Consider the following 56,053-nt stretch of genomic DNA (forward strand, 5'->3'; position numbering starts at 1 on the left):
AGGGCGAGCAGCAGGCCGATCAGGACGTGATCGAGACCTGATCAGTCGGCGAAGGCTTCCCGCAGCAGCTGCGGCAACAGCTCGCCGGCAGCGCCCGGCAGGCTGTATTCACGCGGCACGCCAGGAGCTACCGGCTGCGGATTGATGTGCACCACGCAGGCGCCATGGCGCGCGGCGATCTGCGGTACCTGGGCCGCCGGATAGACCAGCCCCGAGGTGCCGATCGACAGCAGCAGGTCGCACTCGGCGGCCGCCGCGAAAGCCTGCTGCAGCGCCGCCTCCGGCATCGACTCGCCGAACCACACCACGCCCGGGCGCACCGGCCCGCCACAGCGCCCGCAGCTTGGCGGCGGCAGGCGCCTGCCCTCCTCCGGCTCGGCCAGCTCCTGGGCAAGTTCGCCATAGGGCGCGGCGCAGGCGAAGCAGCGTGGCGCCTGCAGGCTGCCGTGCAAATGGATCACATCCCGGCTGCCGGCACGCTCGTGCAGATCGTCGACATTCTGCGTCACTAGGGTCAGGCGCGGCACCCGGCTTGCCAGCTCGGCGATGGCCTGGTGCGCAGGGTTGGGCATGGCGCGCAGCACTCGCTGGCGACGCCACTCGTACCAGCCCCAGACCAGCTCCTGGTCGGCCGCGAACGCCTCGGGCGTGGCCAGTTGCGCCGGATCGAAGCGCGCCCACAGGCCGGTCAGCGCATCGCGAAAGGTAGGAATGCCGCTCTCCGCCGACACCCCGGCGCCGGTGAACACCAGCAGGTGGCGACTGCCGCGCAGGGCCTGCAGTATCTCAGGGCGCATGACTGGCGCAGCAAGCATGCCGGGCACTCCCAGAAAAAAGAGCCTCCATTCTGGCCAAGCCGGGACGCCTGCGCCACTCATCACGGCGATGGAACGGGCCGCACCGGGGTCGGTCGCACGCTAACCCATCAGGAGAAACGCCATGCACAACGTCCAGGGTTACGAACGCGCACTGTCCATCGGTTTCGGTCTGGCCGGCCTGGCCTGCGGCATGCATCGCGGCGGCATCGACGGCATTGGCCTGGCCGCCGCCGGCGGTCTCGGTCTGCTACGCGGCCTGACCGGTCACTGCGTGATGAAGGGCTATCTGCAGGATCCGCATCACGAGATCCACTACCTCAAGGGTGAACTGCTGCGCCTGCGCGAGGCCATGGCCCGGTTGGGCCCGCAGGATCCGGCGATCGAACCGCCGCTGGGTGCGGACACCATGGTCTCCGGCTTCGATCGCTCGCTGCTCAACAGCCGCAGAGGCTAGGCCGAGCAGATCATGCGGATGGCCCGCGAGGCAGAGCTGGAGGAAGCCCGGCGCAGCTTGAGGTAAGCCTCACGGGCATTGGCGGCGCAGCGACTCAGGTACTCGCATTCGGCCTGCTGCTCTGCGGTATAGGGCAGCGCCGTTTCGTTCATGAAATGGATCAACGCCTGATGCGCCTCGGCGGATAGCCGGGCCAGCCGGCTTTCTTCCTGGGTGATGCGGGCCTGGTCCATAGAGTCTCTTCTCCTCGCGGAATATTGGGTCTCGGCTTTTTGACGCCAGAAAGCTCCAATGTTCCGCAAGGATCGACGACTGGTCGCGAGTCAGCCTCCACGCTGGCTGGGCTGGGCGCTGCGCTCCGCATGTTCCGCCGTACCGACCGCGCGCTCTGCGCCTCGCTGCTCGCGCTCGGGTGGGCGTTGCGGGTCGTTACCCGGGCCGGGCTGATGTTCCGGGTTCAGGTCCACCTGCCCCGGGCTGAGCGGGTCTGGCTTGCCCGGCAGGGGCGAATGGGGATTTTGATCCTGGGTGGGGTGGTACGGATCGATGGACATGCTCGTCTCCTCGGCCAGGCAGGGGCTGGCCCTCGCCGATTGGAGGCGGGCAGGCCCCGAGGGTTCGAGCTATTTGCGTGCCGACTGCTAGCCGGCCAGCGCAACCGAGCCGACCTGCGGGCGGGCCGGCAGCAGGCGGTACAGGCCCTGCTCGTCACGCTCCACCAGGCCGCAGGCGCAGAGGCGGCTGAGCACCTGGCGCACGCTGAGTACGGAAATCTGCTCGTCGGCCAGCAACAGGAAGCCGTGCAGTTCCCGCGAGCGCAGGCCCTTGCCGTTGCGTTGCAACACTTCGAGGATCTTCAGCCGAACCAGGCTGACCTTCAGTCCGGCTCCCTGCAGCATCGCCTTCAATTGCTGACGTTCGTCGTTGGCGGTCATGGCACTCTCCCTGTGCGTGTGTGATCCACGTCTTGTTAGTTTGGGGGAAAAACTGTCGAGATGAACAGCTCCTATCTATAAGACGAACGAGCGAGGAAAAACCTGCAGCGAAACTGCAACTTTTTTGTCTCGCCTGCGACCCGGTCTTTGTGCTATTTCTCGACCCGCTCCGGCTTCGCTGCCAGACAGGGCGCAAGCAGCAATTCGACACCAAAGCTGCGTCGCCGCCGGGGCCATTGCAAGGGTGGCGGCTGTGCCGCCAGATACAGACAAGCCCGCTGGGGAAAGAAATGAGAAGGCTTGTACTGCTGCTTGTCACGCTGGCGCTGGTCGCCGGCTGCTCCGCAACCGCCAAGACGTATGAAAAGAAGGGCCGCAAAGGCCTCAACATCAATTGCTCCGGGCTCACTTCCAGCTGGGAGCAATGCGAACAGAAGGCGACCCGCGCCTGCGGCCCAAAGGGTTACAAGGTGGTGGCCAAGGCCGGCGCCGACCAGGGCAGCGAAGACGATCCGGCCGATTTCGTGTTCGGCATCAATCCCGCCGGCTTCTCCAGCCGCAGCATGATCGTGGTCTGCAAGTAGACGGGAGGTCCGTTTGCCGCCCCGAAAGGCCCGCCAACGCGGGCCTTTTTCATGGCCTGAACGACTGGCATCTCTCGCCCGCAACAGCATCACACGGCCGGGTATAGTGGCGCCGGCCGCCATCACGAGACGCTACGCATGTACCACGGGGAAAAATTCAACGCCTGGACCCACCTGGTCGGCGCGGTGCTGGCCTGCATCGGCGCGATCTGGCTGCTGGTCCTGGCCAGCCTGACGGGCGAGCCGCGGAAGATCGTCAGCGTGGCCGTCTATGGCGTCGCCCTGGTCGTGCTGTACAGCATCTCCACGCTCTACCACAGCCTGCGCGGGCGGGCGAAGCTGATCATGCGCAAGCTCGATCACTTGTCGATCTACCTGCTGATCGCCGGCAGCTATACGCCCTTCTGCCTGGTCACGCTGGAGGGCGCCTGGGGCTGGACGCTGTTCGGCATCGTCTGGACCCTGGGCATCATCGGCATGCTGCAGGAGATCAAGCCGCGCTCGGAGGCCCGCGTGCTGTCGCTGGTCATCTACGCGGTGATGGGCTGGATCGTGCTGATCGCCATCGAACCGCTGCTCGCCGCCCTCGGTCGCGCGGGCTTCACCTGGCTAGCAGCCGGCGGCGTGCTGTACACGGTGGGCATCCTGTTCTTCGCCTACGACAGCCGCTTTCGCCACTGGCATGGCATCTGGCATCTGTTCGTCATGGCCGGCAGCCTGCTGCACTTCATCGCCATCCTGCGTTACGTGATCTGAACGCCACTCATCGTCGCAACTGAACACCGGCGCGTGCCCCCAGTCGGTTACTGAACACTCTCCCTGGAGAAACGACATGGTTGCATTCGATCCCCAGTCGCGCCACGCGGCTCACCACGCCTATCAGCGGCAGAACATTTCCAACCGGCAGCGGGCACTGTCCACCGCCGCCGGCATCGTCCTCACCGGCGCCGGCCTGCACCGCGGCGGCATCTTGGGCCTGGCCGGGCTCACCCTCGGCGGCCTGCTGCTGGCCCGCGGCGGCAGCGGTCACTGCAACCTCAAGGGTCTGCTGGATGACCCGCAGGCCGAGATTCGCCACCTGCGCGCACGCATACGCCAGCTCAGCGCGACTCTCGCCCACGCCTCCGCCGAGCGCAACGGCACTGGCGCGCGCAGCGCCGAGGCGTTCGATGCCGAGCAAATTCCCGGCGGCAGCTATGCCGTCGATCGCCCATCGGCCAGGCGCATGAGCGGCCACTGCTGAGCCCTGCCGAGCCCTCCCTGGCCATGCCGGCCATGGGGGGCCCGACGCTGCGGCGCGTTCCCCGCGCCGCGCATTCCGCCCCAACCTTTTGTCCTGCCCATCGGTCTTAACCGACAACGCGACTCGCGCCCGCAGCAGGACTATCGACACTCATGGACCTGGTCATCGCCCGCCCCGAGGGGCTCTACTGCCCGCCCGGCGACTTCTATATCGACCCCTGGCGCCCGGTCGAACGCGCCGTGATCACCCACGGCCATGGCGACCATGCCCGCGGCGGCAGTCGCCACTATCTGGCCGCCGCGCCCGGTGCCGGCATCCTGCGCACGCGCCTGGGCGGCGACATCAACCTGGAGACCCTGGACTACGGCGAGCGCCTCGATCACCACGGCGTGACCCTGAGCCTGCACCCGGCCGGGCACGTGCTCGGCTCGGCCCAGGTGCGCCTGGAATACCGCGGCGAGGTGTGGGTCGCGTCCGGCGACTACAAGGTCGAACCGGACGGCACCTGCACGCCATTCGAGCCGGTGCGCTGCCACACCTTCATCACCGAATCGACCTTCGGCCTGCCGATCTACCGCTGGCAGCCGCAGGCGCAGATCTTCGCCGGCATCGACGCCTGGTGGCGGCAGAACCAGGCCGCCGGCCGCGCCAGCGTGCTGTTCTGCTACGCCTTCGGCAAGGCGCAGCGCATCCTCCACGGCATCGACGCGAGCATCGGGCCGATCCTGGGCCACGGCTCGATGGAGCCGCTCAACCAGGTCTACCGCGACGCCGGCGTGCACCTGCCACCCACCCTGTACGCCGGCGACTTCAAGAAGAGCGACCCGCTGCTGCGCCAGGCGCTGATCCTCGCCCCGCCCTCGGCCGGTGGCAGCACCTGGATGCGCCGCTTCGGCGACTACAGCGACGCCTTCGCCAGCGGCTGGATGATGCTGCGCGGCACGCGCCGGCGGCGTGGCGTGGATCGCGGCTTCGTACTCTCCGACCACGCCGACTGGCCGGGCCTGCTGTGGGCCATCGAGCAGACCGGCGCCGAGCGGGTGTTCGTCACCCACGGCTCGGTCAGCGTGCTGGTGCGTTACCTGCGCGAACAGGGCCTGGACGCCCAGGGCTTCGACACCGAGTACGGCGACGAAGACGAAACCGCGCCCGCCGCAGAAGCGGAGCCGAGCCCATGAAGGCCTTCGCCGATCTCTACGGGCGCCTCGACGCCACCACCTCGAGCAATGCCAAGCTCGCCGCCCTGCAGGACTATTTCCGCACGGCCAGCGCCGCGGACGCCGCCTGGGCGGTGTACTTCCTCGCCGGCGGCCGCCCGCGCCAGCTGGTGCCGTCCAGGCAGCTGCGCGAGCTGGCGATGCAGGCCGCCAACCTGCCGGAATGGCTGTTCGAGGAAAGCTACTCGGCGGTCGGCGACCTGGCCGAGACCATCGCCCTGCTGCTGCCCGAATCCAGCCATGAGTCGGATGAAGGCTTGGCCGTATGGGTCGAGGAAAAACTCCTGCCCCTGCGCGGCCTGCCGCCGGAGGAACTGGCGGCGCGCCTGCCGGCGTTCTGGGCGCAACTCAACCGCCAGGCGCTGATGGTGTGCATCAAGCTGATCACCGGCGCCTTCCGCGTCGGCGTGTCCAAGCTGCTAGTGACCCGCGCCCTGGCCAGCCTCGCCGACCTCGACGCCAAGCGCGTGGCCCAGCGCCTGGTCGGCTATACCGACCTGTCGCACCGGCCGAGCGCCGAAGGCTACCGCCGCCTGATCGCCGCCGAATCGGACGACGAACACGTCCAGCGCGGCGGCCAGCCCTACCCGTTCTTCCTCGCCCACGCCCTGCAACTGCCGGTGGAACAATTCGAGGAAAGCCTCGGCCCGGTCGAGGCCTGGCAGGTGGAGTGGAAGTGGGACGGCATCCGCGCCCAGCTGGTCAAGCGTGACGGCCGCCTGTGGCTGTGGTCGCGCGGCGAGGAGCTGATCAGCGAACGCTTCCCCGAGCTGGACGAACTGGCCGCGCGCCTGCCCGACGGCACGGTGATCGACGGCGAGCTGGTGGTCTGGCGCCATCCACCGACCGGCGCCGAACAGCCGCGCCTGATGGACCTCGACAGCGCCGTGCCGGAGGCGGACGTGGAAGACGCGGTCGAACGCTACGGCATCCAGCCCTTCGCCCTGCTGCAGCAGCGCATCGGGCGCAAGACCCTGGGCAAGAAGATCCTGGAGGAGGTGCCGGTGGCCGTGCTCGGCTACGACCTGCTGGAATGGCAGGGCCACGACTGGCGCAGCCGCCCGCAGCACGAGCGGCGCGCGCAGCTGGAGCAGGTGATCGCCGCCTGCGCCAGCCCCAGGCTGATGCCCTCGCCGCTGCTGCACGGCGACAGCTGGCAGGCGCTGGCCGGGCAGCGCGAGGCATCGCGCCGCCTCGGCGTCGAGGGCATGATGCTCAAGGCCCGCGACTCGTTGTATGGCGTGGGCCGGACCAAGGACATGGGCGTGTGGTGGAAGTGGAAGGTCGACCCGTTCAGCGTCGACGCCGTGCTGATCTACGCCCAGCGCGGTCACGGCCGCCGCGCCAGCCTCTACAGCGACTACACCTTCGCCGTGTGGGACGGCCCGCCGGGCGCCAGCCAGCGCAGCCTGGTGCCGTTCGCCAAGGCCTATTCCGGGCTGACCGACGAGGAAATGCGCAAGGTCGACGCCATCGTGCGCAAGACCACCGTGGAGAAATTCGGCCCGGTGCGCAGCGTCACCCCGACCCTGGTCTTCGAGCTGGGCTTCGAGGGCATCGCCCTGTCCAAGCGCCACAAGAGCGGCATCGCCGTACGCTTCCCGCGCATGCTGCGCTGGCGCCAGGACAAGAGCGTGGAGGAGGCCGATACCCTGGCCATCCTCCAGGATCTGCTGCAATGAGCCTGGCCGGCATCTGGTTCGCCCAGCGCGGCTGGAAAGCCTTCGCCTTCCAGAAGGAAGTCTGGCAGGCCGTGACCAAGGGCGAGTCCGGTGTGCTGCATGCCACCACAGGTTCGGGCAAGACCTACGCGGTGTGGTTGGCCGCGCTCAACCGTTTCGCCAGGGCCACGCCGGCCACCACCGCCAGCGGCCAGCCGCGCAAGCGCCAGCCCACCGCCGCACCGCTCAGTGTGTTGTGGATCACCCCGATGCGTGCCCTGGCGGCCGACACCCAGCGCGCCCTGCAGGCGCCGCTGGACGATTTGAACATCGCCTGGAGCGTCGGCCTGCGCACCGGCGACACCGGCAGCAGCGAGCGCGCGCGCCAGGGTCGCAAGCTCCCCAGCGCGCTGATCACCACCCCGGAGAGCCTGACCCTGCTGCTCACCCGCAGCGATGCCGAAACCCAGTTCGCCGGCCTGCGCATGCTGGTGGTGGACGAGTGGCACGAGCTGCTCGGCAACAAGCGCGGCGTGCAGCTGCAACTGGCGCTGGCGCGGCTGCGCCGGTGGAACCCGGGGCTGATCGTCTGGGGCCTGTCGGCGACGCTGGGTAATCAGCAGCACGCGTTGCAGGTGCTGCTCGGCAATACGCCGGGGCGCCTGGTGCAGGGCAGGCAGGACAAGAGCCTGCGTATCGACACCCTGCTGCCGCCGGGCATCGAGCGCTTTCCCTGGGCCGGGCACCTGGGCCTGCGCATGCTGCCGCAGGTGGTCGAGGAGGTCGAAGCCAGCGGCACCAGCCTGCTGTTCACCAACACCCGCTCGCAGGCGGAGATCTGGTACCAGGCGCTGCTCGATGCCCGGCCGGACTGGGCCGGGCTGATTGCCCTGCACCACGGCTCCCTGTCGCGCGAGGTGCGCGACTGGGTCGAACTGGGCCTCAAGGCAGGCCGGCTGAAAGCCGTGGTGTGCACCTCCAGCCTGGACCTGGGCGTGGATTTTCTGCCGGTGGAACGGGTGCTGCAGATCGGTTCGGCCAAGGGTGTGGCGCGCCTGCTGCAACGGGCCGGGCGCTCCGGCCACGCACCGGGGCGCGCCTCGCGGATCAGCCTGGTGCCGACCCACGCGCTGGAGCTGATTGAAGCTGCCGCCCTGCAGGACGCCGTCGTCGCCGGGCGCATCGAGGCGCGCCTGTCACCAGAAAAACCGCTCGATGTGCTGGTCCAGCACCTGGTCAGCATGGCCCTCGGCGGCGGCTTTCGTCCCGACGAGCTGCGCGAGGAAGTGCGCAGTGCCTGGGCCTATCGCGACCTGAGCGACGAAGAGTGGCAATGGGCACTGGCCTTCGTCCGCCACGGCGGCCACTCGCTCACCGCCTACCCCGATTACCGGCGCGTCGAGCCCGACGAACAGGGCATCTGGCGCGTGCCCAATGCGGCGCTGGCCAGGCGCCACCGCATGAGCGTGGGCACCATCGTCAGCGATGCCAGCATCGCCGTGAAATTCTGGGCCAAGGGCGGCAGCGGCCGCTCGCTGGGCAGCGTCGAGGAAGGCTTCATCGCCCGCCTGCGTCCCGGCGACTGCTTCCTCTTCGCCGGGCGCCTGCTGGAACTGGTGCGGGTGGAAAACATGACCGCCTACGTCAACCGCGCCACGTCGCGCAAGGCCGCGGTGCCGCGCTGGAATGGCGGGCGCATGCCGCTCTCCAGCGAGCTGGCCGACGCCGTGGTGGCGCGCTTCGGCGAAGCGGCGCAGGGTAAGTTTCGTGGCCCGGAGCTGCAGCTGTTGCGGCCGCTGCTGGACGTGCAGCAGGCCTGGTCGGCGCTGCCCACGCCCGACTCGCTGCTGGCGGAAACCCTGCATTCGCGCGAAGGCTGGCACCTGTTCCTCTACCCTTTCGCCGGGCGCAGCGTGCACCTGGGGCTGGCCAGTTTGCTGGCCTGGCGTCTCGGCCAGTTGCAGCCGGCGACCTTCTCCATCGCCGTCAACGACTACGGCCTGGAACTGCTCTGCGCCAGCCCGGTGGATTGGCCGCGCTGGCTCAACGCCGACCTGCTGCGCAGCGACGATCTGCTGCACGATGTGCTCGCCAGCCTCAACGCCGGCGAACTGGCGCGGCGGCGCTTTCGCGAGATCGCCCGTATCGCCGGGCTGGTGTTCGGTGGCTACCCCGGCGCGGCGAAAAGCGCGCGCCAGCTGCAGGCGTCCAGCGGGCTGTTCTTCGATGTGTTCCAGCAGTACGACCCCGGCAACCTGCTGCTGACCCAGGCCCAGGAGGAAGTGCTGCGCCAGGAGCTGGACGTGCAGCACCTGCAGCACACCCTGCAGCGCCTGCGCGAGCTGCGCCTGGACCTGCGCGAGGTGAAGCGCCCGCCGCCGCTGGCCTTTCCCCTGCTGGTGGAACGCTTTCGCGAGAGCCTCAGCTCGGAGAAACTCGCCGACCGCATCGCCCGCCTGCTCGCCGATCTGGAGAAAGCCGCCGGACCTGGCGCCTACCAGGCCAACAGCGAGCCCGAGGTGGAGCGCGAGCAACCACGACAACGCACGCCACGGCAGAGCAAGAATGGTCTGCCGCGGGTGAAGAAACGCACCGGCTGAGCGAACAGGAGGAGCACCGTCATCAACCCGATCCACGCGCCTACGCCCGCCCTCGCCATACAGCTCGCCGGCGAGGAAGTCTGGCTGCTGGCCGACAAGGCGCTGTACTGGCCCGCTGGCGACGCATTGCTGATCGCCGACATCCACTTCGGCAAGGCGGCGGCCTATCGCGCCCTCGGCCAGCCGGTGCCGCAGGGCACCACGAGCAACAACCTGCAGCGCCTGGACGCGCTGCTGGCGCATTACCCGTGCCGGCAGCTGATCTTCCTCGGCGACTTCCTGCACGCTCGCACATCCCGCGCGCCGGCCACCCTGGCGGCGCTGCAGGCGTGGCGCGAGCGCAACGCCGAGCTGGCGATCCTGCTGATTCGCGGCAACCACGATCGCAGCGCCGGCGACCCGCCGGCTACGCTGGATATCCGGGTGGTGGCCGAGCCCTATCTGCTCGGCCCGTTCGCCCTGCAGCACGAGCCCGATCCGCACCCCAGCCACCAGGTGCTGGCCGGCCACGTGCACCCGGTGTGCGTGTTGCGTGGCCGCGGCCGGCAGCGCTTGCGCCTGCCCTGCTTCAGCCTGGATGACGGCGTATGCCTGTTGCCGGCCTTCGGCGCGTTCACCGGTGGCATGCAGGTCGACCCGCAACCGGGACGGCGGCTGTATGCGGTCGGTGATGGTGGGGTGTGGCCGGTGGCTAGCGGCGACGGTCCAGCAGGTTGACCGCCAGGCGATCCAGCCAGCCCCACAAACGCTGCTGGATGCGCTTGAACAGCGGGCGGCGATGCCAGTCTTCCAGGGTGATTTCGCGGCTGTGCTCGAAGTCGGTGAGGAAGCTGTCGGCGGCCGCTGCGGTCAGCTGCGGGTCGAGGGCCTCGAGGTTGGCTTCCAGGTTGAAGCGCAGGTTCCAGTGGTCGAAGTTGCACGAGCCGACGCTGACCCAGTCGTCCACCAGCACCAGCTTCAGGTGCAGGAAGCGCGGCTGGTATTCGAAGATGCGCACCCCGGCTTTCAGCAGCCGCGGGTAGTAGCGCTGGCCGGCGAAGCGCACCGGCGGATGATCGGTGTTGCGGCTGGTCAGCAGCAGGCGCACGTCCACCCCGCGGTCGGCGGCGCGCATCAGGAAGCGGCGCACCTTGCGGCTCGGCAGGAAGTACGGCGTGGCCAGCCACACCCGGCGCTTGGCGTGACCGATGCTGCGCAACAGCGACTGGACGATGTCCAGGTGCTGGCTGGAGTCGGCGTAGGCCACCCGGCCCATGCCACGTCCGGCCGGCGGACAGGGCGGCAGGTGGGCCAGCCCCGGCGCCTGGCCCGGACGCCAGGGACTGCGCCCCTCGCAGGCCAGCCACTGGTATTCGAACAGTGAGCGCCAGTGCGCCAGCAACGGCCCCTCGATACGCACCATGACCTCGTGCCAGTAGTCGTCCTGGGCCTGGGTACTCCAGAACTCGTCGGTGGCGCCGGTGCCGCCGACGTAGACGCAGCGCTCGTCCACCACCAGCATCTTGCGGTGGTCGCGGTACAGGTTGCGCAGGCCGCGGCGCCAGCGCAGCGGGTTGTACTGGCGCAGCTGGATGCCGGCGTCGGTGAGGCGCTGACGCGAGGCCTGGCCGAAGCGCAGGCAGCCGAAGCCATCGAACAGGCAGTACACCCGTACACCGCGCCCGGCGGCGGCACACAGCGCCTCCACCAGCGCCGCGCTGCAGTGACCATCTTCCACCAGATAGAGCTCCAGCAGCACCAACTGCTGGGCCGAGGCGATGTCGGCGAGCATGGCCGGCATAAAGGCCGGGCCGTCGATCATCAGCTCGAAGCGGTTGCCGGATTTCCAGGGGAAGATGGCGCCTGTCATCGCGAGGTGAAAATCATCACCGCGCCGACCGGTACCGACAGGCTGATGTTGGACAACCGGGCCGCCTTGGCCAGGGCCTCGACGCCCTCCTCCAAGCCGAAGTGCTCGGCGTGCAGCACCAGCGGCGCCAGGGTCACCACCTGGAAGCGCTGGTCGTCCAGGCGGGTGGCCAGCAGCTCGGCCATGTACGCGTGCTTGCGCCCGCGGATCTCCACCTGTACCGGCAGGCTCAGCTCCAGCTGGGCACCGGGGGCCAGGTCGGTGATCGGCGCCAGGTTGAGCTGGGCCATGATGTGCGCGTCGGGGAACTCCTCGGTGGCGAACAGCAGGTTGCGCAGGCGCTCGTCGCGGACCGGGATGCCGGTGCTCACCGAATCCATTTCGACGCGCAGGCGCGCCGCGCCCTGGTCGTCGATCTTGCCGTGCAGGGTGAGGAAGCGATGCACCTCGGAGAGATTGCCGGCCTTGGTGGAGATGAACGACAGGCGCGAGGACTCGTTGTCCAGGTACCAGGCGGCCTGCGCCGGCAGGGCCAGGCACGTGGCGAGAATAGCGCCGGTCAGAATGCGAAGGGGCTTGGCCATGGGCTCACTTGTGTTGCGGTTTGAGCGCAACGATAGCGGCCCTGCTCGCCCTTGCCAAACGCCGGGCCGTTGCAAGCTGTGGCAGAGCACTAAGCAGCCGGCAACGGCCGGTGTGCTCAGAGCGGATCGGCCTCGACCTGAAGCTGGCAGCCCTGGCGCTGGCCCAGCCAGGCGGCGGTCTGCGTGCTGCCCAGGCCGCGCGCGGTCACCCGCCTGCGCTCGGCATCGTCGCGCAGCTCGCTCAGGGGCATGTACAGCTTCACATAGCTCACGCAGTAGTCGGCCGGATTGCCGCTGACGTAGCGGCAGGAGCAGTACTCCTTGGCCGAGTAGGCGCCGACGATGCCGGGGAAGGACGCCAGGTGCACGCGGTTGACCCAGGCCAGCAGGGCCAGGCCGATCAGCAGCAGGAGGAATGCGGAGAGGAAGGGGCGGCGGCGGATCATGGCTGTTCTCCGAAGGCGGCCTGCACCCGCTTGAGCAATTCGTTATGGCTGTAACTGCCGTCGCGGTCGTCGGCGTAGCGCACCACCACCAGCTTCTGCGCCGGCAGCACGTAGAGCCCCTGGCCCCAGTGGCCGAGGGCGGCGAAGGTGGTCTCCGGCACGTCCGGCCAGGGCTTGGCCTTGCCCTCCAGCGCCACGTTCAGCCACCACTGGCCACCTGGCACCGCGTCGTACGGCTTCTCCGGGTTGGGCTGGTAGTTGGCGAACGGCGTGCGGTTGAACGCCACCCAGCTCTGCGGCAGCAGCTGGCGCTCGCCCCAGCGGCCGTCGCGCTGCATCAGCAGGCCGACGCGGGCCAGGTCGCGGGCGGTCATGTAGGCATAGGACGAGGCGACGAAGGTGCCGCTGGCATCGCGCTCCCACACCGCAGAGCGAATGCCCAGCGGCTCGAACAGCGCGGTCCAGGGGTAGTCGGCGTAGGCCTGCTCGCCGACCATGGACTTGAGGCTGGCACCGAGCACGTTGCTGTCGCCGCTGGAATAGCGGAAGCGCGTACCCGGCACCGCGTCCAGGCCATGCTCGGCGGTGAACGCGGCCATATCACCGCGGCCACGGGTGTAGAGCATGGCCACCACCGAGGACTTCAGCGGCGCGTACTCGTAGTCCTCCTGCCAGGCCAGGCCGGAGGCCCAGTTGAGCAGGTGGCCCATCTTCACGTCGGGATGTGCGGTGAACGGCGGGTAATGCTTGGCCACCGCATCATCGAGCTTGAAACGCCCCTCGCCGTAGGCCGTGCCGAGCACGCTGGCGAACAGGCTCTTGCTGATCGACCAGGTCAGGTGCGGGGTCTGCTGGGTGGTCGGCGCGGCGTAGCGTTCGTAGACGATCACGCCGTCCTTGATCACCAGCAGCGCATCGCTGCGCACGCCAGTGCGGGCGGCTTCATCGCGGGAGGGGAAGGCATAGTCGTCCAGGGCCTGGATGGCCGGGCTGGCGGCAGCCGGCTGGCTGCTCCAGTCCTCGGCCGGCCAGGTTTCCGCGGCCAGGGGGCCGGCGGCCAACAGGCAGCCGGCCAGGGCGGTGCGACGCAACAGGGCAAGGGGCATCGGGCTCGCTCGCAAATTTAGGAGGAGCCGACGCTAGCACGGCGACGGTGAAGTAAAACAGCGCCAATCGCGCCACAGCGCGAGACGAATCAGTCCGGCAGGCGATAGTCCTGCTGGGTCATCAGGTCCAGGCCGCACTCCAGCTGCTCGATCCAGTCGAGGAAGGCGTTGATCATCTGCTCACCGACGAAGGGCCGGCCGTGCTGCGGCACGATCATCGCCACGTCCATCTCGCGCACCATCTGCGCCCAGAAGCGGCAGGCCTTGTTGCTGGCCATGTAGCGCCGGTGGAAACCGGCCATGTTGGGGATGTGCGCGGCGAAGTCACGCACCGGGCTGGCGTCGTCGACCATCGAGGCGCCCATGTCGCCGGAAAAGAGGATCTTGCTCACCGGGTCGTACAGCTGGAAGTTGCCCACCGAATGCAGGAAGTGCGCGGGCACCGCCTTGAGGTTGCACTGGCCCAGCGGAATGCTCTGGCCGCGGTCCGGCAGGGCGATGATGCGGTCGTAGGTGCAGATGCCGTGGCTCAGGGCCAGGTAGTTGGCGGTGAGGTGCGGCAGGAAGCGCGACCACAGCTTGGAGCAGATCACCCGCGCGCGGGTGTGCAGCAGCCACTTGTCCAGGGAGGCGATGATGTCCGGGTCCTGGTGCGAGGCGAAGATATAGGTCAGCGCCTGTACCGGGATGTGCTTGGACAGCTCCAGCGACAGCGGGGTGTAGGTCAGGTCGCCGCCCGGGTCGAGCAGCAGGTACTGCTCGTGGTCGGTGATGAGGAACTGGTTGGACTGCACACCCTCGCCGCTGACCAGGTCATCGAACATCAGGCATTGATGGGTGCCGTTATCGAACAGCACGATGGGCTCGCGACGCATGTACACCTCGGGAAAACAGAGCGAGGCGAGCTTAGGGGCGGGTCTGCACAGGCGTACTGATCTGGATCAAGCGCGAGGGAGGCAATAGCCGCGCGTTGCCGGCAGCGCCCTCACCCCCGCCCCTCTCCCGAGGGGAGAGGGGTGACGTTCTACGCCAGCCACGTAGGGTGGATGACGCTCTGCTCATCCACCATGGCCCCGCGCGGTGGATCGGTGAAGCGCGATCCACCCTACTGCCTGGAGCACAGGGACATGGGCGGATAAGACTTTCTGCATCTACTAGCCTCACGCCCGGCAGATCGATGGGGCGCGATCCACCCTACGAAGCAGGGACGTAGGGTGGATGACGCTCTGCTCATCCACCATGGCCCCGCGCGGTGGATCGGTGAAGCGCGATCCACCCTACAACTGCAGTTCGGCCAGGGCTTTTTCCAGGCGTTTCTCGCGGGCCGTGCGCGCCACTTCCAGCAGATTGCAGTCGCGCGCCCACAGCGCAGCCCATTCTTGCGGACCGGCGGCGATGGCGGCGTCCAGCTCCGGGCGCAGCGCCTTGAACTGGGCGAACAGCCCGGCCAGGGACGTAGGGCGGATGACGCTCTGCTCATCCACCATGGCCCCGCGCGGTGGATCGGTGAAGCGCGATCCACCCTACAACTGCAGCTCCGCCAGGGCTTTTTCCAGGCGTTTCTCGCGGGCCGTGCGCGCCACTTCCAGCAGGTTGCAGTCGCGCGCCCACAGCGCCGCCCACTGCTGCGGGCCGGCGGCGATGGCGGCGTCCAGTTCCGGGCGCAGGGCCTTGAACTGGGCGAACAGCCCGGCCAGCAGCAAATGGGTGACCGGATCGCTGGGGTTGTGCCGCGCCACCTCGGCGCAGCCGCTCAGCAGCGCCAGCAGACGCAGGAGCAGATCCTGCGGCCACTGGCTGTCGCGACCGACGCCATATAGCCAGGCGCTCAACGCCGCCAGCACATGCAGGTCCTCGATGCTGCGGAAGGGTTTGACGTAACTGTCCCAGCCATCGCCCGGCAGCAGTTCGCACAGGCTGTTGTCCAGGTGCAGGCGGGCGTGGCCGATGTCCGGCATCAGCGGCAGCGCCGGCAGCGGCTCGATCCGCGCACCCGGCGCGCCGCTGCGCACCACGCCCACGGCCAGGCGCGGTGCGCCCTCTTCTTCCACCCGCGCCGCCACCAGCAGCCAGTCGGCGGCATCGGCGGCGGTGACGAAGTCCTTGCGCCCGGACAGATGCAGGCCGCTCAGACGGGTCTGCAGGTCCGCCGGGCGGGTGCTGCGGTTCTCGGTCACGCACAGCGCGCCGAGGCTCAGCGGCGCCGCCGGCCACAAGGCGCGCAACGCGCCCTGGTAGCCGGCGAGAAACGCCAGACCGGGCGTGGCCGCCAGGCGCCCGCCGAGCACGGCCAGGGCGAACGGGCCGCCATCGTCGACGCGCTCCAGCAGCGCGGCGTACCAGTCGTCCAGGTTGCTCGCGCTCAGGCGGTCGCGGGTTTCCAGCAGGGGTTGCCAGGGCATCACATGAGTCCTCGTCGTCTGTCACACAAGCATCACCGAATCTTCATGGAGGTGACACCGGGTCTTCCTAGCCTGAGCTTGCCCAACAACATCGACCGGCCGCAACCCATCGCAGGCTGGCTCACGGAGGCTAATCGATGACCCAGATCGCCCGAACTGCCGAACGCCGCCTGCACGCCGAACGTCTGATCGGCCCGGATGCGCTGCGTGAAGCCCAGAGCCTGCGCTACGCCGTGTTCAGCCGCGAGTTCGATGCCAAGCTGAAAGGCGCCGAGCTGGGCCTGGACATGGATGACTACGACCCGCACTGCCGCCACATCGGCGTGCGCGACCTGAACAGCGGCAAGCTGGTGGCCACCACCCGGCTGCTCGACCACCAGGCCGCCGCCAGCCTGGGGCGTTACTACAGCGAGGAAGAGTTCAGCCTGCACGGCCTGGCCCACCTCGAAGGCCCGGTGCTGGAGATCGGCCGCACCTGCGTCGACCCGGCCTACCGCAACGGCGGCACCATCGCCGTGCTGTGGAGCGAGCTGGCCGAAGTGCTCAACGAGGGCGGCTATCGCTACCTGATGGGCTGCGCCAGCATCCCCATGCAGGACGGCGGCATCCAGGCCCAGGCGATCATGCAGCGCCTGCGCGAACGCCACCTGTGCACCGAACACCTGCGCGCCGAACCGCGCAACCCGCTGCCGGCCATGGACCTGCCGGGCAATGTCATCGCCGAGATGCCGCCGCTGCTCAAGGCCTACATGCGCCTGGGCGCCAAGGTGTGCGGCGAGCCGTGCTGGGACCAGGACTTCCAGGTCGCCGACGTGTTCATCCTGCTCAAGCGCGACGAGCTGTGCCCGCGCTACGCCCGCCACTTCAAGGCTGCCGTCTGAGAACCTGTCCCGGCTCTCTTGATCGTCGACCATGCTGCGTTGAAATCGGGCTCGGACTGCTCATTTACACTTCGTAGACTCCGCGTCCTCGCCCAATTTCGCCTTGCCTGGCTCTAGCTCAAAAGACCCGAAACAGGTTCTAGCGGTCCTTCCACCAGCCTCTGAGAGCCACGATGATCAAACTCCGCCTCTACCTGCGTCTTATCCGCCTGGCCGCCGTGCTGTTGCTCGGCATGCTGCTGGCCAGCGGCGTCGCCCTGGCCGAGCGCCTGCGCCGCGGCGACCTGATGGGCCTGCGCCAGCGCCTCACCGCCTGGTTCATGCGACGCCTGAGTGCTGCCCTGCCCTTCGAGGTCGAGGTGCGGGGCGAGCTGCCGCAGGGCCCGCACCTGTGGCTGAGCAACCATGTGTCGTGGACCGATATCCCGCTGCTCGGCCAGCTGCTGCCGCTGTCCTTCCTGTCCAAGGCCGAGGTGCGCACCTGGCCGCTGGCCGGCTGGCTGGCGCACAAGGCCGGTACCCTGTTTATCCGTCGTGGTTCCGGGGACAGCGCCCTGCTCGCCCGCCAGCTGCATCGCCACCTGAGCGCCGGGCGCCATCTGCTGATCTTCCCCGAAGGCACCACCACCGATGGCCTGCAGGTACGCACCTTCCACGGCCGCCTGCTGACCAGCGCCATCGACACCGGCACGCCGCTGCAACCGGTGGCGATCCGTTACCTGCGCGATGGCGAGACCGATCTAATCGCCCCCTTTATCGGCGACGACGACCTGCCCTCGCATCTGCTGCGCCTGTTCGCGGCGGATCGCGCCAAGGTGCAGATCCAGCTGCTCGCCCCCATCGCCAGCGCCGGCCAGGAACGCAATGTGCTGGCGCGCCAGGCGCAGCGAGCGGTGCAGGTGGCGTTGTTCGGCGAAGACGGACAGGAGAAAGTACGAGAAGCGGCCTGAAAGATCAGCGGATGCGCTGGTTTCGCAGAAATGCCAACGCATCTAGGAAACGCTGAGCCTTAGCTAGGTTGGTAGTGTTGATCCTCCGCAGGGTCGCCCCTTCGGTGTTGCGGATCAGGATCACATACCTGTTCGCCTTGAACTTCCTCGAATGCAAAGTGCTTTCGCCGAGGGAGTTGTAGTAGATGCGCTGCCCCGCCTCTCGGGTGACGCTTCTGGACGAGCCCACAGCTATCGCGCCCGTTCCTATTGGCGCCGCGCTCGCCACACCTTCACCCGTCGTCACCACCCCATCGGAAAGCAGGATGTACTCCGGTCCCACCACTACCGACTGCGGGCGTTGCTCGGCCACGTAGTCTTCCAGGAAAACCTGCTCCACTACCGATTGCGCTTCGGCAAAGGTATCCGGAGGAACAGGTGTGTAATTCATCCGACTATGGCCGCACCCTGCCAGAACCAGAACACCAAGAAGTAACAAGGCTCTCTTCATACACTCTCAGGCTCCAGGGCAAAGCCTGCATCTAACTGCAATTACCGGGCATGCCGCAATTCTCCATAGCAAACACCTGCAACTGCGGATAAAACTCACGAAAGTCTGCGCTGAGCGGTTCATACAACCGCTCCAGTTCGCCCATGGCGCCAGCCAGCATCTGCGGGCGTGACAGGCGCCGGCTCATGCCCAGCAGCACCTGCTCCAGCACGGCGAAATCCCTGTAGCTGCCCAGCCAGTCCTGCGCGGCCATGCGCGGGGCGATATAGGCCAGGCGCTCCGGCAACTCGGGTTGGGCGGCCAGCACTTGGTATACGCGGCCGGTGAACTGCGGCAGCGGTTCGCTGGCGAACTCGGCCCAGTCGCGGGCCAGGCAATGGTCGAAGAACAGGTCGAGCAGAATCCCCGAAGTGCGCCGGCGCTCGGCAGGGAAGCGCGAGCGCGCCTGCTCGACCAGCGGGTGACGATCGGTGAAGGCGTCGATGCGCCGATGCAGCTGGATGGCCGCCTCTATCTCGGCCGGAAACCGCCCCGCCAGCGGTCCTTTGACGAAGTCGCCGTACAGGCTGCCGAGCAGCTGCTGCGGGGCGTCGCCGCCCAGGTGCAGGTGGGCCAGGTAGTTCATGCAGCCCCCTTGCGCCAGGCGTTGGGCGTCATGCCCAGCCAGCGGCGGAAGGTGCGGCTGAAGTTGCTGGTATCGCGATAACCCAGGCGCTCGGCAACCGCCTCCACACTCAAGGGTGTGCTCTGCAGCAGCCAGCAGGCCAGCTCCTGACGCACCTCGTCGAGCAGTTGCTGGTAGTGCACGCCCTCGTCGCGCAGGCGGCGGATCAGCGTGCGTTCGGACAGATGGAATTCGTCCGCCAGCTGCTCCAGCGTCGGGTAGCTGCCCTCGCAGGCCACCAGGCGCAGCTGCACCCGGCTGGTCCAGTCGCCGCCGGGGCTGGCGCCTTGCAGCTGGTGCTCGCAGTCACGCAGGGCGATGCGCGCGGCCTGGGGATCGGCACTCAGGCTGGGGCGATCCAGCCATTCCAGCGGCAGGCTGACGCTGAAACGCTCGGCGCCGAAGCTGACGCCGGGGCCGAGCAGCTCGCGATAGCGCGCCGACCAGGGTGGTTCGGCGAAGGGGAAGCTGAACGCCAGGCAGTCGTCCGGCAGCACGCCGCACACCGCCTCCAGCAGGCGCAGGCAGACGCCTGCCAGGCTGGTGAAGATGTGCTCGCGCACGTTGCCCAGGTCGAACAGCTCCTCGACGCAGATGCGGTAGCGCTCGCCTTCGATCTCGCCACCGAGACGCAGGCTGGACAGGCGCAGCACGCTGAAGCGCTCCAGCACCGCCAGCACGCCGCGCAGGTCCGGGCACAGGGCGGCGGCGTAGCCCACCGGGCCGTGGGCCGACACCGGCATGGCGCAGCCGACTTCCAGGCCCAGCCAGGGGCAATCGGTGAGCTGGATGCCGCGGCGGATCAGGCGCTGCACCTGGGCGAAGTTGAGCGGGCGGTTGTCGCGGTGCAGGTGCGCCCAGTCCAGCCCCGTGCCGTGCAGGATCTCGGCTTCGCCGAAGCCGCGCTGGCGCAGCGCCGCGCACCGCAGGCGAGCGTAGATGGGGTGCAGGCAGGGTTGCAGCGGGGCGAGGTTCGGGTCCATGGCGGCGGTCCCCGCGCGGAGTGGACTGTCACCATATGACGATTTTCTGCCCAGCTCAACGGTTATGCCGCTGGCCGCGCCAGCGCATGCTGGACCCAGGTCGAAGAACCGTGGAGAGAACAACAATGCCCACCACCCTGCCCTACCGTGACCGCAAACGCCCGCTGTGGCTGCTGTCGCTGTTCGTCCCCTGCCTGGGGCTGATCGGCCCCGCGCTGTACCTGCTGGTAGCGCCGCACGACGCCTGGCTCTGGCTGTCGCCGGTGTTCTTCTACTTCGGCGTGCCGCTGCTCGATGCGCTGATCGGCGAGGACCCGAGCAATCCGCCGGAGTCCGAGGTGCCGGCGCTGGAGGCCGACCCTTACTACCGCTGGATCACCTATCTGTTGGTGCCGGTGCTGTGGGCGACCTTTATCGCCACCACCGCCTTCGTCGCCACCCAGCCGCTGGCCTGGTACGGCGTGCTGGCGATGATCATCAGCACCGGCGGCGGCCTGGGCTTCGCCATCAACCTCGGCCACGAGATGGGCCACAAGAAGAGCGCGCTGGAGCGCTGGCTGGGCAAGCTGGCGCTGGCCCTGGCCTGCTACGGGCACTTCTACATCGAGCACAACAGTGGCCACCACCGTGACGTGGCGACTCCGGTGGACCCGGCCTCGTCGCGCATGGGCGAGTCGATCTACCGCTTCGTCCTGCGCGAGATGCCCGGCGGCTTCCGCCGCGCCTGGCAGCTGGAAAAGGAACGCCTGGCGCGCTGCGGCCAGCGCACCTGGAGCCTGGACAACGAGGTGCTGCAACCGGCGCTGGCCAGCCTGGCGCTCTATGGCGGGCTGACCCTCGCGTTCGGCCTCGCCATCCTGCCGTATCTGTTGCTGACCGCCCTGTGGGGCGCCTTCCAGCTGACCTCGGCCAACTACCTGGAACACTACGGCCTGCTGCGCCGCAAGCTGGACAGCGGCCGCTACGAGATCTGCCAGCCGCACCATTCGTGGAACAGCAACCACCTGTTCTCCAACTGGGCGCTGTTCCACCTGCAGCGCCATTCCGATCACCACGCCCACCCGACGCGGCGCTACCAGTCGCTGCGCAACTTCCCCGATCTGCCGCGCCTGCCCAGCGGCTACTTCGGCATGTACCTGGTGGCCTACGTGCCGCCGCTGTGGTTCCGGATGATGAATCCACGACTGATCGTTGCCGTGCATGCCGATGCGGCGCGCATCAACTTCCAGCCCGGCCACCGCGAACGCCTGATGCGCCGCTACGGCCTGAGCGAGCAGAGCGCATGAGCCGTCATCGCTGCCCGGAATGCGGCTACTGCTACGACGAAGCCAGAGGCGAGCCGCACCATGGCTACGCGCCGGACACACCCTGGGAAGAACTGCCGGACGACTTTGCCTGCCCGGACTGCGCCATCCGGGTGAAGGACGAGTTCGAGCCGCTGCCGGAGTAATCCCCTCGTAGGAGCGAGCTCTGCTCGCGAACCACTGCGCGCTGAACGCTTCGCGAGCAGAACTCGCTCCTACCGACTTCCCCATCTCATCAGTTGCCTTGATGGTCAGTATCGGCACAAACGATCTCTATATCGGGACAACCCGATATAGAGTTCGCCTCAACCCGATACACGACAGCAGCGCCATGACCGACCCCATCGACATCGACGAAATCATCAAGGCCCTCGCCCACCCCGTGCGGCGCGAGATCCTGCAGTGGCTGAAGGAGCCGGAAAAGCACTTCGCCGATCAGGACCACCCGCTGGAGCTCGGCGTCTGCGCCGGCAAGTTCGAGCGTTGCGGCCTGTCCCAGTCGAGCGTGTCGGTGCACCTGGCGACCCTGCAGCGTGCCGGCCTGGTGACCTGTCGCAAGGTCGGCCAGTGGAGTTTCTTCAAGCGTAACGAGGAGGCCATCCAGGCTTTCCTCAGGAACCTCGACGCCCAGCTCTGAGCGGATGCCTGCCCGCAGCAGGCCACCTCTTCCCAACCGTTTTTTCAGGAGCCGGCACCATGCCGTTACCGCTTCTCGTCCTCGCTCTGTCCGCGTTTGCCATCGGCACCACGGAATTCGTCATCATGGGCCTGCTGCCCGAGGTGGCAGCCGACCTCGGCGTGTCCATCCCCGGCGCCGGCTGGCTGGTCACCGGCTATGCCCTCGGCGTAGCGCTCGGCGCGCCATTCATGGCCCTGGTTACCGCCAACTGGCCGCGCAAGCTGGCCCTGCTGGCACTGATGGGCATCTTCGTGCTGGGCAACCTGCTCTGCGCCACCGCTGCCGACTATGAACTGCTGATGGTGGCGCGGGTGGTCACCGCCCTCTGCCACGGCGCCTTCTTCGGCATCGGCTCGGTGGTCGCCGCCAGCCTGGTGCCGGAAAACCGCAAGGCCTCGGCCGTGGCCCTGATGTTCACCGGCCTGACCCTGGCCAACGTGCTCGGCGTGCCGCTGGGCACCGCGCTCGGCCAATACGCCGGCTGGCGCTCGACCTTCTGGGCGGTGACCGTGATCGGGGTGATCGCCTTTATCGGCCTGTGGCGCGTGCTGCCGAGCAACCGCGAACAGGAGCCGGCCGATCTGCGTGGCGAACTGAAAGCCATGCGCGGTGCCGGGCTGTGGTTGGCGCTGAGCACCACCGTGCTGTTCTCCGCCGCCGTGTTCGCCCTGTTCACCTATATCGCCCCGCTGCTCGGTGAGGTCACCGGCGTGTCGCCGCGCGGCATCACCTGGACCCTGCTGCTGATCGGCGTCGGCCTGACCCTCGGCAACCTGATTGGCGGGCGCCTGGCCGACTGGAACCTGGCCAAGGCCCTGGCCGCCATCCTGCTGACCCTGGCCCTGTTCTCAACCCTCGTGCGCTGGACCAGCCTGCTGCTGATTCCGCTGGAGATCAACCTGCTGCTCTGGGCCATGGCCGCCTTCGCCGCCGTGCCGGCCCTGCAGGTCAACGTGATGAACTTCGGCCAGGCCGCACCCAACCTGGTGGCCACCCTCAACATCGGCGCCTTCAACCTGGGTAACGCCCTCGGCGCCTGGGTCGGCGGCCTGGTCATCAGCCAGGGCCTGGGGCTGACCAGCGTACCGCTGGCCGCCGCTGTGCTAGCCGCGCTGGCGCTGGTCGCCGCCCTGCTCACTTTCTCCTTCGGCAGCAGCGCAAGCCCTGCCGAAGCCCTGCTCGACTAAGCCTGGAGGCTGCACCATGACTACCCTGTTCGACCCCATCAAGCTCGGCAGCCTGGAGCTGCCCAACCGCATCATCATGGCCCCACTGACCCGCTGCCGCGCCGACGAGGGCCGCGTGCCCAACGCGCTGATGGCCGAGTACTACGTGCAGCGCGCCAGCGCCGGCCTGATCCTCAGCGAGGCCACCTCGGTCACGCCGATGGGCGTGGGCTACCCGGACACACCCGGCATCTGGTCCGAGGACCAGGTGCGCGGCTGGCACAAAATCACCCGCGCCGTGCACGCCAACGGCGGGCGTATCTTCCTGCAGCTGTGGCACGTCGGCCGTATTTCCGACCCCATCTACCTGAATGGCGAACTGCCGGTCGCCCCCAGCGCCATCGCCCCGGCCGGCCACGTCAGCCTGGTGCGTCCGATGAAGGGTTTCGAAACCCCGCGCGCCCTGGAAACCGAGGAAATCGCCGATATCGTCGAGGCCTACCGCCACGGTGCCGAGAACGCCAAGGCCGCCGGCTTCGACGGCGTGGAGATCCACGGCGCCAACGGCTATCTGCTCGACCAGTTCCTGCAGAGCAGCACCAACCAGCGCAGCGACCAGTACGGCGGCTCCATTGAGAACCGCGCGCGCCTGCTGCTGGAGGTCACCGACGCGGCGATCTCGGTGTGGGGCGCCGATCGCGTCGGCGTGCACCTGTCGCCGCGCCGCGACCTGCATGACATGGGCGACGACAGCCCGCGCGAAACCTTCGGCTATGTCGCCCGCGAGCTGGGCAAGCGTGACGTGGCCTTTATCTGCACCCGCGAGCGTGAGGGCGAGGACAGCCTGACGCCCTTCATCAAAGAACAGTTCGGCGGCCTGGTCATCGCCAACGAGCGCTTCACCAAGGAGCAGGCCAACGCCTGGCTGGCGGACGGCAAGGCTGACGCCGTGGCCTTCGGCGTGCCCTATATCGCCAACCCGGACCTGGTCGAGCGCCTGGCCCAGGACGCCCCGCTCAACGAGGCGCGCCCGGAGCTGTTCTACGCCCAGGGCCCGGTCGGCTATATCGACTACCCGCGCCTGTAACCGCATCGACCCGGATGCACCAAGCCCCGCTCAGGCGGGGCTTTTTCATGGGCGTACACAAGCGGCCATGTGACGCTGCGCCACCTGAGCACCGGTCGCGGGGGCCGACGGGAGGTCGGCCTGCCCGCTGGGCAAGCACGAAGCGGGCTGACTATGATCGACACCCATGTCCTCCCCTCCCCAGCTCCGCCAACCCTGCCCGCCCGGCGCCTGCGACTGCGAACGCGAGCGGCTGCTGGACAGTCCCGGCAGCGACGTGCGCATTCTGCTGCTGACCCGCAACGAGGAGCAGCGCCTGCTAGAGCGCCTGGAAAACCTCAAGAGCCTGGACGACCTGCGGCACATGCAGCAGCGCATGTACGAGCAGCTCGGCATCCGCGTGGAAGTGGCGCCGGGCCTCAACGAGGTGCGCAGCATGCGCGGCATCGCCATCACTATCGGCGCACTGCCGGGCCTGTGCCGCAAGACCCGCCAGGCCATCCCCGCCGCCATCCGCCGCGGCCTGGAACGCCAGCCGGAAATCGCCTACCGCCTGCTCGACTCCTACGATCTGCTGGGCGGCTAGCCCTGCAAACCTCAGTGCCGAGACGATCAGTCGCCGCGCAATAGCCGCACATTGAGTAGTGCCATTCGACGTCATGGTCTAGGCTGATGCTGTCGTAGAAGGAGATGCGTCGCCATGACCGCCGAGATCAAGCCTGACGACAGCAAAGGCAAGGAAACCCGATTGTTCCTGTTCCTTGTGGTTTGCCTGTTCCCCATCCTCTCCGTAGCCGTCGTCGGCGGCTATGGCTTCCTCGTCTGGATGTACCAGCTGTTCGCCGGTCCGCCCGGCCCTCCCGTGTAGCGCCCGCAAGCCAACACATTCGGAGCCGAGCAGCAGTGCCAGACAGCATTCAGATCGCCAGCCTGATCGTACATACCCAACCCGCCCTGATGGTGGCCGTGAAGGCCAACCTGCGCCGGCTGCCCGGCCTCGAACTGCATCAGGAAAGCCCCCAGGGCAAGTTGGTCGTGGTGCTCGAAGCGGAGGACGAGGCGCAGATTCTCACCACCCTCGACGCCATCCAGAACCTGCCAGGCGTGCTCAACGCCGCATTGGTCTACCACGAAGTCCTCGAAGAACAGGACTCGCCCGCCCATCCGTGAAGGGCCCAGCATCGGAGATGCCTGATGAAACTGAGCAGACGTGAATTCGCCAAGGCCAACGCCGCCGCCATCGCCGCGGCCGCCGTGGGCCTGCCGATCTTCAGCAGCGCCAGCAACCTGATCACCGAGGCGGACATGACCCGCCTGGACTGGAACAAGGCGCCCTGCCGCTTCTGCGGCACCGGCTGCAGCGTGATGGTCGCCACCCGCGACGGCAAGGTGGTCGCCACCCACGGCGACATCAAGGCCGAGGTCAACCGCGGCATCAACTGCGTGAAGGGCTACTTCCTGTCGAAGATCATGTACGGCAGCGACCGCCTGACCGAGCCGCTGCTGCGCATGAAGGACGGCAAGTACGACAAGCAGGGCGAGTTCCAGGCCATCACCTGGGACCAGGCCTTCGACATCATGGCCGAGAAGTTCAAGGCCTCGATCAAGGCCAAGGGGCCGGAATCGGTCGGCATGTTCGGCTCCGGCCAGTGGACGGTGTGGGAAGGCTACGCGGCCAACAAGCTGATGAAGGCCGGGCTGCGCAGCAACAACATCGACCCCAACGCGCGCCACTGCATGGCCTCGGCGGTGATGGGCTTCATGCGCACCTTCGGCATGGACGAGCCGATGGGCTGCTACGACGACATCGAGGCCACCGACACCTTCGTGCTGTGGGGGTCGAACATGGCCGAGATGCACCCGGTGCTGTGGTCGCGCGTTACCGACCGCCGCCTCAGCGCGCCGCAGGTCAAGGTCGCCGTGCTGTCCACCTTCGAGCACCGCAGCTTCGACCTGGCCGACATCCCCATGGTGTTCAAGCCGCAGACCGACCTGATCATCCTCAACTACATCGCCAACCACATCATCCAGAGCGGCGCGGTGAACCAGGACTTCATCGGTAAGCACGTCAAGTTCGCCCACGGTGCCGAGGACATCGGCTACGGCCTGCGCCCCACCGACCCGCTGGAGCAGAAGGCGAAGAACGCCGACAAGGCCAATACCTGGACCGACATCTCCTTCGAGCAGTTCGCCGAGTACGTCAAACCCTACACATTGGAACGCGCGGCCAAGGAGTCCGGGGTCAGCGCCGAGCGCCTGCAGAAGCTGGCCGAGATGTATGCCGATCCCAAGCGCAAGGTCATGTCGTTCTGGACCATGGGCTTCAACCAGCACACCCGCGGGGTGTGGGCCAACAACCTGATCTACAACATCCACCTGCTCACCGGGAAGATCAGCGAGCCGGGCAACAGCCCGTTCTCCCTCACCGGCCAGCCTTCCGCCTGCGGCACCGCACGCGAGGTCGGCACCTTCTCCCACCGCCTGCCCGCCGACCTGCTGGTGGCCAACCCGAAACACCGCGCCACCGCCGAGAAGATCTGGAAGCTGCCGCCCGGCACCATCCAGGAGAAGCCCGGCTTCCACGCCGTGCAGCAGAGCCGCATGCTCAAGGACGGCGTGCTCAACGTGTACTGGACCCAGGTCAGCAACAACATGCAGGCCGGGCCCAACATCATGGGCGAGGTGCTGCCGGGTTGGCGCAATCCGGACAACTTCGTGATCGTCTCGGACGTCTACCCCACCGTCTCGGCCCAGGCCGCCGACCTGATCCTGCCCAGCGCCATGTGGGTGGAGAAGGAAGGCGCCTTCGGTAATGCCGAGCGCCGTACCCAGTTCTGGCATCAGCTGGTCAAGGCGCCGGGCCAGGCGCGCTCGGACCTGTGGCAGCTGGTGGAATTCTCCAAGCGCTTCACCACCGACGAGGTGTGGCCGGCCGAGCTGCTGGCCAAGGCCCCCGAACTGAAGGGCAAGACCCTGTTCGAGGTGCTGTACAGGAACGGCCAGGTCGACGCCTACCCCAACGACGAGCGTGCCAAGGGTTACGCCAACGCCGAGGCCGATGCCTTCGGCTTCTATATCCAGAAGGGCCTGTTCGAGGAGTACGCCGCCTTCGGCCGCGGCCACGGCCACGACCTGGCGCCGTTCGACGCCTACCACGAGGCCCGCGGCCTGCGCTGGCCGGTGGTGGAAGGCCAGGAAACCCGCTGGCGCTACCGCGAGGGCCACGACCCCTATGTGGCCAAGGGCAGCGGCGTGCAGTTCTACGGCTACCCGGACAAGAAGGCGATCATCTTCGCCCTGCCCTACGAGCCGCCAGCGGAAGCGCCGGACAAGGACTTCCCGTTCTGGCTCAGCACCGGCCGGGTGCTGGAGCACTGGCACACCGGCAGCATGACCGCGCGGGTGCCAGAGCTGTACAAGGCGGTGCCCGACGCCCTGGTGTACATGCACCCCGACGACGCCCAGCAACTCAAGCTGCGCCGCGGCAGCGAGGTGAAGGTCATCAGCCGGCGCGGCGAGATGCGCGCCCGGGTCGAGACCCGCGGACGCAACAAGCCGCCGCAGGGCCTGGTGTTCGTGCCGTTCTTCGATGCCAACAAGCTGATCAACAAGGTCACCCTGGACGCCACCGACCCGATTTCCAAGCAGACCGACTACAAGAAGTGCGCGGTGCGCATCGAACTGGTCAGCCTGGCCTGAGGAGACAGCCATGCAACGCATCACCATCGCGCTCCTGGCCCTGTTGTGCAGCCTGCCGCTGCTGGCCGACGACCTCGCCTACCCGCTCAACGCACCGGCACCGGACGGACGCCGCCCCGGCGGCACCATCGCCGACGAGGCGCCGACCCCGGTACTGCCCAACGACGAGAACAAGGACCTGCGCCGCGAGCGCAATTACCCCGAGCAACCGCCGACCATCCCGCACAGCATTCGCGGCTATCTGATCGACATCAACAGCAACAAGTGCCTGACCTGCCACAGCCGCGCCAGCAGCGCGCGTACCCAGGCGCCGATGATCAGCATCACCCACTACATGGATCGCGACGGCCAACCGCTGGCCGCCGTGGCGCCGCGGCGCTACTTCTGTACCCAATGCCACGTGGCGCAGATGGAGGTGCAGCCGCTGGTCGGCAACGACTTCGAGAACATCGACCAGTTGCTCCAGCGCGAAGCCGCCGGCACGTCCACCGGCAAGCCCTGAGGAGGCGATATGAAAGCACTGATCGCCTGGCTGCTGAGCTACTGGCATGTCCTGCGCAAGCCCAGCGTGCACTACAGCCTGGGCTTCCTAACCCTGTCCGGCTTCATCGCCGGCATCGTCTTCTGGGGCGGCTTCAACACCGCCCTGGAGGCCACCAACACCGAGACCTTCTGCATCTCCTGCCACGAGATGCGCGACAACGTGTACGTGGAACTCAAGGACACCATCCACTACAGCAACCGCTCCGGCGTGCGCGCCACCTGCCCGGACTGCCACGTGCCACACCAGTGGACCGACAAGATCGCGCGCAAGATGCAGGCCTCCAAGGAGGTGTGGGGCAAGATCTTCGGCACCATCAACACCCGCGACAAGTTCCTCGCCTACCGGCGCGAGCTGGCCGAGCACGAATGGGCTCGGCTCAAGGCCAACGACTCGCTGGAGTGCCGCAACTGCCACAACTTCGAGTTCATGGACTTCACCCGCCAGGGCCAGCGCGCACGGCAGATGCACTCCACCGCGCTCGCCTCCGGCGAGGCCACCTGCATCGACTGCCACAAGGGCATCGCCCACCACCTGCCGGACATGAGCGGGGTGAAAGGCTGGGAGTGAACGGCAGAAACGAAAAAGCCCCGCGGCGCGGGGCTTTTTCTTGGCCTGCATCTGCTCAGATCGAGTCCAGATAACGCTCCACATCCAGCGCCGCCATGCAGCCGGCGCCGGCCGAGGTGATGGCCTGGCGATACACCGAGTCGGCCACGTCGCCGGCGGCGAAAACACCGGGGATGCTGGTGGCGGTGGCGTTGCCGTCGCGCCCGCCGTTGACCACCAGATAGCCGTCCTTCAGCGCCAGCTGGCCATCGAACAGCCCGGTGTTGGGCGTGTGGCCGATGGCGACGAACAGGCCGTCGACGCGCAACTCGCTACTGGCGCCATCGTTGTGCCGCAGGCGCACGCCGGTCACGCCGCTGGCGTCGCCCAGTACCTCGTCCACGGCGGCATTCAGGCGCAGTTCGATCTTGCCCTCGGCAATGCGCGCCCGCAGCTTGTCCTGCAGGATCTTCTCGGCGCGGAAAGTCTCGCGGCGGTGCACCAGAGTCACCTTGCTGGCGATATTGGCCAGGTACAGCGCCTCCTCCACGGCGGTGTTGCCGCCGCCAACCACCGCCACCTCGCGGTTGCGGTAGAAGAAGCCGTCGCAGGTGGCGCAGGCGGACACGCCGCGGCCCATGAACGCCTCTTCCGACGGCAGGCCCAGGTAGCGGGCGCTGGCGCCGGTGGCGATGATCAGCGCGTCGGCGGTGTAGGTAGCGCTGTCGCCGATCAGGGTGAAGGGATTGCCGGCCAGGTCCACGGCGTTGATATGGTCGAAGACGATCTCGGTCTCGAAGCGCTCGGCGTGCTCCTGCATGCGTTGCATCAGCGCCGGGCCGGTCAGGCCGTGGGGGTCGCCGGGCCAGTTGTCGACCTCGGTGGTGGTGGTCAGTTGGCCGCCCGCCTGGATGCCGGTGATCAGCAGCGGCTTGAGGTTGGCGCGCGCGGCGTACACCGCCGCGCTGTAGCCGGCGGGGCCGGAGCCGAGAATGATCACGCGGGCATGACGGGTAGCGGACATGGCCAACTCCTGAAGAAAAAGGGACCGGCCCGCAGCACTCGGGGAAGGCTTGAGGTGGGCACGGTCCCGGCAAGGGGAATTGCCGGCAAGGCTACCCAGGCGATGCAATCGGGGAAAATGCCCATTCTCAATGCGGCCAATAGGCCGAGGCTATGCGCCTGGGGCAACCTGCCCCCTTGGCTATACTCGGATCACCCCCTCCCAGGCTGCCCGGCATGACTCTGCGCAAACGTCTGTTCTGGCTGTTCGCCCCGCTGCTGTTGCTCGCGCTGGGCTTCGCCTACCTGCTGTCGCAGAGCCTGATCCTCAGCCGCTTCGACCGCCAGGACGCGGCCCTCCTGAACGCCGAGGCCAAGCGCCTGCAGGTGCTGCTCGACAACAACCTCAAGCGCAACCTCGACCTGGTGCTGAGCTACGCCAAGTGGGACGACAGCTACGACTTCATGCGAGGTCAGAGCGCGGACTTCATGCGCCGCAACATGGACCCGGAAGCACTGCGGCAGATGAACTTCGACTTCATGCTGCTGCTCGACCTGCAGGACAAGGTCTACGCCGAGCAATGGCTGCCGCCGGACCTGCCGGACATGCTCACCCTGGGCGAGGCGCGGCCGCGCAGCTATGCGGGGCTGCGCGACGCCATCCTCGAACAGATCAGGCGCCTGCGCCATCCCGACAACCGCGAGGACCTGCGCGGCCAGATCGTGGTGATCCATGGCGTACCGCTGGTGCTGGCCATGGGCGGCATCAGCAATAACCAGGACAGCCTGCCCAGCCTGGGCACCCTGGTGGCCGGGCATTTCATCGACGGCGAGCGCGCCGAGCTGCTCCAGGCCCAGGTCAACGGCTCCCTGCGCCTGCTGCCGCCGGCCGAGCAGGACGACGGCTGGCATGCCCTGCCAATGCTCGGCAACACCAGCCTCAACCAGATCGAGATCAGCCCGCGCCGGGTGCTCGACGAGGACCGCCAGCAGCTCGATCTGTTGTTCCGCAATAGCCTGGGCGAGCCACAGCTGCGCATGGAGCTGACCGGTGAGCGGCGCCTGCATCAGGAGGGGCACAAGGCCATCGCCATCTTCCTCGCCGAGGCCACCGCGGTCGGCCTGGTGGCCTGGCTGCTGATCTACCTGGGCCTGGACTTCGGCATCCTGCGCCGGGTGCTGCGGATGAACCGGGAGATCGCCGCCATCGGCCCGGACTCGGCCCACCAGCGCATCGGCGATCGCGGCAACGACGAGCTGGGCCGGTTGGCCCAGGAGGTCAACCGCATGCTCGAACGCCTGGAGCAGAGCGAGCGACGCGATCGCGAGATTCTCGATGCGATCCAGGACGGCTACTTCGAGCTGAACCCCGAGGGCCAGATAGTCGCCGTCAACCGCGCCTTGTGCAGCATGCTCGGCTACCCCAGCGCAGCGCTGCTGAACCGGACCTTCGACATGATGCTGGAAGAGGCGGACATCGAACGCGCGCGCCAGCTGTTCGGCCAGGCCCGGGAGAGTGGCGAGAACATGCGCTTCGCCGCGCCGCTGCGGCGCAACGACGGCAGCCAGGGCTACTACGAAACCCGCTTCTCGCTGATCAGCGACAGCCAGGGTGGCTTCGCCGGCTACCGCGGCATCCTGCGCGACATCAGCGACCAGGTGGCCTACCAGAACCAGCTGCTGGACATGGCCTACCGTGACCCGCTGACCGGCCTGGGCAACCGCAAGGCCTTCACCGAACACCTCAAGCAGGCCTTGGAGCAGGCCCAGCGCAGCGGCAGCCGCCTGGCCCTGCTGTATCTGGACCTGGACCGGTTCAAGGAGGTCAACGACCGCTTCGGCCATGACATCGGCGACGACCTGCTGGTAAGCATCGCCGAGCGCATGCGCGGCACCATGCGCCAACCGGACCGGGTCTACCGCCTGGGCGGCGACGAATTCACCCTGCTGATGCCCGGCGGCAACGTCGAGGCCGCCTACAAGCTGGCCGGGCGCATCCTCGGCGTCTTGCAGAACCCGGCCTGCCTCGAAGGGCAGATCATCGACTTTGTTACGCCGAGTATCGGAATCGCCCTCTACCCGGACCACGCCGACGACCCGGAAGGCCTGGTCAAGGCCGCCGACAGCGCCATGTACGAGGCCAAGCGCGAGCGCAACCGCGCCTGCCTGTATCACCCGCGGCTGCTTTCTTCCTTTCGGCAAAGTGGTTAAGGTCGCGCGATTCCATTCTCGCGGAGCTTGCCATGCCCAATCCCGCCCTCTCCGGCCCGCAATACCTGGGCCAAGGCCTGAAGCTGGTCCTCAGCCCCGGCCTGCGCCTGTTCGTGCTGCTGCCGCTGGCCGTCAACACCCTGCTGTTCATCGGCCTGATCGTGCTGGCCATGCAGCAGTTCGGTGTCTGGATGGACAGCCTGATGCCCAACCTGCCGGACTGGCTGAGCTTCCTCAGCTACGTGCTCACCCCGCTGTTCTTCCTGCTGGTGCTGGTGATCATGTTCTTCACCTTCACCCTGCTGGCCAACATCATCGCCGCGCCCTTCAACGGCTTCCTCGCCGAGAAGGTGGAAGTGGTGCTGCGTGGCCGCGACGACTTCCCGCCCTTCAGCTGGGCCGAGCTGATGGCCATGATGCCGCGCACCATCGGCCGCGAGATGCGCAAGCTGGCGTACTTCCTGCCGCGCGCCATTCCGCTGCTGATCCTCACCTTCGTGCCGGTGCTCAACCTGGTGGCCGCGCCGCTGTGGATACTGTTCGGCATCTGGATGATGGCGGTGCAGTACATCGACTACCCGGCGGACAACAACAAGCTGGGCTGGAACGAGATGCTCGCCTGGCTGCGCGAGAAGCGCTGGCAGAGCCTGGGCTTCGGCGGCACGGTGTACCTGGCGCTGCTGATCCCCTTCGTCAACATCCTGGTAATGCCCTCCGCCGTGGCCGGCGCCACCCTGTTCTGGGTGCGTGAACGCGGCGAAACGGTGCCGGCGCCACAGTGAACACTGGGCTGGCAAGTTTTCTGGCCAGGCGCTTGCGCCTTGGCGATGAGCCCCGCCCCTTGCGGGGCGGGCATCGCGAGCCAACTAGTAGCCACTAGCCATCACCTACAGCCGCCGCAAAACTGTGCCGGACTGCTCTATCTCGATATCTTTACCGATGAAAGGGGCAGCGCTGCAGATATCCAACTGCTATGGTCAGGCTTCCGCACACCACGCTGCACCAAAGCCAGGGGGGCCAATAGATGGGACAGTCGCTGACCAACATGGAGCTGTGCAGGAATGTCGAGAGCGCCTTCCTCCCGCTTCGCTGTGCATGCCGCATCCCGGATGGCCGCTTTATGACGATCCAGATCCTCGCCGAGGGTTCCGACAACGTGGAGCTCACCGTGGTCGGCATCGATATCGGCAACCTGGGTGATGCCCAGCGGATCAACCAGTTGGTGAGCGATATCTGCTTCGACTACGAGCTGGCCAGAGACGGCGACGACACCAGCCCGACCGGTTACAGCCCCAACCTGCTGCACCGCTGATCTCCCGAGCCGGGCACGCCAGCCGCCGGCTGATCCCCTGACGAAAGTGTTACCGGCCGGTGCGGCCCTTCTGCACCGGCCTTTTCATTTGTGTTTCATGCCGCCGCCAGCGCCTGCCACGCGCCCTGTCACTACAAAGAGTGAGTCGGAAGATCACTCCTTCATCCGTTACCCGCCCCGCGCCGATTGATTAGCTTGGCCGCCGATCAACCACCACACACAGGGGTAGCGCATGACTACAACAACAAGGCGCGCGAGCTTCCGGCCGCATGCACTGGCAGCCGCGATCGCACTGGGTCTCTCGGGCGGCGCCCAGGCCGTGAGCTTCAACATCGGCGAGATCGAGGGCCAGCTCGACTCCTCCCTGTCCGTCGGGGCCAGCTGGTCCATGCGCGGCGCCGACCGCGACCTGATCGGCGCCAACAATGGCGGCGACGGCCTCGCCCAGACCACCGACGACAGCCGGCAGAACTTCAAGAAGGGCGAGACCTTCTCGAAGATCTTCAAGGGCATCCACGACCTCGAACTGAAGTACGGCGACACCGGTGTGTTCGTGCGCGGCAAATACTGGTACGACTTCGAACTGAAGGACGAGCAGCGCCTGTTCAAGGACATCGACGACCACAACCGCAAGGAAGGCGCGCAATCCTCCGGCGCGCAACTGCTCGACGCCTTCGTCTACCACAACTACAGCATCGCCGATGAGCCGGGCTCGGTACGCCTGGGCAAGCAGGTGGTGAGCTGGGGCGAGAGCACCTTCATCCAGAACAGCATCAACTCGATCAACCCGGTCGACGTCTCTGCCTTCCGCCGCCCCGGCGCAGAACTCAAGGAAGGCCTGATCCCGGTCAACATGTTCTACGTCTCGCAGAGCCTGACCGACAACCTGTCCGCCGAGGCCTTCTACCAGCTGGAGTGGGACCAGACCGTCGTCGACAACTGCGGCACCTACTTCGCCCAGGTGGACATCATCGCCGACGGTTGCGACGACAACCTGCGCGTGCTGGCACCGCAATCGGTGATCGCCGCCGGCTTGCCGCTGCTGTCCGCGTTCAACGTCGATGCCAACCAGGAAGGCGTGCTGGTACGCCGTGCCGGTGATCGCGACGCTCGCGACGACGGTCAGTGGGGCGCCGCGCTGCGCTATTTCTTCGAGCCGCTGGATACCGAGTTCGGCGCCTACTTCATGAACTATCACAGCCGCGCGCCGTTCTTCAGCATCGCCGCGGCCGACCAGGCCACCTACGACGCCGTGGGCGCCGTGCCCGTGCCAGCGCTGCGCGCCGTGGCCGCAGCCGCCAGCGCCAGCTACTTCCTGGAGTACCCGGAAGATATCCGCCTGTACGGCCTGAGCTTCTCCACCACCCTGCCCACCGGCACCGCCTGGCAGGGCGAGGTCAGCTACCGGCCCAACGCACCGGTGCAGCTGAACACCACCGACATCCTCTACTCCGGGCTGACGCCCCTGGCCGGCTTCAGCAACGTCTCCGTGCTGCAAGGCGTGCCGGGTCAGGACACCACCGGTTACCGGCGCAAGGAAATCACCCAGTTCCAGACCACCTTCACCCACTTCTTCGATCAGGTCATGGGCGCCGAGCGCTTCACCCTGGTGGGCGAAATCGGCGTGGCCCACGTCGGCGGCCTGGAGAAATCTTCCGAGGCACGTTATGGCCGCGACCCGATCTTCGGCCCGGGCGAACTGTCGGGCGATCGCCCCAACACCGCGGGCCCGCTGTTCGGCGCCGGCATCTCCTCCGCCTGCGAGGCCCTCAACAAGGGCACCCTGAACAACGGTGCGGCGGCCGGTGCCTCGCCGGAAAACGTCAGCAAGTACTGCGGCGACGACGGCTTCGGCACTAGCACTTCCTGGGGTTACCGCATGCGCGCCATCTGGGACTACAACGACGTGGTCGCCGGTATCAACCTGAAACCGAGCATCGCCTGGTCCCATGACGTCGACGGCTACGGCCCCAACGGCCTGTTCACCGAGGGCAGCAAGGCGGTCAGCCTGGGTCTGGATGCCGAGTACCAGAACACCTACACCGCCAGCTTCTCCTACACCGACTTCTTCGGCGGCGACTACAACACCTCGATCGATCGCGACTTCCTGGCCTTCAGCGTCGGCATGAGCTTCTGAGCCCCCTACAGAACAAGAAAGGTAAACACATGATGAAACGCACCCTCCTGCACACTGGCGCCCTGGCGCTGTCGCTGCTGGCCACCGGCGTGATGGCCAAGGTCTCCCCGGACGAGGCGGCCAAGCTGGGCACCAGCCTGACCCCGATCGGCGCCGAGAAGGCCGGCAACGCCGATGGCAGCATCCCCGAGTGGACCGGCGGCCTGCCGACCAACGCCGCCGCGGTGGACGCCAAGGGCTTCCTGGCCGACCCGTTCGCCAACGAGCAGCCGCTGCTGACCATCACCGCGGCCAACGCCGAGCAGTACCAGGACAAGCTGTCCGCCGGACAGCTGGCGATGTTCAAGCGCTACCCGGAGACCTACAAGATCCCGGTGTACCCGTCCCACCGCAGCGCCGCGCTGCCGGACGCGATCTACGCCGCGATCAAGACCAGCGCGCTGAACACCGAGGGCATTGACGGCGGCAACGGCCTGTCCGGCTTCGCCGACAGCCGCTACTACGCCTTCCCGCTGCCGAAGAACGGCGTCGAGGTGGTGTGGAACCACAGCACCCGCTACCGCGGCGGCAACGTCAAGCGCTACATGACCCGCGTGCAGCCCCAGGCCAACGGCGCCTTCACCATGGTCCAGTTCACCGACGAGGTGTCCTACCCCAGCAACCTGCCGGACCTGGACAAGAGCAAGGCCGACAACATCCTGTTCTACTTCATCCAGAACGTGACCGCCCCGGCGCGCCTGGCCGGTAACGTGCTGCTGGTCCACGAGACCATCGACCAGGTCAAGGAGCCGCGCATGGCCTGGCTCTACAACGCCGGCCAGCGCCGCGTGCGCCGTGCCCCGCAGGTGGCCTACGACGGCCCGGCCACCGCCGCCGACGGCCTGGCCACCTCGGACAACTACGACATGTTCAACGGCGCCCCGGACCGCTACACCTGGGAGCTGGTCGGCAAGAAGGAGATGTACATCCCCTACAACAGCTACAAGCTGGATTCGCCGAACCTGAAGTACGCCGACATCCTCAAGGCCGGCCACATCAACCAGGACCTGACCCGCTACGAGCTGCACCGCGTGTGGGAAGTGGTGGCCAAGGTCAAGCCGGGCGAGCGTCACATCTACTCCACCCGCCACATGTACTTCGACGAAGACACCTGGCAGCTGGCGCTGGTCGACCACTACGACGGTCGCGGCCAGCTGTGGCGCGTCGGCGAGGGTCACGCCCAGCAGTACTTCCACAAGCAGGTACCCGGCTATACCGCCGAAACCCTGTATGACCTGATCTCCGGCCGCTACTCGGTGCTCGGCCTGAAGAACGAGGAGAAACAGAGCTACGAGTTCGGCGCCAACGCCAAGGCCTCCAGCTACACCCCGGCGGCCCTGCGTCAGGCCGGCGTGCGCTGATCCCAGCAACACCACGCAACTCCGTGATTTGGCGGCCCCTCGCGGGCCGCTTTTTTATGCCCACGCATTTGCGTACTCCCGCCAGGCTCTGCAAGGATGAATCACGCCAACCCGTATTCGAGTGAACCCATGGCCACGTTGTCCCAGGCCGATCTGCCCCGCCTGCCCCCCGGCCACCTGCCCCGCCCACGCCTGCGCGATGCGCTGCTGCAGGCCGACTGCCGCCTGCGCCTGCTCTGCGCCCCGGCCGGCAGCGGCAAGAGCGTGCTGCTCGGCGAGTGCATGCGCCAGCGACCGAGCGACATCCAGCTCATTCACCTCGACCTGCGCGGCCGCCCGCTCGGCGCCACCGATCTGCTGCGCCGCCTGGGCAGCGCACTCGGCCTGAGCGAGTCCAGCCTGGAAGCCACCGAAGATCACCTGTACCAGCTGCAACAGCCGCTGTGGCTGCTGCTCGACGACTATCCGCGCAGCCCCGACGCGGCGCTGGACCAGACCCTCAACAGCCTGCTGCTCGCCACCCCGCCCCAGGTGTGCTGGTGGATCGCCAGCCGGCGCCGGCCCCAGCTGCAGCTGGCACGCCTGCTGCTGGACGGCGAGCTGTTCGAGCTGGGCAGCCGCGAGCTGGCCTTCTCCGAGAACGAGCTGGGCGAACTGCTGCAACGCGCCGGCCACCAATGGCCGCGCCCCGCCGTGCTGGAACTGCTGGAGCAGACCCAGGGCTGGTGCGCCGGCCTGCGCCTGCGCCTGCTCGGCAGCAAGCCCGGCCAGGCGCTGCCGGCCGACGGCGGCGGCCTGCTGCTGGACTACCTCAAGCGCGAGGTGCTGGACGAGCTGCCCGGCGACTGGCAGCTGGCCCTCTATACCCTGGCCCAGTTCCCCTCCTTCGACCACGAGCTGTGCGAGCAGCTGCTCGGCGTCGGCGAAGGCGCGCAGCTGTTGAAGCAGCTGTGCGAGTGCGGCCTGTTCATCGAGGCCGTGGATCAGGACGGTCGCCTGCTGCGCGTGCAGCCGGCGCTGGCGCCGGCACTGGCCGGCCAGCTGCCGAGCAGCATGGCCAAGGCCCTGTTCCGCAAGGCCTGCCAGTGGTACGTCGGGCGCGAGCAGATCACCCCGGCGCTGGAATACGCGCTCAAGGCCGGCCAGCCGGAGGTGGCAGCCAGCCTGATGCAACGCTACACCCAGGATCGCCTGCTGCAGGGCCGCGACCTGGCCCTGCTGCTGGAATGGCGCCGCGAATTGCCGTCAACCCTGCTCAGCAGCACGCCGCGCCTGGCCCTGCTCAATGCCTGGGCCCTGCTGCTCAGCGGTCGGCTGGAGGAAGGCGAGGAGTACCTGGCGGCACTGGGACGCTTCCTGCCGCAGACCAATGCGCTGCGCCAGCAGGAACTGATCGCCCAGTGGAAGGCCCTGGCCGGCAAGCTGGCGTTCCACCGCGGCGACGCCGAGCGGGCGCGGCCGCTGGTGGCCGAGGCCATCGTCGAACTGCCCGAGCGTTCCTGGAGCCAGCGGCTGCTGTGCTACCTGCTGCAGGTCGAGCAGGCGCTGGCCGAGGGCCATTTCGACCAGGCCCAGGAACTCAACCGGATGGCCATCAAGGAGGCCCGCGAGCATGGCAGCCTGGCCTTCGAGAGCCTGCTGGCCCTGGAGCACGCCAAGCTGCTGGATATCCGCGGCGAGCTGCTGCGCGCGGAAACCCTGCTCAGCCGCCTGTACACCGAACTCACCGGCGCCTGGGGCAGCGAGGCCAGCCCCATGCGCGGCCGCACCCAGCTGTTGCGCGCCAGCCTGCTGCTGCAACGCGGGCGCTACCAGGAGGCCGAGACCGCCTTCACTTCCGGCCTGCGGGAATGCCAGGTGTGCGCCGACCCCGCCGCCGTCTGGGGCCACCTGGGCCTGGCCGAACTCAGCGCCCTGCACGGCGACATCGCCGACGCCTTCGCCCGCATCGCCGATGCCGAGCGGCTGATGCAGTACAGCCATATCAGCACGCACCTGTACCAGGGCCTGCTGGTGCTGATCAAGGCGCGCCTGTGGCTCGGCCAGGGGCGCCACGCCCAAGCCGAGAAGGCCCTGCGCGGCCTGCTGGCCGAGGCGCCCAAGCTGCCGCCATTCGGCGCCCCGGAACTCAATCTGCGCCTGCAGCTGGCGCTGGCCCATGCGCAACTGGCCGGCGACCAGCTAAGTGAAGCCCTGGAAAGCCTGCAGGCCCTGCTCAAACAGGCCCTGGTCGAGGGCCGCCGGCCGCTGGCCTGCGAAATCGGTTTCAGCCTGGCCGAGGGCCTGCACGCCAGCAACAAGCAGAGCCAGGCGCGCCAGGCCCTGCTCGATGCGCTGGCGCTGGCCCGGCAGATGGGCCTGGCCAGCGTCGAGCGCGCCTTCGCCCAGCGCAACCCGGCGATGATGCGCTGGGTCGCCGAGAGCGCCGGCACCGACGACGGAGCGCCGAGCGCCCTGCTCAGCCGCCGCGAGCTGGACGTGCTCAAGCTGATCGCCCAGGGCTACTCCAACCAGCAGATCGCCGAGAGCCTGTTCATCTCCCTGCACACGGTGAAGACCCACGCCCAGCGCATCAACTTCAAGCTCGGCGTGGAGCGTCGCACCCAGGCGGTGGCGCGGGCCAAGGAGCTGGGCCTGGCCGGCTAGCCGCGGCGCTGTTCCAGCAACAGGCGGCGGCGCTCGCCCGGCGTCATGCCGAACCAGCGCCGGCAGCCGCGATTGAACACGCTCTGCTCGCTGTAGCCGAGCATGCCGGCGATCTGCGACATAGGGATGTCGCGCTCGGCCAGGTAGAAATCGGCGCGCTCGCGGCGAATACCCTCGACCAGCTCATCGAACCTGTGCCCCAGCTCGGCCAGCTGACGCTGCAGGCTGCGCTGGTGCAGGCCGAGCTGCTCGGCGATCAGCGGCAGGCGGCACTGCTGGATCGGCAACAGGCGCAACACCAGACGGCGCACCTGCTCCAGCAGGTCGGAAGAACCCAGCAGGTGGATATGGCTGAGGTACTGCACCAGGGTGCGGTGCAGGGCCGGGTCCTGCCGTTCGATGCGCTGGCCCAGCTGGCGCTCGCTGATCACCAGCGCGTTGCGCGCCTGGCCCAGGTACACCTCGCTGGCGAAATAGCGCCGATAGCGCGCCTGGGGCAGCGGGCTGCCGCCGGACAGCAACACCACCTGGGCACTGAAGGTCGGGCCGCAAAGCAGCTTCATGGTGTTGTGCGCCACGCCCATGGCCAGTTCCGCCATCTGCCGCTGCGGCCCCGGCAGGCGCAACTCGATGACCAGGCTCGGCGCCCGCGGCTCGCTGAGGTCGAGATCGAGCTGGATGCCGGAGCTGTGGTAGCCGATGAAGCGCACGATCTCCGCCAGGGCCTGGCCGACGCTGGCCGAATTGCAGGCGATCAGCGCGATCGGGCCGAGCACGCTGAGGTGCTGGTACTCGGCCATGCGCAGGCCGAAGTCCGGGCAGTGCAGCTCGTCGGCCACCGTCTCCAGCAGCCCCACCAGAGAGCGGAACGGCACCCGCGCATCCTCGTCGTCGAGCAGTTCCGGGCGCACGCGAAAGCGCTCCAGGAAAGGCAGCGGGTCGTGGCCCAGCTGGCTGACCAGCTCGCGGAAGCCGCCGAAGGAGGTGGTTCTGATAAAGGGTTCCATGTCGTCAAGAATCAAATATCAGTCGTCAAAGATCAATCTTAGCGCGTCGGTTCCACCAAGAATCCGAACATCCCTCCAGCACTTCGGAGCCCCTCATGGAATTCGACTACATCATCATTGGTGCCGGTTCGGCCGGCTGCGTCCTGGCCAACCGCCTGAGTGCCGACCCCGCCGTTTCCGTGTGCCTGCTCGAAGCCGGCCCGCGTGACTGGTCGCCGCTGATCCACGCCCCAGCCGGAGTGGCCGCCATCCTGCCGACCCGCCACGTCAACTGGGCCTTCAACACCGTGCCGCAACCGGGCCTGGGCGGGCGCATCGGCTACCAGCCACGCGGCAAGGCACTCGGCGGCAGCAGCTCGATCAACGGCATGATCTACATCCGCGGCCACCACAGCGACTACGACGACTGGGCCAACCTGGGCAACGATGGCTGGTCGTTCAAGGATGTGCTGCCCTACTTCCGCAAGAGCCAGATGCACCACCTGGGCGCCAGCGAATTCCATGGCGGCGAGGGCGAGCTGTACGTCGGCCAGATCGAGGCCCACGCAGCCAGCCATGCCTTCGTCGAAGCCGGACAGAAAGTCGGCCACCGCTACAACGCCGACTTCAACGGTGCCGAGCAGGAAGGTGTCGGCCAGTACGACGTGACCATCCGCGACGGCCGCCGCTGGAGCACCGCCACCGCCTTCCTCAAGCCGATTCGCGAGCAGCGCAAGAACCTCACCGTGCTCACCGGTGCCCATGCCGAGCGCATCCTGCTGCAGGGCAAACAGGCCACTGGCGTGCAAGTGCGCCACAAGGGTCGCTCGACCGAACTCAAGGCGCGCAAGGAAGTGCTGCTCAGCGCCGGCGCCTTCGGCAGCCCGCAACTGCTGATGCTCTCCGGCATCGGCGCGGAGGCCGATCTGAAGCCCCACGGCATCGCCGTGCAGCACGAGCTGCCGGGCGTCGGGCAGAACCTGCAGGACCACCCGGACGTGATTCTCGGCTACAAGAGCAGCGACAACTCGCTGCTCGGCTACTCGCTGGGCGGCAGCCTGAAGATGGGCTCCGCGCTGGCCCAGTACATGGCGCGCAAGCGCGGCCCGCTGGCGAGCAACTTCGCCGAGGCCGGCGCCTTCCTCAAGACCGACGCGGCGCTGTCGCGCCCGGACGTGCAGCTGCACTCGGTGGTCAGCCTGCTCGACGACCACAACCGCAAACTGCACTGGGGACATGGCTTCAGCTGCCACGTCTGCGTGCTGCGCCCCAAGAGCATCGGCAGCGTCGGTCTGCAGTCGGCCGACCCGGCCGCCGCGCCGCGCATCGACCCCAACTTCCTCGGCCACGACGACGATGTACAGACCCTGCTCAAGGGCTACCGCATGGCCCGCGAGATCGTCGCCCAGGCGCCCATGGCGCGCTTCGGCCTGCGTGACGTGTTCAGCACCGGCCTCGACAGCGACGAGCAACTGATCGAGCTGCTGCGCCGCCGCACCGACTCCATCTACCACCCGGTCGGCACCTGCAAGATGGGCACTGACGAAGCTGCGGTAGTAGACAGCCAGCTGCGCGTGCACGGCATCGCCGGCTTGCGCGTGGTGGATGCCTCGGTGATGCCGACCCTGGTCGGCGGCAACACCAACGCCCCCTCGATCATGGTCGCCGAGCGCGCCGCCGAGTGGATCGCCCAGGGCTGATCCACTGCCCACCCGACAACAACAAGAGGACTCATCCGATGCGTCGTTCCCTACAGCGGCTCTGCGCCGCCGGCCTGACCAGCGCGTTGCTCGCCAGCGCCATCGCCCAGGCCAGCCCTGCCCCGACCCAGCCCGCCAGCGCCGCGACCCAGTTGGCCAACCAGGCCGTGCTGAACCAGTTGCCGTTCGCCGACAAGCAGGACTTCGAGAACGCCCAGCGCGGCTTCATCGCCAAGCCCGAGACCCTGACCATCAAGGACGCCAACGGCAAGGTGGTGTGGGACCTGGAGAGCTACAAGCAGTACATCGCCGCGGACAAGCCAGCGCCGGACAGCGTCAACCCCAGCCTGTGGCGCCACGCCCAGCTGAGCATGGAGTACGGCCTGTTCCGCGTCACCGAAGGCATCTACCAGGTACGCGGCTACGACGTATCGAACATCACCTTCGTCGAGGGCAAGACCGGCTGGATCGTGTTCGACCCGCTGCTCAGCGCGGAAACCGCCAAGGCCGCCTACGAGCTGGTCAGCGCCAACCTGGGGCAAAAGCCGGTGGTCGCGGTGGTCTACAGCCACTCGCACATCGACCACTTCGGCGGCGTGCGCGGCATAGTCGACGAGGCCGACGTCAAGGCCGGCAAGGTGCGCATCATTGCGCCCAAGGGCTTCACCGAACACGCGGTCAGCGAGAACGTGATCGCCGGCAACGCCATGGCCCGCCGCGCCGTGTACCAGTTCGGCGCCATGCTGCCGCGCAATGCCCAGGGCGGCGTCAACGCCGGCATGGGCATGACCGTGTCCGCCGGCGCCACCACCCTGATCCAGCCCACCGAGGAGGTCGAGAAGACCGGCCAGGAGCTGACCGTCGACGGCGTGCAGATGGTGTTCCAGATGACCCCGGGCGGCGAGGCACCGGTGGAAATGCACACCTACTTCCCGGCCAGCAAGGCCCTGTGGATGGCCGAGAACACCACCAACAACATGCACAACGTGCTCACCCCGCGCGGCGCGCAGGTGCGCGATGCGCTGCAGTGGTCCAAGTACATCGGCGAGGCCATCGCCCTGTACGGCGACAAGAGCGTGGTCAAGTTCCAGAGCCACCACTGGCCGCTGTGGGGCCAGCCGCAGATCGTCGACTACCTGAAGAAGCAGCGCGCCCTCTACAAGTACATCCACGACCAGTCCGTGCGCCTGATGAACCAGGGCCTCAACGCCGAGGAAATCGCCGAGACCATCAAGCTGCCGCCGGAGCTGGAGTCCTTCTGGCCGGGGCGTGGCGTGTACGGCACCCTAAAGTTCAACGCCAAGGCCATCTACCAGCGCTACCTGGGCTGGTACGACGCCAACCCGGCCAACCTCGACAAGCTGCCGCCGCAGCCGGCCGCGAAGAAGTACGTCGAGTACATGGGCGGCTCTGCGGCAGTGCTTGAAAAGGCCAAGGCCGACTTCACCAAGGGCGAGTACCGCTGGGTGGCCGAGGCGACCAAGCACGTGGTGTTCGCCGAGCCGGACAACGCGGCGGCGAAGAACCTGCTGGCCGACAGCCTGGAACAACTGGGCTACCAGGCCGAATCCGGCCCCTGGCGCTCGATGTACCTGCAGGGCGCCTTCGAGCTGCGCAACGGCCTGCCGCAGGGCGGCGGCACCGTCACCGCCAGCCCGGACGTGATCCGCGCCATGACCCCGGAGATGCTCTTCGACTACCTGGCCGTGCGCCTCAACGGCGAGCGCGCCGCGGGCAAGAAGCTGGTGCTCAACTACCGCTTCAGCGACCTCGGCAAGGACTACGCCCTGACCGTGGAGAACGGCGTGCTGACCTACGAGCCCAAGCTGGCTGCCAACGCCGACGTCGGCCTGACCATGAACAAGACCACCCTGGAAGACATCCAGCTGGGCAAGGCCACCCTGGAACAGAAGGTCGCTTCCGGCGAGCTGAAGTTCGACGGCCGCCCGCAGGCCTTCGGCGAGTTCATGGGCCTGCTCGACAAGTTCGACTTCTGGTTCAACATCGCCACCCCATGAGAGCCTCGCCGATAGTCGCCGGCACCCTGGCACTGCTGCTCGCCGGCACCAACCCGGCGAGCCACGCCTGCGGCTACGACGGCATGGCCATGGACCTGACCCAGGCCCACCCCGGTTCGCTGGACGTGGCCCTGGCCCTGCACCAGGCCTACCAGGACCAGGCGCTGGCCAGACCCGTGCCGCTGCCCGGCGGCTTCGGCATGCGCCGCGCCCTGAACATGCTCGGCAAGCTGCGCAATACCCTCGCCACCCAGGCACCGGCCGACAGCTTCAGCCTGCTCCTGGTGGAGTCCGGCCTGTGGGCGCGTTTCACGACAGACGACGAGCAGCTGAAACTCACCCCGCACCTGCCAGGCCCTGCGCCAGGCGACGCGGTGCTGATCACCGGAGAAGGCACGCTGCTGGCCCTGCAGAAGGGCCGCCTGAGCACCGAGCAGGCGCTGCAGCTGGGGCTGATTCGTCTGGATGCATCACCCGTGCAGGCTGAGAGCCTGGCAACGCGCTGGCAGGCCGCTTATCCCTGAGCGACCTTGTCGACGACTGTCGCTAATCGTGGAAAAGGGCGCAGGACACGCCTTTAACTGCCGGCTCGATCCATATCGGCCGCCGCGCAGGGTTGAACGCGCCGCAAAGCCATCCGCTGGAGAAACCAGGGCGCCCGGCAAACGGAGCGCCCTGCCCTAGCGTGCTCAGTGAAACGAGCGGATGCCTGTGGGCGCATCGAGGCCATGGGGAAGTCGCATGCCGCCAGCATCGACCTGTACCACTTCGGATACCTGCAGTTCATCGCTCACCGCACTCTTATCCGCGGGCAGTATCAATGACCAAGCCAGATCGATACGCGGGTCCTGGTTATTGGAGATGGGTGGGGTAACGGGTGGGGTGACGGGCTCCTGGGGCAGGATGGTGCCCACATTGCCGCTCGCCTCGGCGATCTGGTAGCCATAAACCGGCTTACCGGCGCTGTCGACGCTGATAATGCTCAAACCGCTGGAGGTTACCGTCTTGCCGGTACCGACGCTGGCGTTGTCGTAACGGCCCGTCGTCGGTGTGTTGAGCAATACCGCATCGCCGTCGATGCTGCCGGACAGCGCATAGTTGGCGGCGGACAAGGCGGCCGAGGTCGTGCCGTCATAGGTCTTGGCAACGGTGCCGACCAGTTGGGCACTGAGGGTCGGTGCCAGGCTGTAGAGGAAGCCATTGCCGCTACCTGCCACGGTGGTGGTGCCGTAACTGGCGTTGTATTGCTTGAAGTCGTAGTCCAGGCCCCCGCGGGTATCGCCCGCGGGATTTGCCGACCACACAAGCCAGCGCCCGTTGGGGGTGGAAAGGGCGTTGCTACCCACATTATTGATGAACGTCTGCCCGGCCAGCTCAATGGCGGTGCCGGTGGCCTGGGAGGTGATGCTGGCGTTCAGGGTCAAGTTGTTGCCGGCCTCCAACTTCAGTGCGCCGTCCACCGAGATGGCACTGTTGACCGTGATGTCGTTGCTGGCCTGCAGGGTCAGGGTGCTACCGGCGACGGCGGCACTGGCGATGGCACCGGGACTCACCGCCTGGTTGCCGGCACTGTTGTTCACCGTGCTGGCGAAGTCGGCGCCGCGCTGCACCAACCACAGGCTGCCGGCACTGCCGTGGCCATCGACCGTGGCATTCGGCGAACGCACCAGGAAGTTGTTGCCCGTCAGCAACTGGATGCCGCCGGAGCCGAGTTCGTCGCCGGCCTGCAAGCCCACCAGGGAGTTGCTGGCGGAGGCGTAGCCCGCCAGGCCGGTGCTGCCGCTGCCAATCGCCACGGCACCGGCATTCGGCGTGGAACCATTGGCACTCCAATTGACATAGGGCACCAGATAATCGTGGTTGGGCAGTACGTAGAGACCCGCCCGGGTGAGGCGATCGCCGGCCGCCCCGTAGAAAGTGTTGCTGGCGCTGGTCAGGCCGACCAGGGGCGCATCGCTGTCGATGAAGGTGATGGAGCCCGCGCTGACACCAGCGTCTGGATTCCTGGCGGTGAAGCCATAAACCACGAAATGGCCGTTGCCCAGGTCGAGCACGCCGCCTTCGGACCCCAGCGAGGCCCGCCGGTAGCCACCGACCAGGGCGTTGGTCGAGTCGATACTGCCGACGAAACTGCCGTCGTTGCTACCTACCGCCACATACCCTTGGCGGTCTCCCCAGAGCGCGTTGTTAAGGACGAACTTGCCATTGCTCAGCACAGTTATGCTCGGGCTCCAGGTGCCGGTCATCGCATTGCTGCTGTCGAAGATACCGGTGCTGGCCGCGCTGCCATCGCGCCACGCCACGTTCCCCGAGAAGTCATGCCACTGGAAGCTGCGGATCAGGTAGTTGCCGCCTGCCAGGGCGACGATGCCGCCATTGCCGACCTCGTCGTCGTCCAGGTCGCCGACCATGGAGTTGCTGGCCGACACGGCCCCGACCGTGCTGCCATTGCCGTTGCCCCAGGTCACCGCACCAACCTTGACGAGGCCGTTGACGACGTCGTTCCAGTGCTGACTGGTCACCACATAGTGGCCGTTGGTGAGGGCAGTGGCAGAAAAGCCCACATGGTCGTAGGCGCTGCTACCCACCAGGGAGTTGCCGGCATTGATGAGGCCGACCGTACCGCCGTTGCCATTACCCCAGGTGGAGGCCCCTACCTCCGCATTGATGCCATCGCTCCAATAGGGGCTGCTCACCACGTAGTGGCCGTTGCTGAGGGCCGTGGAGGTCAGGCCCACGCGGTCGTAGGCAGTGCTGCCCACTAGCGAATTGGCGGCGCTGATGACACCAGCTGTACCGCCATTGCCATTGCCCCAGGTAGCAGCGCCCACCTCCGGATTGAGGCCGTCGCTCCAGTAGGGGCTGTTCACCACGTAGTTGCCGTTGCTCAGAACGGTGACCCCGAAGCTGCCGACCCGGTCGTTGGCAGTGCTGCCCACCACAGAGTTGCCGGAACCGATGACGCCGGCCGTGGGGCCGGTCCCACTCATCCAGGTGGCGGCGCCGGCACTGCTGTTCCAATAGCCACTGGTGACCACCACGTTGCCGTTGGTCAACTCGACATAGCTCGGCTTGTCGTCATAGGGGTGGTTGGAGACGTAGCCCACTCTGTCCGCCGCGGAGCTGCCTATCACCGAGTTGCTGGCATCGACCACGCCAGTGGTGGGGCCGGAGCCACTCATCCAGGTGACGGCGCCGGTATCGAGGGTCGGCGTCAGGTGCCAGTGCTTGCTGAAGACCAGTACATTGCCGTTGCTGAGACTGACGATGCCACTGTTGAAGTTGCTGTCGGTGCCGACGAAATCGTTGGTCTGACTGCCCACCATGGAATTGGTCGCACCGATCACGCCCACGGTGGGGCCATCCTGGCTCATCCAGGTGACGGCGCCGGCATCGACGGCCACGCCGTTGTCCCAGAGGCTGCTCCAGGTGATCGCATTGCCCTGGTCCAACGCCAGGATGTTGGTACCCACATGGTCGCCCGCCGTGCTGCCGACCAGAGAGTTGCTGGCGCTCACCACGCCCGAAGTGGACTGGTTGGCATAGCCAAAGGTGACAGCACCGGCGCCGACCGCGCCGCCATTGTTCCAGTAGGCGGAGCCGATGAGATAGTTGCCATTGGCGAGCGTGCTGATCTTCAGGCCCACCCGGTCACTGGCGGTGCTGCCGGTGAGGGAGTTGGCGCTGGTGACGAAGCCCGACAGACCGGTGGTGCCATTGAACCAGGTTACAGCGCCGACATCGGTCAGTGCACCGTTGTCCCAATAGGGGCTGGCCACCGCCACGTTGCTGCCGGCCAGCGCCGCGACGCCGCCAGAGCCGATGCTGTCGCCCGCAGTGTTGCCGTAGAGGGCCGAGATCAGTCCCCCGGTAGTGCCGTTGTAAAGGAAAGCTGCGCCAGTGCGGATGTTGCCAAAATGGGCACCGGGCGCGCTGACGGCGATATTGCCGTTGTCCAGCTGCACGATATTGCCGTCACCATGCAGAGCCCCGGGTTGCGGGTTGGGGTCCGCCAAGTCGATGTAGAACTGGTCACTCACCGTGTCGGTGATCACCAGATTGGTGGGGTCGAACAGCACCTCGCCGCCCTGGCCGGCATTGACCTGCCCGCCGTAGTTGAGGGTGCCCTTGCTCGACACCTCGATGAAGCCGCGCTCGCCCGTGGTGGCCTGGCCGCGGAAGTCGGTGCGCTCGTCGGACCAGACCACGATGTCGCCATCCGCCCCCTTGGCGCTGAGGTTGCTGTGGGCGTTCACGCCGGTGGTGCGCGCGTTGCTCACCTCAGGGTTGGCCCCGTGGGCATCGCCGCCAATGCGGATCGAACCGCCCTTCTTGGTACCGTCGACCTTCACGGTGGCGGCCGCCAGGTTGACCGTCTGCCCGCTGACGGTGATCTCGCCGCCGCGCTGGCCGGTGGCGCTCAGGCTGCCGGATACGAATGACGAATCGCCGCCGTTGAAGCGGATCGAGCCGCCCGCGGCCGAGCCGTTGGCGGTGATCTGGCCCTGCGTGGTCTGCAGGGCACCATGGCTCGCGTCCAGCGACACCGCACCGCCATCGCCGTCGGCGTGGATGGCGCCGGCCTGGATGATGCCCTGGCCGGCCAGGCTGATGCGGCCACCAGTTTCGCCGCTGGCGTCCAGGGTGCCGGTATTGACCAGCCTGTCGCCTTCCAGGCGGATGACGCCGTTACGTGTGCTCAACGAGCCAGCCTCGACCACACCCTCGTTATTCACCACCGAGTTCAGCAGGCTGTCGGCCGCCTTGGCGGTGAGGATCACCTGGCCGCCGTCCGCCTGGATCAACTGCTTGTTCTGCGCCAGCGCCTGCAGGGCGCCCTTGTCCACCTGCACGCTGAGCAACTGGTCGCCGGCGAAGTCCAGGCTCACCTGCTCGCCCGCCGCCAGGGCCACGCTGCCAAGTCGGGCCTGGATGGTCCCCTCGTTGCTGACCCGGGCCCCGAGGAGGGCCACAGAGCCGCCGTCCTTGGCGGTGATGTTGCCCTGGTTGGTCACGCTGCCACCCTCGCCCGCGAAGGTGTAGTTGCCCGCCGCGAGGTCCTGGTCCGACAGATCCAGGGTCGATGCCACCAGGCCGCCGACGTTTACCTGGGAGCCTTTGCCGAAGAGGATGCCGTTGGGGTTGATCAGGAACACCTGGCCGTTGGCCTGCAGGGTGCCGTAGATGCTCGACGGGTCGCTGCCGACCACACGGTTCACAGCGATGGCGCTGCTGTTGGGCTGGGCGAAGCTGACCTTCTCTCCCTGGGCGATGTTGAAGCTGTTCCAGTTGATCGCCAGATTCTGCGACGACTGGGTCACCGTCATGTTGCCGCCGCTGCTGGCGATGCTGCCTTGTCCCAGGCTTACCTGGCCGTCCGTGGGCAGTGCCAGAGCCTGGCCGCTGGCGCCGACCAGCAGCGCGGCGAGCAGAATCCTGCCGCTGGCCTGCTTGCCCCGGCCACGGGCGTTCTCGGGAGCCGGCACGTAGGCGCCATGGGCAGCGTTCCAGATCAGGCGATAGGCGTGGTTCATGATGTCGGCCTTGAAAGTCGTGTTCAGAAATACTTCACGGTCTGCAGCCCGAAACGCGGGCTGCGATCCTCATCGGAAGTCGGTTCGCTGTCGGTGCGCCAGGCGGCGAAGGCCTGCAGGCTGATCTGCGCGGGCAGGGCCAGGCTCACCCCCAGCCCCACTCCGGAGAGCGTGCGGCGGTTGTCGAGTGTGCCGGCCACGGGGTCATGGCTGATGCGCCCCCCGCCCGCGTCGTAGAAGCCGAAGAGCTGCCAGGCGGGGTCGGGGGAATAGCGCAGCTCCAGATTCGCCAGCCAGGCATCGTCGGCGGAGGCCTCGCCCTGGGGATAGGCGCGCACGCCGTAGGCGCCGCCCAGGCTGAGCTTTTCCGAGGAATCGAGGTTCTTCGCGGCCCGCTGGCCGGATAGGCGGGCCTGGAGGCTGAACCTGTCGCTGAGGCGCTGCAGGCGGGTAAGCTGGAAAGCGAACTTGGCGTAGGCCCCATCGGTTTCCAGCCCCGCATCGTCGAGGGCGGCGCTGGCCTCGTCCAGCTTCAGGTGCCCGGTAATCAGGCTGACCCCGTACTGCATGGCGCCGCCACCGAGCCAAGCGTCCTGATGGTCGCCACTCAGGCCCAGGCTCCAGACATCCAGGGTCTTGTCTTGGATCGTGTCGGTGATATCGACCCGGTCCTCGAGCCGCTTGCGCTCGTAGCTCAGCTGGCCGTCTAGGCGGGCCTGGCGGCTGCGCAGCAGAGGCTGCAGGGCATAGACCGAGGCAATGCTGGCCTTGCCATGGGCGTCCAGCGACTCGAAGTCTTCGCCCAGCTCATAGCGCATCTCCGACCAGGCCAGGCCGACCTGGGTGGCATGAGGTCCGACCGGCAGCTGATAGGCGAGGCGCCCGTAGTTCATGCCGGCGCCGGACGTCAGGCCGCGCAGGCTCAGGGTATCGCCGACTCCGGCGGGGCTGTTGATGGCGAGGTTGCCGCCGAGCCGCTCGTTGCCGGTGTAGCTGTTGTCGAAGTTGTCTGCCTCCACGCTACCGGCCAGCCGCGGGCCTGCCCCCAGCGAAACGTCCAGGTCGGTAAGGCCGACCGAGGCGCCCGGCTTGAGGGTGGAGCGCACTTCGACCCCTGGCAGGTCATTGAGCAACAGCAGGGATCGCTCCAGAGGTTCGGCCTGTACCGCGTCGCCCGGTTGCAGGTCGTTCAGCTGACGCCGTGCCGTGGCGTCGTCGAGCAGCGAGCGGTTGTCCAGCTCGATCTTGCCCAGCCGACCTTCGAGCACGGCGATGGTCAGCAGTCCGTTTTCGATGTCCTGCGCCGGCAGATAGGCGCGGGCCAGCAGATAGCCATGTTCGCGGAAATGACGGGTAATACGGTCGGCCAGGCCCTGCAGTTCGGCCAGGCTCAATTCGCGTTCGGTGCTGTCGGCCAGCAGCTCCAACAGTTGCGCCTCGCTGAACACCTTGGCTCCGGTGATGCGGTATGCCTTGACGTACACCTTGACGTCGCTGGGCAGCGTCATCGCCGGGCGAGCCGGCGCCGACTCGGGCAGGACGTTGTCGGAGGGCGGTGGCAGGCTGAGCGGGGCCTTGATGCTTTCCAGGATCCGGCCAGCATCGGGAACCTGGGCAGCCAGCGCAGGCTGTGCAAAACACAGGGCGAATGCGACTACGCTGCTGCATCCGGTGGGTTTCATGAATCTACTGCCTCGCATATGGCTTCGCTTGCTGGGGCGGCATGATCCCATGGGCGCTGCGCAGGCACTTTGCCAGCAGGGGCGAAGACTTTGCCCGCAGACAATTTTTTCCCTTTGGCCATGGGAAGCGGTGCGTGTTCTGGGCTCTAATACCGGCTCCCCCCACACACCCACAGACGCCGGCATGCGCACCACCAGCAATCCCAAGATCCTGCTCGTTGACGACTCGGTGGCCGACCTCCGAGTGCTCACGGAGTTTCTGTCGGCCCGAGGCTTGGACATCGTGGTGGCTTTCGACGGCAAGGACGGTTATCGCAAGGCCCAACTGCTGCGTCCCGACCTCATTCTGCTGGATGTGCACATGCCCGGCAGCGACGGCTTCGCCACCTGCCGGCTGCTCAAGGCCAACCCGGACACCAGCGCCATCCCGGTGATCTTCCTGACGGCCGCCAACCAGCCGCAGGAGCGCCTGGCGGGGCTGACACTGGGGGCGGTGGACTACATCGCCAAACCGTTGATCGATGAGGCGGAAGTGGTGGCGAGGGTGCAGATCCACCTAGAGCTCGCCCGCCGCCTACGCGCCGTCTCCCCTCCCGCTCCGTCTGAGGCTGCGGATACCCGGCCGGAAGCGGTGCTGGTGAGGGTCGCTACCGACCATCTACGCCGGGATCTGCGCCAGCCGCCCTCGCCAGAAATGCTGGCGCGCCTGTGCGGGACCAACGAAACCCGCCTCAACGAATCCTTCCACCAGATCGTCGGCATGCCGATCTATGCATGGCTGCGCGAGGAGCGCCTCAGCCAGGCCCGGGGACTGCTGGCCCGCACCGAAACCCCTATTGGCGACATCGGCGATCATCTGGGCTACACCAATGCCGCCAGCTTTTCCAAGGCCGTGCGCGAGCGCTTCGGCTGCTCGCCGCGCGAGTTGCGTACGCGCCTGCGAGAGCAAGCGGGGCAGCTCGCCCCTCTACCGCAAGGGACAGCGGACGATGCCTGCTGAAGGGCGCCTGCAGCACTGTTGGCGAATGATCTGCCTGTGTTGTCTGCTGACCCTGGCCGGTAGCGCCTGGGCCGAGGTGCAGGATCTGCGAGACGACAGCGCCTCCCAGCCGCTGGAGAGCTTCGACCTGCGTCTCGACCAGGACGGCAGCCTGGACATTGCCGCGGTGGTCGCCTCGCCCGAACACTTCGTCCCCGTCACGGCGCAGACCCAGACCCATGGCTTCGATCCCCGGCCGCGCTGGCTGCGTCTGAACCTGCGCAATCCTGGCCCCATCGCTATCAGCCGCTGGCTGGAGATCGGTCACGCCCGACTGGAGTCGGCGAAGCTCTACATGCGCGATGGCGACGGTCCCTGGCAGGTGTTGGCCAGCGGCCTGAGGGTGCCCATGGCCGCGCGACCGCTGCCCGGACCGAACGCGCTGTTTCCGCTGACCCTGCAGCCGGGAGAAACCCGCACCTTCTATCTGCGCATCCAGACACAGTCTGCCCAGTACCTGGAGCCTCGCCTGTGGGCACCTCACGCCTATCATGACAAACAGCTGCGGGTGGAAAACCTGCGCTCGATGGCCTTGGGCGGGATCGTGCTGACAGGCCTGCTGTCGCTGCTGATCTTCATCCAGCTGCGGGAGGCGCCCTACCTCTATTTCGGCCTGGAAATGTTCCTTATCAGCGCCTTCGAAGCGGTCATGGGAGGGCTGGCGCAGCAATACCTGTGGCCAAGCACATGGGCGTTCCCGCTAGGCCTCGTGCCCTTGCTGGGTGCCGGCATGGCGATCATGCATTGCCAGTTCGTGCGTACCTTTCTCGACCTCAAGCGGCTGGGCCGCGGCTGGGATCGTGCCCAGATCGCCGTCACTGTCGTGGTGGTCGCCGCCGCCTTGGCAGCCAACTTGCACCAGTACATTTTCTGGATTCAGGTTCTGTCCCTCTGCGCGCTACTGACCCTCGGCATCGGCATCACTACCTCTTACCTGGCCTGGCGCGCCGGCAATGCCTCCGCGCGTCTCACCCTGATTTCCTTCGCCACCTTCGCCGCGACCGTGCTGGTTCGAGAAGCCGGGATGTACCTGGGATTTGACCCCACCGGCCCGACACTGGCCAGCGCCCTGCCCTGGGCAGTGTTGGTGATGGCCCCGATCATCCTCATCGCCATTGCCAACCGCACCCAGCAGCTGACTGCCGCGCTGGCGGTGGAGCGCGAAGCCAACCGGGCCAAGACCACCTTCCTGGCTCATATGAGCCATGAGCTGCGCACCCCGCTCAATACCATCATCGGCTTCGCCCAGTTGCTGCAACGGGGCTCCCGGCGCCTCAGCCTGGAGGAAGGCGCCCGCGCCATCGAAGGCAGCGGCCGCCACTTGCTGCATCTCATCGACGAACTGCTGGATGCAGCCAGGGCGGAAATCGGCCAACTGGACGTGATGCCGACGCCGCTGGCGTTCCGCCCTTGGCTGGCGGACATGGTGGAAGTCGCCCGGCTGCAGGCCGAGGCAGCGGGTAACAGCTTCTCCCTGGAAGAGCAGGGCGTGGTTCCCGAATACCTGTCCATCGATAGCCGACGCTTACGTCAGGTGCTCGATAACCTGTTCAGCAATGCCAACCGCTATACCCGTAATGGTCGCATCAGCCTGCGCTACCACGGGGAAAAACAGGGAAGCCAGGTCCGTCTGTTCTTCGCGGTGGAAGACAGCGGCGGCGGTATTGCCGCCAACGACCTGCCGAACATCTTCCAGCCCTTCGTCCGTGGCAGCAATCAGGTCGAAGGCTCCCGTAACGGAGTTGGCCTGGGACTGGCCATTGCCCGGCAACTGGTGCACTGCATGGGCGGAGAGTTGATCGTCGCCAGTACCCCCGGCCAGGGCAGTGCCTTTCGCTTCCACGTGGTGGGCGAACTACTCACGGAGTTGCCTGCGGACCCCATCGCCGCGGAAACCGCAGCGCTTCACCCCGAGGGCGCCCAGTCGGTATTGCTGGTAGAGGACGATCCGGATCTGCGCCTGCTCCTGAGCGAGCAGTTGAGCCGGCATCAACTCAAGGTGGTCACTGCCGTCAACGGGCGGGATGCGGCCAACCAGTGGCGTGAAGATATCGCCCTGGTGATCACCGACCAGTTCATGGAGGGCGGTGACGGCTGGTCCGTACTGCAGATGGTCGCCGAGCGTGACCCTGCCATTCCGGTGGTTCTGATTTCCGCCGCTGCACCGCTGGCGCCGGAAGACTTTGCACCGCACCTGAAGTTTGCCGCCTGCCTGAAAAAACCGGTTAGCGAAACCGACCTGGCAAGCCTATTAGGCACATTCCTGGGGCTGCACGATCTTGCCTCGACCACCCGCGAGCCAATTGCCTCCACCACTGCAGCCCGTCCAGATGCGGCACGCCTGGCCATTCTGGCGGGCCTGGTTGAAACCGGCCAGATCACACTTATCGAAGAGTGGGCCCATGAGCTTGCTGCTGAACAGCCGCGCTGTACCGGCTTTGCCGATGCCGTTCTTCAGGCCGCTTTGACCCTGGACTTCCCCCAATTGGCGACTCTGGCCGAGGCGGCTGAATAACAGGGATCTTAATCTTGGGTCCACTACGGTACGGCGTAATAACCACAAGAGGTCTGCCAGCGGCCAAGTCGCGCAGCTCTGACTGGCAGAGGCCTGTCGCTGCGGGAGGCAGCATTGCTGGTTAGAACCACTTGGGGACGTTGAGGTAAAGCGCAACGCGCGATAAATAGGCGCTCGCTCGCCTACACCAGCACCTGCGCCATGCAATCCCATGCGCTCTGCTTGCCTACAGCCTGACGGCAATCTACCGTCATGCAGCCGTCATCGCAGTGTCACCGGCGCTACATGCGGCCCGCCCAGACTGGCGCCATGAATGTCACAAGCCTGCATATCGCCCTGGTCAGCGAGACCTTCCCGCCCGAAGTCAACGGCGTGGCCAACACTCTCGGCCGCCTGTGCCAGGGCCTGCGCGAGCGCGGCCATCGGCTGCAGCTGGTGCGCCCGCGCCAGGCCGACGAGCCGAACCGTAGCGACGAGGAACTGCTGCTGACCCGCGGCTGGCCGCTGCCCGGTTACGCCGGGCTGCAATGGGGCCACTCCTCGCTGCACAAGCTGCTGCGGCGCTGGAAGCGCAACCGCCCGGACGTGCTGTATATCGCCACCGAGGGCCCGCTCGGCCTGTCTGCCCTGCGCGCCGCGCGGCGCCTGGGCATTCCGGTGGTCAGCGGCTTTCATACCAACTTCCAGCAGTACAGCGACCTGTACGGCTTCGGCCTGCTGACCCGCTTGCTGACCGGCTACCTGCGCTGGTTCCACAACCGCTCGCGCGTGACCCTGGTGCCCAGCCCCAGCCAGCGCCTGGAATTGCAGCGGCGCGGTTTCGAGCGGCTGGAGCTGCTGGAACGCGGCGTCGACGGCCAGCTGTTCCATCCCGCCCGCCGTTCGAGTGAGCTGCGCGCCGAGTGGGGCATGGCCGAGGACGAGGTCGCCGTGGTCCACGTCGGCCGCCTGGCCGCGGAGAAGAACCTGCAGCTGCTGGTCCGCACCTTCCGCGCGCTGC

The 56,053-nt window shown here is 67.2% G+C and carries 51 protein-coding genes and 1 pseudogene (2 of these 52 only partly in view); 34 read left to right on the forward strand and 18 right to left on the reverse strand.

Annotation, left to right across the window (positions count from 1 at the left end):
* Positions 1 to 41, forward strand: partial view of a hypothetical protein gene (locus tag N7607_RS00840; RefSeq protein WP_279866658.1) — the final stretch only. It extends 262 nt beyond the left edge of the window; 41 of the gene's 303 nt are visible here — the last part of the coding sequence; its start codon lies beyond the left edge, outside the window; its stop codon occupies positions 39 to 41.
* On the opposite strand, the gene N7607_RS00845 is transcribed toward N7607_RS00840, so the two are convergent.
* The gene (locus N7607_RS00845; protein WP_279866779.1) at positions 42 to 797 is read right to left on the reverse strand and encodes an NAD-dependent deacylase; all 756 of its coding nucleotides are present in this window, start codon (positions 795 to 797) and stop codon (positions 42 to 44) included. It abuts the gene before it with no gap.
* Between the two features lie 142 nt (positions 798 to 939).
* Between N7607_RS00845 and N7607_RS00850 the strand changes: the two genes are divergently transcribed.
* Positions 940 to 1,272, forward strand: a complete 333-nt coding sequence (locus N7607_RS00850; RefSeq protein WP_279866659.1) for a YgaP-like transmembrane domain — start codon at positions 940 to 942, stop codon at positions 1,270 to 1,272.
* On the opposite strand, the gene N7607_RS00855 is transcribed toward N7607_RS00850, so the two are convergent.
* The 3 genes from N7607_RS00855 to N7607_RS00865 all read right to left on the reverse strand — a co-directional run bounded on the left by N7607_RS00855 (position 1,269) and on the right by N7607_RS00865 (position 2,207).
* A complete protein-coding gene (locus tag N7607_RS00855; RefSeq protein ID WP_279866660.1) occupies positions 1,269 to 1,505 on the reverse strand; it encodes a hypothetical protein in 237 nt (78 codons plus the stop codon). The genes N7607_RS00850 and N7607_RS00855 overlap by 4 nt on opposite strands.
* Positions 1,506 to 1,595: 90 nt before the next feature.
* Entirely contained in the window at positions 1,596 to 1,826 is a 231-nt protein-coding gene (locus N7607_RS00860; RefSeq protein WP_279866661.1) for a hypothetical protein, read from the reverse strand.
* Positions 1,827 to 1,913: 87 nt separating this feature from the next.
* On the reverse strand, positions 1,914 to 2,207 hold the full coding sequence (locus tag N7607_RS00865) for a Fur family transcriptional regulator (protein ID WP_279866662.1): 294 nt from the start codon (positions 2,205 to 2,207) through the stop codon (positions 1,914 to 1,916).
* A gap of 290 nt (positions 2,208 to 2,497) precedes the next feature.
* Between N7607_RS00865 and N7607_RS00870 the strand changes: the two genes are divergently transcribed.
* The 7 genes from N7607_RS00870 to pdeM all read left to right on the forward strand — a co-directional run bounded on the left by N7607_RS00870 (position 2,498) and on the right by pdeM (position 10,229).
* The gene (locus N7607_RS00870; RefSeq protein WP_279866780.1) at positions 2,498 to 2,791 is read left to right on the forward strand and encodes a lipoprotein; all 294 of its coding nucleotides are present in this window, start codon (positions 2,498 to 2,500) and stop codon (positions 2,789 to 2,791) included.
* A 138-nt stretch (positions 2,792 to 2,929) separates the two neighbouring features.
* Positions 2,930 to 3,547 carry a hemolysin III family protein gene (locus tag N7607_RS00875; protein ID WP_279866664.1) on the forward strand — a complete coding sequence of 206 codons (618 nt, stop codon included), beginning with the start codon at positions 2,930 to 2,932 and terminating at the stop codon, positions 3,545 to 3,547.
* A gap of 76 nt (positions 3,548 to 3,623) precedes the next feature.
* Entirely contained in the window at positions 3,624 to 4,034 is a 411-nt protein-coding gene (locus N7607_RS00880; protein ID WP_279866665.1) for a DUF2892 domain-containing protein, read from the forward strand.
* A 152-nt stretch (positions 4,035 to 4,186) separates the two neighbouring features.
* On the forward strand, positions 4,187 to 5,212 hold the full coding sequence (locus tag N7607_RS00885) for a ligase-associated DNA damage response exonuclease (protein WP_279866666.1): 1,026 nt from the start codon (positions 4,187 to 4,189) through the stop codon (positions 5,210 to 5,212).
* A complete protein-coding gene (locus tag N7607_RS00890) occupies positions 5,209 to 6,933 on the forward strand; it encodes an ATP-dependent DNA ligase (protein WP_279866667.1) in 1,725 nt (574 codons plus the stop codon). Before N7607_RS00885 ends, N7607_RS00890 begins: the two co-directional genes overlap by 4 nt.
* A complete protein-coding gene (locus tag N7607_RS00895; protein ID WP_279866668.1) occupies positions 6,930 to 9,512 on the forward strand; it encodes a ligase-associated DNA damage response DEXH box helicase in 2,583 nt (860 codons plus the stop codon). The genes N7607_RS00890 and N7607_RS00895 overlap by 4 nt, the downstream gene beginning before the upstream one ends.
* A 30-nt stretch (positions 9,513 to 9,542) precedes the next feature.
* Entirely contained in the window at positions 9,543 to 10,229 is a 687-nt protein-coding gene (gene pdeM / locus N7607_RS00900) for a ligase-associated DNA damage response endonuclease PdeM (protein WP_279866781.1), read from the forward strand.
* On the opposite strand, the gene N7607_RS00905 is transcribed toward pdeM, so the two are convergent.
* From N7607_RS00905 to N7607_RS00935, 7 genes and pseudogenes are all read right to left on the reverse strand, one after another.
* Positions 10,204 to 11,361: a phosphatidylserine/phosphatidylglycerophosphate/cardiolipin synthase family protein gene (locus tag N7607_RS00905; RefSeq protein ID WP_279866669.1), complete on the reverse strand. Its 1,158-nt coding sequence runs from the start codon at positions 11,359 to 11,361 to the stop codon at positions 10,204 to 10,206. The two genes, pdeM and N7607_RS00905, sit on opposite strands and share 26 nt — an antisense overlap.
* Positions 11,358 to 11,945, reverse strand: coding sequence for a YceI family protein (locus tag N7607_RS00910; protein WP_279866670.1), 588 nt, complete (start codon positions 11,943 to 11,945; stop codon positions 11,358 to 11,360). The genes N7607_RS00905 and N7607_RS00910 overlap by 4 nt, the downstream gene beginning before the upstream one ends.
* A 116-nt stretch (positions 11,946 to 12,061) precedes the next feature.
* Positions 12,062 to 12,391 (reverse strand): amidase, encoded by a 330-nt coding sequence (locus tag N7607_RS00915; RefSeq protein ID WP_279866671.1) that lies wholly within the window; start codon positions 12,389 to 12,391, stop codon positions 12,062 to 12,064.
* Positions 12,388 to 13,497 carry a serine hydrolase gene (locus N7607_RS00920; RefSeq protein WP_279866672.1) on the reverse strand — a complete coding sequence of 370 codons (1,110 nt, stop codon included), beginning with the start codon at positions 13,495 to 13,497 and terminating at the stop codon, positions 12,388 to 12,390. Before N7607_RS00920 ends, N7607_RS00915 begins: the two co-directional genes overlap by 4 nt.
* A gap of 89 nt (positions 13,498 to 13,586) precedes the next feature.
* Positions 13,587 to 14,372 (reverse strand): MBL fold metallo-hydrolase, encoded by a 786-nt coding sequence (locus tag N7607_RS00925; protein ID WP_279866673.1) that lies wholly within the window; start codon positions 14,370 to 14,372, stop codon positions 13,587 to 13,589.
* Between the two features lie 402 nt (positions 14,373 to 14,774).
* Positions 14,775 to 14,948: pseudogene (locus N7607_RS00930) on the reverse strand (acyl-CoA dehydrogenase); the annotation flags it as partial.
* 72 nt (positions 14,949 to 15,020) lie between these two features.
* On the reverse strand, positions 15,021 to 15,899 hold the full coding sequence (locus N7607_RS00935; protein WP_279866674.1) for an acyl-CoA dehydrogenase: 879 nt from the start codon (positions 15,897 to 15,899) through the stop codon (positions 15,021 to 15,023).
* A 137-nt stretch (positions 15,900 to 16,036) separates the two neighbouring features.
* On the opposite strand from N7607_RS00935, the gene olsB reads away from it, so the two are divergent.
* Positions 16,037 to 16,780, forward strand: a complete 744-nt coding sequence (gene olsB, locus N7607_RS00940) for an L-ornithine N(alpha)-acyltransferase (protein WP_279866675.1) — start codon at positions 16,037 to 16,039, stop codon at positions 16,778 to 16,780.
* A 173-nt stretch (positions 16,781 to 16,953) separates the two neighbouring features.
* A complete protein-coding gene (locus N7607_RS00945; RefSeq protein ID WP_279866676.1) occupies positions 16,954 to 17,730 on the forward strand; it encodes a lysophospholipid acyltransferase family protein in 777 nt (258 codons plus the stop codon).
* Between the two features lie 4 nt (positions 17,731 to 17,734).
* On the opposite strand, the gene N7607_RS00950 is transcribed toward N7607_RS00945, so the two are convergent.
* The 3 genes from N7607_RS00950 to N7607_RS00960 are packed head-to-tail and all read right to left on the reverse strand — an operon-like array spanning position 17,735 to position 19,867.
* On the reverse strand, positions 17,735 to 18,220 hold the full coding sequence (locus tag N7607_RS00950) for a hypothetical protein (RefSeq protein ID WP_279866677.1): 486 nt from the start codon (positions 18,218 to 18,220) through the stop codon (positions 17,735 to 17,737).
* A 31-nt stretch (positions 18,221 to 18,251) separates the two neighbouring features.
* Positions 18,252 to 18,845, reverse strand: coding sequence for an ACP phosphodiesterase (locus tag N7607_RS00955; protein ID WP_279866678.1), 594 nt, complete (start codon positions 18,843 to 18,845; stop codon positions 18,252 to 18,254).
* Entirely contained in the window at positions 18,842 to 19,867 is a 1,026-nt protein-coding gene (locus N7607_RS00960; protein WP_279866679.1) for an AraC family transcriptional regulator, read from the reverse strand. Before N7607_RS00960 ends, N7607_RS00955 begins: the two co-directional genes overlap by 4 nt.
* A 125-nt stretch (positions 19,868 to 19,992) precedes the next feature.
* On the opposite strand from N7607_RS00960, the gene N7607_RS00965 reads away from it, so the two are divergent.
* The 11 genes from N7607_RS00965 to N7607_RS01015 all read left to right on the forward strand — a co-directional run bounded on the left by N7607_RS00965 (position 19,993) and on the right by N7607_RS01015 (position 28,892).
* Positions 19,993 to 21,153 (forward strand): alkane 1-monooxygenase, encoded by a 1,161-nt coding sequence (locus N7607_RS00965; protein ID WP_279866680.1) that lies wholly within the window; start codon positions 19,993 to 19,995, stop codon positions 21,151 to 21,153.
* Positions 21,150 to 21,317, forward strand: coding sequence for a rubredoxin (locus N7607_RS00970; RefSeq protein WP_279866681.1), 168 nt, complete (start codon positions 21,150 to 21,152; stop codon positions 21,315 to 21,317). Before N7607_RS00965 ends, N7607_RS00970 begins: the two co-directional genes overlap by 4 nt.
* A gap of 185 nt (positions 21,318 to 21,502) precedes the next feature.
* Positions 21,503 to 21,808 (forward strand): helix-turn-helix transcriptional regulator, encoded by a 306-nt coding sequence (locus N7607_RS00975; RefSeq protein WP_279866682.1) that lies wholly within the window; start codon positions 21,503 to 21,505, stop codon positions 21,806 to 21,808.
* Positions 21,809 to 21,867: 59 nt separating this feature from the next.
* The gene (locus tag N7607_RS00980; protein ID WP_279866683.1) at positions 21,868 to 23,037 is read left to right on the forward strand and encodes an MFS transporter; all 1,170 of its coding nucleotides are present in this window, start codon (positions 21,868 to 21,870) and stop codon (positions 23,035 to 23,037) included.
* 16 nt (positions 23,038 to 23,053) lie between these two features.
* On the forward strand, positions 23,054 to 24,103 hold the full coding sequence (locus N7607_RS00985; RefSeq protein ID WP_279866684.1) for an alkene reductase: 1,050 nt from the start codon (positions 23,054 to 23,056) through the stop codon (positions 24,101 to 24,103).
* A gap of 166 nt (positions 24,104 to 24,269) precedes the next feature.
* Positions 24,270 to 24,668, forward strand: coding sequence for a hypothetical protein (locus N7607_RS00990; RefSeq protein WP_279866685.1), 399 nt, complete (start codon positions 24,270 to 24,272; stop codon positions 24,666 to 24,668).
* A 114-nt stretch (positions 24,669 to 24,782) separates the two neighbouring features.
* Complete coding sequence (gene napE / locus N7607_RS00995) at positions 24,783 to 24,950, forward strand: periplasmic nitrate reductase, NapE protein (RefSeq protein WP_279866686.1); 168 nt, start codon at positions 24,783 to 24,785, stop codon at positions 24,948 to 24,950.
* A 35-nt stretch (positions 24,951 to 24,985) separates the two neighbouring features.
* Positions 24,986 to 25,252 carry a chaperone NapD gene (locus tag N7607_RS01000; RefSeq protein ID WP_279866687.1) on the forward strand — a complete coding sequence of 89 codons (267 nt, stop codon included), beginning with the start codon at positions 24,986 to 24,988 and terminating at the stop codon, positions 25,250 to 25,252.
* 24 nt (positions 25,253 to 25,276) lie between these two features.
* Positions 25,277 to 27,781, forward strand: coding sequence for a nitrate reductase catalytic subunit NapA (gene napA / locus N7607_RS01005; RefSeq protein WP_279866688.1), 2,505 nt, complete (start codon positions 25,277 to 25,279; stop codon positions 27,779 to 27,781).
* A 10-nt stretch (positions 27,782 to 27,791) separates the two neighbouring features.
* The gene (locus tag N7607_RS01010; RefSeq protein ID WP_279866689.1) at positions 27,792 to 28,283 is read left to right on the forward strand and encodes a nitrate reductase cytochrome c-type subunit; all 492 of its coding nucleotides are present in this window, start codon (positions 27,792 to 27,794) and stop codon (positions 28,281 to 28,283) included.
* A 9-nt stretch (positions 28,284 to 28,292) separates the two neighbouring features.
* Positions 28,293 to 28,892, forward strand: coding sequence for a cytochrome c3 family protein (locus N7607_RS01015; protein WP_279866690.1), 600 nt, complete (start codon positions 28,293 to 28,295; stop codon positions 28,890 to 28,892).
* A gap of 55 nt (positions 28,893 to 28,947) precedes the next feature.
* Here the strand turns inward: N7607_RS01015 and trxB are convergent, their stop codons facing one another.
* Positions 28,948 to 29,895 carry a thioredoxin-disulfide reductase gene (gene trxB / locus N7607_RS01020; protein ID WP_279866691.1) on the reverse strand — a complete coding sequence of 316 codons (948 nt, stop codon included), beginning with the start codon at positions 29,893 to 29,895 and terminating at the stop codon, positions 28,948 to 28,950.
* A 215-nt stretch (positions 29,896 to 30,110) separates the two neighbouring features.
* Between trxB and N7607_RS01025 the strand changes: the two genes are divergently transcribed.
* The 6 genes from N7607_RS01025 to N7607_RS01050 all read left to right on the forward strand — a co-directional run bounded on the left by N7607_RS01025 (position 30,111) and on the right by N7607_RS01050 (position 39,579).
* Positions 30,111 to 32,084, forward strand: a complete 1,974-nt coding sequence (locus N7607_RS01025; protein WP_279866692.1) for a diguanylate cyclase — start codon at positions 30,111 to 30,113, stop codon at positions 32,082 to 32,084.
* A gap of 32 nt (positions 32,085 to 32,116) precedes the next feature.
* Positions 32,117 to 32,866: a sulfate transporter CysZ gene (cysZ, locus tag N7607_RS01030; RefSeq protein ID WP_279866693.1), complete on the forward strand. Its 750-nt coding sequence runs from the start codon at positions 32,117 to 32,119 to the stop codon at positions 32,864 to 32,866.
* 263 nt (positions 32,867 to 33,129) lie between these two features.
* A complete protein-coding gene (locus tag N7607_RS01035; RefSeq protein ID WP_279866782.1) occupies positions 33,130 to 33,396 on the forward strand; it encodes a DUF1652 domain-containing protein in 267 nt (88 codons plus the stop codon).
* A gap of 232 nt (positions 33,397 to 33,628) precedes the next feature.
* On the forward strand, positions 33,629 to 35,533 hold the full coding sequence (locus N7607_RS01040) for a DUF1302 domain-containing protein (RefSeq protein ID WP_279866694.1): 1,905 nt from the start codon (positions 33,629 to 33,631) through the stop codon (positions 35,531 to 35,533).
* A 32-nt stretch (positions 35,534 to 35,565) separates the two neighbouring features.
* Complete coding sequence (locus tag N7607_RS01045; protein WP_279866695.1) at positions 35,566 to 36,933, forward strand: DUF1329 domain-containing protein; 1,368 nt, start codon at positions 35,566 to 35,568, stop codon at positions 36,931 to 36,933.
* A gap of 129 nt (positions 36,934 to 37,062) precedes the next feature.
* Positions 37,063 to 39,579: a LuxR C-terminal-related transcriptional regulator gene (locus tag N7607_RS01050; protein ID WP_279866696.1), complete on the forward strand. Its 2,517-nt coding sequence runs from the start codon at positions 37,063 to 37,065 to the stop codon at positions 39,577 to 39,579.
* Here the strand turns inward: N7607_RS01050 and N7607_RS01055 are convergent.
* Entirely contained in the window at positions 39,576 to 40,601 is a 1,026-nt protein-coding gene (locus tag N7607_RS01055; protein WP_279866697.1) for an AraC family transcriptional regulator, read from the reverse strand. The two genes, N7607_RS01050 and N7607_RS01055, sit on opposite strands and share 4 nt — an antisense overlap.
* Before the next feature lie 80 nt (positions 40,602 to 40,681).
* Between N7607_RS01055 and N7607_RS01060 the strand changes: the two genes are divergently transcribed.
* Genes N7607_RS01060 through N7607_RS01070 form a run of 3 tightly spaced genes read left to right on the forward strand, consistent with a single transcriptional unit; the run spans position 40,682 to position 44,807 of the window.
* Positions 40,682 to 42,265 (forward strand): choline dehydrogenase, encoded by a 1,584-nt coding sequence (locus N7607_RS01060; protein ID WP_279866698.1) that lies wholly within the window; start codon positions 40,682 to 40,684, stop codon positions 42,263 to 42,265.
* Between the two features lie 38 nt (positions 42,266 to 42,303).
* A complete protein-coding gene (locus N7607_RS01065; RefSeq protein WP_279866699.1) occupies positions 42,304 to 44,283 on the forward strand; it encodes an alkyl sulfatase dimerization domain-containing protein in 1,980 nt (659 codons plus the stop codon).
* Positions 44,280 to 44,807, forward strand: coding sequence for a hypothetical protein (locus N7607_RS01070; RefSeq protein ID WP_279866700.1), 528 nt, complete (start codon positions 44,280 to 44,282; stop codon positions 44,805 to 44,807). Before N7607_RS01065 ends, N7607_RS01070 begins: the two co-directional genes overlap by 4 nt.
* Positions 44,808 to 44,972: 165 nt before the next feature.
* Here N7607_RS01070 and N7607_RS01075 read toward each other — a convergent pair whose 3' ends face one another.
* A complete protein-coding gene (locus tag N7607_RS01075; protein ID WP_279866701.1) occupies positions 44,973 to 49,817 on the reverse strand; it encodes a filamentous hemagglutinin N-terminal domain-containing protein in 4,845 nt (1,614 codons plus the stop codon).
* A gap of 23 nt (positions 49,818 to 49,840) precedes the next feature.
* Positions 49,841 to 51,499, reverse strand: coding sequence for a ShlB/FhaC/HecB family hemolysin secretion/activation protein (locus tag N7607_RS01080; RefSeq protein WP_279866702.1), 1,659 nt, complete (start codon positions 51,497 to 51,499; stop codon positions 49,841 to 49,843).
* Between the two features lie 184 nt (positions 51,500 to 51,683).
* Between N7607_RS01080 and N7607_RS01085 the strand changes: the two genes are divergently transcribed.
* The 3 genes from N7607_RS01085 to N7607_RS01095 form a co-directional block, all read left to right on the forward strand.
* Positions 51,684 to 52,499: a response regulator gene (locus N7607_RS01085; RefSeq protein ID WP_279866703.1), complete on the forward strand. Its 816-nt coding sequence runs from the start codon at positions 51,684 to 51,686 to the stop codon at positions 52,497 to 52,499.
* A complete protein-coding gene (locus N7607_RS01090) occupies positions 52,489 to 55,053 on the forward strand; it encodes a hybrid sensor histidine kinase/response regulator (RefSeq protein ID WP_279866704.1) in 2,565 nt (854 codons plus the stop codon). The genes N7607_RS01085 and N7607_RS01090 overlap by 11 nt, the downstream gene beginning before the upstream one ends.
* A 309-nt stretch (positions 55,054 to 55,362) precedes the next feature.
* Positions 55,363 to 56,053: the 5' portion of a glycosyltransferase family 1 protein gene (locus tag N7607_RS01095; RefSeq protein WP_279866705.1), read on the forward strand. Its footprint extends 452 nt past the window's final position; only the first 691 of its 1,143 coding nucleotides appear in the window; its start codon is at positions 55,363 to 55,365; its stop codon lies off the right edge, out of view.

Source organism: Pseudomonas sp. GD04019 (assembly GCF_029837695.1).
Lineage (GTDB): Bacteria > Pseudomonadota > Gammaproteobacteria > Pseudomonadales > Pseudomonadaceae > Aquipseudomonas.

What these genes read in the sequence shown, in the direction of transcription:
- N7607_RS00980 (WP_279866683.1), top strand. Translation starts at nt 21,868, where the DNA reads ATGCCGTTACCGCTTCTCGTCCTCGCTCTGTCCGCGTTTGCCATCGGC.
- N7607_RS01070 (WP_279866700.1), top strand. Translation starts at nt 44,280, where the DNA reads ATGAGAGCCTCGCCGATAGTCGCCGGCACCCTGGCACTGCTGCTCGCC.
- N7607_RS00960 (WP_279866679.1), bottom strand. Translation starts at nt 19,867, where the DNA reads ATGGACCCGAACCTCGCCCCGCTGCAACCCTGCCTGCACCCCATCTAC.
- N7607_RS00935 (WP_279866674.1), bottom strand. Translation starts at nt 15,899, where the DNA reads ATGCCCTGGCAACCCCTGCTGGAAACCCGCGACCGCCTGAGCGCGAGC.
- N7607_RS00865 (WP_279866662.1), bottom strand. Translation starts at nt 2,207, where the DNA reads ATGACCGCCAACGACGAACGTCAGCAATTGAAGGCGATGCTGCAGGGA.
- napE (WP_279866686.1), top strand. Translation starts at nt 24,783, where the DNA reads ATGACCGCCGAGATCAAGCCTGACGACAGCAAAGGCAAGGAAACCCGA.
- N7607_RS00855 (WP_279866660.1), bottom strand. Translation starts at nt 1,505, where the DNA reads ATGGACCAGGCCCGCATCACCCAGGAAGAAAGCCGGCTGGCCCGGCTA.
- N7607_RS00875 (WP_279866664.1), top strand. Translation starts at nt 2,930, where the DNA reads ATGTACCACGGGGAAAAATTCAACGCCTGGACCCACCTGGTCGGCGCG.
- N7607_RS00965 (WP_279866680.1), top strand. Translation starts at nt 19,993, where the DNA reads ATGCCCACCACCCTGCCCTACCGTGACCGCAAACGCCCGCTGTGGCTG.
- N7607_RS00925 (WP_279866673.1), bottom strand. Translation starts at nt 14,372, where the DNA reads ATGCGTCGCGAGCCCATCGTGCTGTTCGATAACGGCACCCATCAATGC.
- N7607_RS01035 (WP_279866782.1), top strand. Translation starts at nt 33,130, where the DNA reads ATGGAGCTGTGCAGGAATGTCGAGAGCGCCTTCCTCCCGCTTCGCTGT.
- N7607_RS01080 (WP_279866702.1), bottom strand. Translation starts at nt 51,499, where the DNA reads ATGAAACCCACCGGATGCAGCAGCGTAGTCGCATTCGCCCTGTGTTTT.
- N7607_RS00985 (WP_279866684.1), top strand. Translation starts at nt 23,054, where the DNA reads ATGACTACCCTGTTCGACCCCATCAAGCTCGGCAGCCTGGAGCTGCCC.
- N7607_RS00955 (WP_279866678.1), bottom strand. Translation starts at nt 18,845, where the DNA reads ATGAACTACCTGGCCCACCTGCACCTGGGCGGCGACGCCCCGCAGCAG.
- N7607_RS01015 (WP_279866690.1), top strand. Translation starts at nt 28,293, where the DNA reads ATGAAAGCACTGATCGCCTGGCTGCTGAGCTACTGGCATGTCCTGCGC.
- N7607_RS00990 (WP_279866685.1), top strand. Translation starts at nt 24,270, where the DNA reads ATGTCCTCCCCTCCCCAGCTCCGCCAACCCTGCCCGCCCGGCGCCTGC.
- olsB (WP_279866675.1), top strand. Translation starts at nt 16,037, where the DNA reads ATGACCCAGATCGCCCGAACTGCCGAACGCCGCCTGCACGCCGAACGT.
- N7607_RS00850 (WP_279866659.1), top strand. Translation starts at nt 940, where the DNA reads ATGCACAACGTCCAGGGTTACGAACGCGCACTGTCCATCGGTTTCGGT.
- N7607_RS01075 (WP_279866701.1), bottom strand. Translation starts at nt 49,817, where the DNA reads ATGAACCACGCCTATCGCCTGATCTGGAACGCTGCCCATGGCGCCTAC.
- N7607_RS00950 (WP_279866677.1), bottom strand. Translation starts at nt 18,220, where the DNA reads ATGAAGAGAGCCTTGTTACTTCTTGGTGTTCTGGTTCTGGCAGGGTGC.
- N7607_RS00845 (WP_279866779.1), bottom strand. Translation starts at nt 797, where the DNA reads ATGCGCCCTGAGATACTGCAGGCCCTGCGCGGCAGTCGCCACCTGCTG.
- N7607_RS00910 (WP_279866670.1), bottom strand. Translation starts at nt 11,945, where the DNA reads ATGGCCAAGCCCCTTCGCATTCTGACCGGCGCTATTCTCGCCACGTGC.
- N7607_RS00870 (WP_279866780.1), top strand. Translation starts at nt 2,498, where the DNA reads ATGAGAAGGCTTGTACTGCTGCTTGTCACGCTGGCGCTGGTCGCCGGC.
- N7607_RS00945 (WP_279866676.1), top strand. Translation starts at nt 16,954, where the DNA reads ATGATCAAACTCCGCCTCTACCTGCGTCTTATCCGCCTGGCCGCCGTG.
- N7607_RS01025 (WP_279866692.1), top strand. Translation starts at nt 30,111, where the DNA reads ATGACTCTGCGCAAACGTCTGTTCTGGCTGTTCGCCCCGCTGCTGTTG.
- napA (WP_279866688.1), top strand. Translation starts at nt 25,277, where the DNA reads ATGAAACTGAGCAGACGTGAATTCGCCAAGGCCAACGCCGCCGCCATC.
- N7607_RS00860 (WP_279866661.1), bottom strand. Translation starts at nt 1,826, where the DNA reads ATGTCCATCGATCCGTACCACCCCACCCAGGATCAAAATCCCCATTCG.
- N7607_RS00970 (WP_279866681.1), top strand. Translation starts at nt 21,150, where the DNA reads ATGAGCCGTCATCGCTGCCCGGAATGCGGCTACTGCTACGACGAAGCC.
- cysZ (WP_279866693.1), top strand. Translation starts at nt 32,117, where the DNA reads ATGCCCAATCCCGCCCTCTCCGGCCCGCAATACCTGGGCCAAGGCCTG.
- N7607_RS00885 (WP_279866666.1), top strand. Translation starts at nt 4,187, where the DNA reads ATGGACCTGGTCATCGCCCGCCCCGAGGGGCTCTACTGCCCGCCCGGC.
- N7607_RS01090 (WP_279866704.1), top strand. Translation starts at nt 52,489, where the DNA reads ATGCCTGCTGAAGGGCGCCTGCAGCACTGTTGGCGAATGATCTGCCTG.
- N7607_RS00895 (WP_279866668.1), top strand. Translation starts at nt 6,930, where the DNA reads ATGAGCCTGGCCGGCATCTGGTTCGCCCAGCGCGGCTGGAAAGCCTTC.
- N7607_RS00890 (WP_279866667.1), top strand. Translation starts at nt 5,209, where the DNA reads ATGAAGGCCTTCGCCGATCTCTACGGGCGCCTCGACGCCACCACCTCG.
- N7607_RS01065 (WP_279866699.1), top strand. Translation starts at nt 42,304, where the DNA reads ATGCGTCGTTCCCTACAGCGGCTCTGCGCCGCCGGCCTGACCAGCGCG.
- N7607_RS01040 (WP_279866694.1), top strand. Translation starts at nt 33,629, where the DNA reads ATGACTACAACAACAAGGCGCGCGAGCTTCCGGCCGCATGCACTGGCA.
- N7607_RS00905 (WP_279866669.1), bottom strand. Translation starts at nt 11,361, where the DNA reads ATGACAGGCGCCATCTTCCCCTGGAAATCCGGCAACCGCTTCGAGCTG.
- N7607_RS01045 (WP_279866695.1), top strand. Translation starts at nt 35,566, where the DNA reads ATGAAACGCACCCTCCTGCACACTGGCGCCCTGGCGCTGTCGCTGCTG.
- N7607_RS00915 (WP_279866671.1), bottom strand. Translation starts at nt 12,391, where the DNA reads ATGATCCGCCGCCGCCCCTTCCTCTCCGCATTCCTCCTGCTGCTGATC.
- N7607_RS01010 (WP_279866689.1), top strand. Translation starts at nt 27,792, where the DNA reads ATGCAACGCATCACCATCGCGCTCCTGGCCCTGTTGTGCAGCCTGCCG.
- N7607_RS01050 (WP_279866696.1), top strand. Translation starts at nt 37,063, where the DNA reads ATGGCCACGTTGTCCCAGGCCGATCTGCCCCGCCTGCCCCCCGGCCAC.
- N7607_RS00880 (WP_279866665.1), top strand. Translation starts at nt 3,624, where the DNA reads ATGGTTGCATTCGATCCCCAGTCGCGCCACGCGGCTCACCACGCCTAT.
- N7607_RS00920 (WP_279866672.1), bottom strand. Translation starts at nt 13,497, where the DNA reads ATGCCCCTTGCCCTGTTGCGTCGCACCGCCCTGGCCGGCTGCCTGTTG.
- N7607_RS01060 (WP_279866698.1), top strand. Translation starts at nt 40,682, where the DNA reads ATGGAATTCGACTACATCATCATTGGTGCCGGTTCGGCCGGCTGCGTC.
- N7607_RS01085 (WP_279866703.1), top strand. Translation starts at nt 51,684, where the DNA reads ATGCGCACCACCAGCAATCCCAAGATCCTGCTCGTTGACGACTCGGTG.
- N7607_RS00975 (WP_279866682.1), top strand. Translation starts at nt 21,503, where the DNA reads ATGACCGACCCCATCGACATCGACGAAATCATCAAGGCCCTCGCCCAC.
- trxB (WP_279866691.1), bottom strand. Translation starts at nt 29,895, where the DNA reads ATGTCCGCTACCCGTCATGCCCGCGTGATCATTCTCGGCTCCGGCCCC.